The sequence below is a fragment of the Hespellia stercorisuis DSM 15480 genome (assembly GCF_900142165.1).
Lineage (GTDB): Bacteria > Bacillota > Clostridia > Lachnospirales > Lachnospiraceae > Hespellia > Hespellia stercorisuis.
Window position 1 is genome coordinate 1 of the sequence record NZ_FQZY01000027.1, and the last position, 57,671, is coordinate 57,671.

General features: G+C 47.7%; 48 protein-coding genes and 1 other RNA gene. 5 read left to right on the forward strand and 44 right to left on the reverse strand.

The annotated features are described in order from the left end of the window. Positions 1–540: 540 nt before the first annotated feature. The 21 genes from fliB to BUB85_RS10300 all read right to left on the reverse strand — a co-directional run bounded on the left by fliB (position 541) and on the right by BUB85_RS10300 (position 22,301). On the reverse strand, positions 541–1,671 hold the full coding sequence (fliB, locus tag BUB85_RS10190) for a flagellin lysine-N-methylase (protein WP_073109585.1): 1,131 nt from the start codon (positions 1,669–1,671) through the stop codon (positions 541–543). Between the two features lie 162 nt (positions 1,672–1,833). Further along, complete coding sequence (locus tag BUB85_RS10195; protein ID WP_073109587.1) at positions 1,834–2,862, reverse strand: aldo/keto reductase; 1,029 nt, start codon at positions 2,860–2,862, stop codon at positions 1,834–1,836. A gap of 76 nt (positions 2,863–2,938) precedes the next feature. Continuing rightward, positions 2,939–3,892 (reverse strand): zinc ribbon domain-containing protein, encoded by a 954-nt coding sequence (locus tag BUB85_RS10200; protein WP_073109590.1) that lies wholly within the window; start codon positions 3,890–3,892, stop codon positions 2,939–2,941. Between the two features lie 214 nt (positions 3,893–4,106). Further along, on the reverse strand, positions 4,107–4,568 hold the full coding sequence (locus BUB85_RS10205; protein WP_073109747.1) for a VOC family protein: 462 nt from the start codon (positions 4,566–4,568) through the stop codon (positions 4,107–4,109). 71 nt (positions 4,569–4,639) lie between these two features. After that, positions 4,640–5,350 carry a tRNA threonylcarbamoyladenosine dehydratase gene (locus BUB85_RS10210; RefSeq protein ID WP_073109593.1) on the reverse strand — a complete coding sequence of 237 codons (711 nt, stop codon included), beginning with the start codon at positions 5,348–5,350 and terminating at the stop codon, positions 4,640–4,642. Between the two features lie 40 nt (positions 5,351–5,390). Beyond that, positions 5,391–6,176 (reverse strand): HAD-IIB family hydrolase, encoded by a 786-nt coding sequence (locus tag BUB85_RS10215; protein WP_073109601.1) that lies wholly within the window; start codon positions 6,174–6,176, stop codon positions 5,391–5,393. Then, positions 6,177–6,698 (reverse strand): NUDIX hydrolase, encoded by a 522-nt coding sequence (locus tag BUB85_RS10220; RefSeq protein WP_073109751.1) that lies wholly within the window; start codon positions 6,696–6,698, stop codon positions 6,177–6,179. A 55-nt stretch (positions 6,699–6,753) separates the two neighbouring features. Next, on the reverse strand, positions 6,754–7,311 hold the full coding sequence (locus BUB85_RS10225) for a manganese efflux pump MntP (RefSeq protein WP_073109607.1): 558 nt from the start codon (positions 7,309–7,311) through the stop codon (positions 6,754–6,756). 302 nt (positions 7,312–7,613) lie between these two features. After that, entirely contained in the window at positions 7,614–8,984 is a 1,371-nt protein-coding gene (locus tag BUB85_RS10230) for an alanine/glycine:cation symporter family protein (protein ID WP_073109612.1), read from the reverse strand. A 37-nt stretch (positions 8,985–9,021) separates the two neighbouring features. Continuing rightward, positions 9,022–9,447, reverse strand: a complete 426-nt coding sequence (locus BUB85_RS10235) for a hypothetical protein (RefSeq protein ID WP_073109618.1) — start codon at positions 9,445–9,447, stop codon at positions 9,022–9,024. A gap of 252 nt (positions 9,448–9,699) precedes the next feature. After that, positions 9,700–10,821 carry a YkvI family membrane protein gene (locus BUB85_RS10240; protein WP_073109623.1) on the reverse strand — a complete coding sequence of 374 codons (1,122 nt, stop codon included), beginning with the start codon at positions 10,819–10,821 and terminating at the stop codon, positions 9,700–9,702. Positions 10,822–10,830: 9 nt separating this feature from the next. After that, entirely contained in the window at positions 10,831–12,147 is a 1,317-nt protein-coding gene (gene grdB, locus BUB85_RS10250) for a glycine reductase complex selenoprotein B (RefSeq protein WP_084534000.1), read from the reverse strand. A 54-nt stretch (positions 12,148–12,201) separates the two neighbouring features. Further along, complete coding sequence (gene grdG / locus BUB85_RS10255) at positions 12,202–13,488, reverse strand: sarcosine reductase complex component B subunit alpha (protein ID WP_073109639.1); 1,287 nt, start codon at positions 13,486–13,488, stop codon at positions 12,202–12,204. 33 nt (positions 13,489–13,521) lie between these two features. Continuing rightward, the gene (locus tag BUB85_RS10260) at positions 13,522–13,944 is read right to left on the reverse strand and encodes a GrdX family protein (RefSeq protein WP_084534001.1); all 423 of its coding nucleotides are present in this window, start codon (positions 13,942–13,944) and stop codon (positions 13,522–13,524) included. Positions 13,945–14,496: 552 nt separating this feature from the next. Continuing rightward, the gene (locus BUB85_RS10265) at positions 14,497–15,366 is read right to left on the reverse strand and encodes a LysR family transcriptional regulator (RefSeq protein ID WP_073109644.1); all 870 of its coding nucleotides are present in this window, start codon (positions 15,364–15,366) and stop codon (positions 14,497–14,499) included. 282 nt (positions 15,367–15,648) lie between these two features. Then, positions 15,649–18,306 carry a heavy metal translocating P-type ATPase gene (locus BUB85_RS10270; RefSeq protein WP_073109648.1) on the reverse strand — a complete coding sequence of 886 codons (2,658 nt, stop codon included), beginning with the start codon at positions 18,304–18,306 and terminating at the stop codon, positions 15,649–15,651. Further along, positions 18,307–18,675, reverse strand: a complete 369-nt coding sequence (locus BUB85_RS10275; RefSeq protein ID WP_073109651.1) for a heavy-metal-associated domain-containing protein — start codon at positions 18,673–18,675, stop codon at positions 18,307–18,309. A gap of 144 nt (positions 18,676–18,819) precedes the next feature. Beyond that, positions 18,820–19,095, reverse strand: a complete 276-nt coding sequence (locus BUB85_RS10280) for an acylphosphatase (protein ID WP_073109653.1) — start codon at positions 19,093–19,095, stop codon at positions 18,820–18,822. 96 nt (positions 19,096–19,191) lie between these two features. After that, positions 19,192–20,349, reverse strand: a complete 1,158-nt coding sequence (locus tag BUB85_RS10285; protein WP_073109656.1) for an ATP-binding protein — start codon at positions 20,347–20,349, stop codon at positions 19,192–19,194. Positions 20,350–21,019: 670 nt separating this feature from the next. Continuing rightward, entirely contained in the window at positions 21,020–21,640 is a 621-nt protein-coding gene (locus tag BUB85_RS10295) for a peptidase C39 (protein WP_073109662.1), read from the reverse strand. 43 nt (positions 21,641–21,683) lie between these two features. Then, complete coding sequence (locus tag BUB85_RS10300) at positions 21,684–22,301, reverse strand: SGNH/GDSL hydrolase family protein (RefSeq protein ID WP_073109667.1); 618 nt, start codon at positions 22,299–22,301, stop codon at positions 21,684–21,686. Positions 22,302–22,582: 281 nt separating this feature from the next. Between BUB85_RS10300 and azlC the strand changes: the two genes are divergently transcribed. Further along, positions 22,583–23,323 (forward strand): azaleucine resistance protein AzlC, encoded by a 741-nt coding sequence (azlC, locus tag BUB85_RS10305; protein ID WP_073109672.1) that lies wholly within the window; start codon positions 22,583–22,585, stop codon positions 23,321–23,323. 2 nt (positions 23,324–23,325) lie between these two features. Beyond that, a complete protein-coding gene (locus tag BUB85_RS10310; RefSeq protein WP_278319591.1) occupies positions 23,326–23,652 on the forward strand; it encodes a branched-chain amino acid transporter permease in 327 nt (108 codons plus the stop codon). A 99-nt stretch (positions 23,653–23,751) separates the two neighbouring features. Here BUB85_RS10310 and BUB85_RS10315 read toward each other — a convergent pair whose 3' ends face one another. Next, positions 23,752–24,900: an aldo/keto reductase gene (locus tag BUB85_RS10315; RefSeq protein WP_073109679.1), complete on the reverse strand. Its 1,149-nt coding sequence runs from the start codon at positions 24,898–24,900 to the stop codon at positions 23,752–23,754. A gap of 337 nt (positions 24,901–25,237) precedes the next feature. Between BUB85_RS10315 and BUB85_RS10320 the strand changes: the two genes are divergently transcribed. Further along, on the forward strand, positions 25,238–26,008 hold the full coding sequence (locus BUB85_RS10320) for a threonine/serine exporter family protein (RefSeq protein ID WP_073109683.1): 771 nt from the start codon (positions 25,238–25,240) through the stop codon (positions 26,006–26,008). Continuing rightward, entirely contained in the window at positions 26,008–26,439 is a 432-nt protein-coding gene (locus tag BUB85_RS10325) for a threonine/serine exporter family protein (RefSeq protein WP_084534002.1), read from the forward strand. The genes BUB85_RS10320 and BUB85_RS10325 overlap by 1 nt, the downstream gene beginning before the upstream one ends. A 96-nt stretch (positions 26,440–26,535) precedes the next feature. Here BUB85_RS10325 and BUB85_RS10330 read toward each other — a convergent pair whose 3' ends face one another. The 4 genes from BUB85_RS10330 to BUB85_RS10345 all read right to left on the reverse strand — a co-directional run bounded on the left by BUB85_RS10330 (position 26,536) and on the right by BUB85_RS10345 (position 32,455). Continuing rightward, positions 26,536–27,867, reverse strand: a complete 1,332-nt coding sequence (locus BUB85_RS10330; protein WP_073109689.1) for a M18 family aminopeptidase — start codon at positions 27,865–27,867, stop codon at positions 26,536–26,538. A 29-nt stretch (positions 27,868–27,896) separates the two neighbouring features. Continuing rightward, the gene (locus BUB85_RS10335) at positions 27,897–29,399 is read right to left on the reverse strand and encodes a Na+/H+ antiporter NhaC family protein (protein WP_073109692.1); all 1,503 of its coding nucleotides are present in this window, start codon (positions 29,397–29,399) and stop codon (positions 27,897–27,899) included. A 404-nt stretch (positions 29,400–29,803) separates the two neighbouring features. Then, positions 29,804–31,510: a Na/Pi cotransporter family protein gene (locus tag BUB85_RS10340; RefSeq protein ID WP_073109696.1), complete on the reverse strand. Its 1,707-nt coding sequence runs from the start codon at positions 31,508–31,510 to the stop codon at positions 29,804–29,806. Between the two features lie 57 nt (positions 31,511–31,567). Next, positions 31,568–32,455: a substrate-binding domain-containing protein gene (locus BUB85_RS10345; protein WP_073109700.1), complete on the reverse strand. Its 888-nt coding sequence runs from the start codon at positions 32,453–32,455 to the stop codon at positions 31,568–31,570. A gap of 454 nt (positions 32,456–32,909) precedes the next feature. Between BUB85_RS10345 and BUB85_RS10350 the strand changes: the two genes are divergently transcribed. Further along, entirely contained in the window at positions 32,910–34,142 is a 1,233-nt protein-coding gene (locus BUB85_RS10350) for an AI-2E family transporter (protein WP_084534004.1), read from the forward strand. A gap of 84 nt (positions 34,143–34,226) precedes the next feature. On the opposite strand, the gene BUB85_RS10355 is transcribed toward BUB85_RS10350, so the two are convergent. The 18 genes from BUB85_RS10355 to BUB85_RS10440 all read right to left on the reverse strand — a co-directional run bounded on the left by BUB85_RS10355 (position 34,227) and on the right by BUB85_RS10440 (position 57,370). Beyond that, positions 34,227–34,898: a YoaK family protein gene (locus tag BUB85_RS10355; protein WP_073109703.1), complete on the reverse strand. Its 672-nt coding sequence runs from the start codon at positions 34,896–34,898 to the stop codon at positions 34,227–34,229. 100 nt (positions 34,899–34,998) lie between these two features. Continuing rightward, positions 34,999–35,676 (reverse strand): TIGR00266 family protein, encoded by a 678-nt coding sequence (locus tag BUB85_RS10360; RefSeq protein WP_073109708.1) that lies wholly within the window; start codon positions 35,674–35,676, stop codon positions 34,999–35,001. Between the two features lie 271 nt (positions 35,677–35,947). After that, entirely contained in the window at positions 35,948–36,307 is a 360-nt protein-coding gene (locus BUB85_RS10365; protein WP_073109711.1) for an ArsR/SmtB family transcription factor, read from the reverse strand. Positions 36,308–36,453: 146 nt separating this feature from the next. Continuing rightward, entirely contained in the window at positions 36,454–38,322 is a 1,869-nt protein-coding gene (locus tag BUB85_RS10370) for a heavy metal translocating P-type ATPase (protein ID WP_073109714.1), read from the reverse strand. A 28-nt stretch (positions 38,323–38,350) separates the two neighbouring features. Further along, positions 38,351–38,569 (reverse strand): cation transporter, encoded by a 219-nt coding sequence (locus BUB85_RS10375; protein ID WP_073109716.1) that lies wholly within the window; start codon positions 38,567–38,569, stop codon positions 38,351–38,353. A 318-nt stretch (positions 38,570–38,887) separates the two neighbouring features. After that, positions 38,888–41,494, reverse strand: a complete 2,607-nt coding sequence (locus BUB85_RS10380) for a cation-translocating P-type ATPase (protein WP_073109719.1) — start codon at positions 41,492–41,494, stop codon at positions 38,888–38,890. Positions 41,495–41,800: 306 nt separating this feature from the next. After that, positions 41,801–43,888 (reverse strand): polyphosphate kinase 1, encoded by a 2,088-nt coding sequence (gene ppk1, locus BUB85_RS10385; RefSeq protein ID WP_073109722.1) that lies wholly within the window; start codon positions 43,886–43,888, stop codon positions 41,801–41,803. Between the two features lie 206 nt (positions 43,889–44,094). Continuing rightward, on the reverse strand, positions 44,095–45,162 hold the full coding sequence (gene queA / locus BUB85_RS10390; RefSeq protein WP_073109766.1) for a tRNA preQ1(34) S-adenosylmethionine ribosyltransferase-isomerase QueA: 1,068 nt from the start codon (positions 45,160–45,162) through the stop codon (positions 44,095–44,097). Positions 45,163–45,172: 10 nt separating this feature from the next. Next, a complete protein-coding gene (gene pheT, locus BUB85_RS10395) occupies positions 45,173–47,590 on the reverse strand; it encodes a phenylalanine--tRNA ligase subunit beta (protein ID WP_073109725.1) in 2,418 nt (805 codons plus the stop codon). Between the two features lie 108 nt (positions 47,591–47,698). Continuing rightward, entirely contained in the window at positions 47,699–48,718 is a 1,020-nt protein-coding gene (gene pheS, locus BUB85_RS10400) for a phenylalanine--tRNA ligase subunit alpha (RefSeq protein WP_073109770.1), read from the reverse strand. Positions 48,719–49,170: 452 nt separating this feature from the next. Further along, positions 49,171–50,025, reverse strand: coding sequence for a YihY/virulence factor BrkB family protein (locus BUB85_RS10405; RefSeq protein ID WP_073109729.1), 855 nt, complete (start codon positions 50,023–50,025; stop codon positions 49,171–49,173). A gap of 208 nt (positions 50,026–50,233) precedes the next feature. Beyond that, positions 50,234–50,412: non-coding RNA, 6S RNA (gene ssrS / locus BUB85_RS10410), on the reverse strand. A 97-nt stretch (positions 50,413–50,509) separates the two neighbouring features. Continuing rightward, positions 50,510–52,114 carry a phosphoenolpyruvate carboxykinase (ATP) gene (pckA, locus tag BUB85_RS10415; RefSeq protein WP_073109732.1) on the reverse strand — a complete coding sequence of 535 codons (1,605 nt, stop codon included), beginning with the start codon at positions 52,112–52,114 and terminating at the stop codon, positions 50,510–50,512. Positions 52,115–52,263: 149 nt separating this feature from the next. Beyond that, positions 52,264–52,617 carry a hypothetical protein gene (locus BUB85_RS10420; protein WP_073109735.1) on the reverse strand — a complete coding sequence of 118 codons (354 nt, stop codon included), beginning with the start codon at positions 52,615–52,617 and terminating at the stop codon, positions 52,264–52,266. Between the two features lie 2 nt (positions 52,618–52,619). Next, complete coding sequence (gene thrC, locus BUB85_RS10425) at positions 52,620–54,113, reverse strand: threonine synthase (RefSeq protein WP_073109738.1); 1,494 nt, start codon at positions 54,111–54,113, stop codon at positions 52,620–52,622. Between the two features lie 23 nt (positions 54,114–54,136). After that, complete coding sequence (gene leuD, locus BUB85_RS10430) at positions 54,137–54,628, reverse strand: 3-isopropylmalate dehydratase small subunit (protein WP_073109741.1); 492 nt, start codon at positions 54,626–54,628, stop codon at positions 54,137–54,139. Further along, positions 54,628–55,902 (reverse strand): 3-isopropylmalate dehydratase large subunit, encoded by a 1,275-nt coding sequence (leuC, locus tag BUB85_RS10435; protein WP_073109743.1) that lies wholly within the window; start codon positions 55,900–55,902, stop codon positions 54,628–54,630. Before leuC ends, leuD begins: the two co-directional genes overlap by 1 nt. A 70-nt stretch (positions 55,903–55,972) precedes the next feature. Further along, positions 55,973–57,370 (reverse strand): VaFE repeat-containing surface-anchored protein, encoded by a 1,398-nt coding sequence (locus tag BUB85_RS10440; RefSeq protein WP_073109745.1) that lies wholly within the window; start codon positions 57,368–57,370, stop codon positions 55,973–55,975. Positions 57,371–57,671 lie beyond the last annotated feature (301 nt).

Here is a 57,671-nt window from a genome sequence, read left to right on the forward strand (position 1 = left end):
ATTCAGACCACCTTCTTCCTTGTGTTTTATGTCTCCATTGTACTAAAAACTCAGGAAAAAAGCGAATTCACATAGATTCACCTATGGTGAAAATGACTGTGGATAAGTAATGTTTTTCAATGTTCAGTTGTTGTTAAATATATTCAAAAGCCATAGAATTTGGCTTTGAATCAGAGTTATTTGAAAGATTGAAAGAGTAATCCACAATGAATTAAATTATTCAATCACAAACAATTGGTTATCCACCAATTACCGAAATAATATCGCAAAACAGGTTTTAAAAATTCTCTGTTTTGTACAAAAATTAATTAGTTCCCCAAGGGGGTTCTGAACAGTTACAAAAAGTCATTGAATAAATCATCTGTAAAGTTGTCTTCAAAAATACTTGGTACTAACATACGTCATTCCTCCTTAATAGAATGTGTTTTTATTATTTATGTTAAAAAGGAAATCTCTTTCCTTTGTTATATATGTTATAGCACAGATTATTAGCACTGTCAATAGGTGAGTGCTAAATAAATTCTATTTTTACATGTTTTGTTATATTTTCCCCTCCCAGTTTTTTGCCAACAGTTTTTCCATGCGTCCAATGTTGAGATCTGAGTGCTCAATTTCCCGTGAATACCGGTAGACAATCTCCACCACATCCTCCAAATCCAACGCTTTCTCGTTGCGTACAAAACGTGCCTTCAGCAGTTCCTCCAGCAGAATCACGCTCGCCGCCGCCAGCTGCACTTTTCCATAGACCCGCCCGTCATACACCGCACCGCAGAAATATGTGGAGATAAAGTAGACCATCAGCTGCTCCTTCTGGATCTCCCACGGGATGTCACTCTCCTGCATCCACGCTGTAAACTCCCGCGACATCCGCGCCCATTTTCCACAGGATTTTTCCCCGTAAAGACGCTGCTGCGCCTCTCTGCGCAGCACGTACCAGTCCTCCCGCAGCAGTTCCATGTGCTCAAGCACAAAAAACAGTCTTCTGGCAAATGCGAACCGCGCGCTCACAGCTGTGGTGGCAAGATCCTTCTCCACGAATCTGACCGCTGACTCTGTCTGATATTTTCCCAACACATCCTGACACGCAAACAGTTCTCTGGCATCTATCCGGTTCTGCATGTCATGCGCAATTCCGAGGACCAGCTTCACCCTCACTGCCACCGCGAGCTCCCGGTTCTGCAAAATCCGCAGCATCACATCCCGGGCATCCAAAAGCTGAGAGTACAGGAAGGGATCAAACTCCTCATACTCCTCCTCTCCCCCGCGCTCCACCGACAAAAACTGCACCGGCTCTTTTCGGCGAAGAAGAATTCCTGCCACCTCCGGGCAGGAAACCGACAGGGTGATCTCGCGCACACCCTCAAATTCTTCTATATGTCTCGGGTACAGCCTGCACGTTCTGCACAGGCTGCCACGTCCCAGATTCGCGTACATATCACAAAGATTATCCGCATTTAAAAATCCACAGCGCAGGTTCTTATCCTGCCGGAAGGTGGCGTTCTGCCAGTTGACCACTCGGTCCAGTTTTCTTCGGTACGGCCCGCTCTCATTCTTATACTGCTCCATGGACTTTTTATCCACCGCAATCTGCCAGCCTGCACAGCAGGTATCTTCGCACGCATCTGCCGTGCATTGAAACTCTTTATAGTAATCCGGTATTGTATATCGCATTTTTCCTCCTCATTCAACACTCCCATGTTTTCTGCCACAGCGTAAAATCCGACGTAAAAAATAGTCTTGTACCACATCTCTGTAATACAAAACTATCCTCTTTTCCGCGGCCCCAGAGAGAAGACACACTCCTCTTTTCATCCCTCTGCCCCGCCGGTCAGTCTATTGAACACTCACTTCTCCGGCCAGCACACGCTTATAATCTTCATAATTCTTCTGAAGGAGCGCCGGCGTATCCAGACCGTATGGACATTTGGCCTTACACTGATTACAGTGCACACAGTCCTCGATCTTCTTCATCTTCGCCTGCCCTTCCTCCGACAGCTGGCTGGCCGCCGGTGAACGCCGGAGCAGCAATGACATTCTTGCACAGTTGTTGATCTCAATTCCCGCCGGACATGGCATACAGTAGCCGCACCCTCTGCAGAAATCTCCCTGCAGCTCCCCTTTTTCCTTTTCAATATATGCTTTGATTTCTTCCGTCATGACCGGAGGATTCTCCACATAAGATAAAAATTCATCCAGTTCCTTTTCCTTCTGCACGCCCCAGATTGGAAGAACATTGTCAAACTGTCCCAGATAGGCATATGCCGCAGCCGAGTCTGTAATCAGTCCTCCCGACAGTGCCTTCATGGCAATAAATCCCATATCCGCGTTCTTACATCCATTTACCAGATCCAGTTCCTGCTGTCCTGACAGATAGCAGAACGGGAACTGCAGAGAATCATACAATCCGCTCTCAATCGCCTCATGTGCAACGTTCAGCCTGTGGTTTGTAATCCCGATATGACGAATATATCCTTTTTTCTTAGCCTCCAGTGCCGCATCGTAAATACCGCTCTCATCTCCCGGTTTCGGACAGAATGCCGGATTATGGAACTGATACAGGTCAATGTAATCCATCTTTAATTTTGACAGAGATGTCTCCAGATCCTTCCAGAATGCGTCCGCTGTCTGTGCCGCTGTCTTGGTCGCGAGAACGATCTGGCTGCGCATGCCGCCAAACGCCTCGCCCACCTTTTCCTCACTGTCCGTGTAGGCTCTGGCTGTATCGAAAAAGTTTATGCCGCCATCCTTTGCCTTATGCAGAAGATACACTGCATCCTGTTTGCTGATTCTCTGGATTGGCAGCGCACCGAATCCATTCTTGTTGACTGTGAGATCTGTCTTCCCTAACCGTACCTGTTCCATAACGCTACTCCTCTCTGTTCTCTGTGCCATTTTCCGTGACGTTTTCTATTCTGTGATTTTGTTGTGCTTTTGGGGACTACTCTACGTTTCCCTCCGGTGTCGTATTCTCACCGGAAGTAGCATCTGATCCGGTTCCCGCATCGGTCTGTGGTGTATCGGAGACCGTGTCATCCGCACCTGCATCGGCCCCCTGAGAAGTATCTTCTCCCACACCGCTGCCCTGCTCTGTACCCGCCGTACCGCCGGTATCCTTATTTGTACCACTGTCCGAGCCGTTCTCCGTATTCGTATTATCCTTCGAGCTGTCCTTCGTATTGTCTTTCACTTTTTCGATCCTGTAGTTATCTCTCAGATACTTCAGATAATTCGCCGCATCCTGCCCATAATTTTTGTATCCCCAGTAGCCGGCTATGGCAAGTGCTGCAAGCAGCACCAGTATGATGATCCACTTGATCAGCCCGCCCAGCATGCCTCTTCCGTCCCGGTCTCTGCCACCGCTTCTTCTGCCGCCGCTCTTTTTGCTGTTCCTGTGGCCGCCAAACAGACTGCTCCTGCTCTTTTTTTTCTTCAGCGGATTTTTCAGCCCTGCACCTTTTTTCTTCGTCTTGTATTTTGTTTTTGTCTTTGTTCTGGTTCCTCCGCCATTGCCGCTGTCCGCATACCTGCTGCGCCCATCATCGTTTTTTCTCTGACTGCCGCTGCCCTGACTGCGTTTCTGGCCGCTGCCCTGCCTGTCGTTCTGTCTGCCGTCCTGCCTGCCATTCTGGCCGCCGCTCTGGCTGCGTCTCTGGCCGCTGCCCTGCCTGTCGTTCTGTCTGCCGTCCTGTCTGCCGTTTTGTCTGCTGTTTCGCTGTGCCGAACCGCTCTCCGCATACTTTCCGGAATCTCCCCAGTCCGCATCATCATCGTATCCTTCCTCGACATCCTCCAGACCGAGATAATACTCGTCCATGTCGAATCCGCAGAACGGACACATTTCCTCATTAATATCGATTTTCTTTCCACAATGTGGACAATTGATTGGTGTCATATCTATACCCCCTGTTTACCGTTTATTTTCGTTATCCGCCTACATCTGCGCAAGGCACCAGGGGGGGCTCCCGTTTTCGGTCGATTTCTCCCTGATACCCGTTGTGCAGCAGATGTGTTGGAATGTTTGGAAGGGAATACTGTATCACACATTTGTGAATTTTGTTTGTTCTCCATCCTGCCCGGAGCCTGACGCCAGGGCAGGGGGAAACCGTTTAAGAGCACATCTCCCCGACAACCGTTTCCGGGAGCTGCGTTTTTTCCGCCACGTCCCTCACGCTCATCCCACTCCGCAAAAACCGCCTGGCAACGTAATCCATAGCCTCTCCGACCTCGATTACATGAAGATCAGGATCAAAGAAGCGAACGACTCTCTGCCCCCAGTCATGTTCCATACATGGATTCACATATGTGATCTCCCACGGACAATTCTTAAGTTTTTCTAAAAAGCTGTCCATGTCATTCTCTTCAAAATAAAGCTCTGCGTCATTGCCGCCCTTCACAACAGCTTTTTCGGTAAATGACTCCCAGAGCTTCTCCTCCTGCAGGACCAATCCCTCCGTCAGGATCACATTTTCCCCAAAATCCATGATTACCTGCAGACCGAACAGTTCCCTGTAAAATGCTTTCGATTTCTCAATATCCTTCACCACGATCAGCATATTTTTCAGCTTCACACTTTCACCTCCTGTAAGAGTACACACCGCATAAAATACCATAATACTGCCGTCCCCCCAGATTCCGGGCATCACAGAACGATCAGATCCCGTACAACTTCCCCGGCGATGATCAGTCCGACTACCGACGGCACGAATGCATTACTTCCCGGCAGCTGCCTTCGCTGCGACTCCTCGCCGGTCTCCCCGATGGGTGTCAGCGGCTTTTCCTGAGAATACACCACTTTTAATTTCCGAATGCCGCGTTTCTTCAATTCTCTGCGCATCACCTTTGCCAGTGGACACACCGAGGTCTGGTAAATGTCCGCCACACGGAACGCCGTCGGATCCATCTTATTTCCTGCTCCCATAGAACTGATGACAGGGGTTCCTGCCTCCTGTGCCTGCTCCGCCAGCTGCAGCTTTCCGGTCACCGTGTCGATGGCATCCACCACATAATCGTAGGCGCGGAAATCAAACTCCCCCGCGGTCTCTGGAAGATAAAACGTCTTGTGCACGTGGACTACCGCGTTCGGATTGATATCCAGAATCCGCTCTCTTGCCACGTCCACCTTGTCCCGGCCTATCGTTTTGGTCGTCGCAATGATCTGTCGGTTGAGATTTGTCAGGCACACGTCATCATTGTCGATCAGATCCAGTGTCCCGATCCCTGTCCGTGCCAGTGCTTCTACCGTGTATCCGCCCACGCCTCCAATGCCGAACACCGCGACTCTCGCCCGGTGCAGCCGCTCCATATTCTCGCTGCCGATCAACAGCTCTGTTCTGGAAAATTGATTCACCATATCCAGCCTCCCTTCTGCAATTGCCTCTTTCCAGCGTCGGCTATATCAGCCCGAGCTGCTGCATCGCATGAAAAATCCCGTCATCCTCTACCCGCTCCGCCACCAGTTCCACGTAGGGATCCAGCACCGGGTCATGCGCGCCCATTGCAACCGCATGCTCCACGCACTGCAGCATGGTCAGGTCATTGCTGCTGTCACCAAATCCATAGGACTGGCTTCGATCCATATGCAGCCGCTCCAGGATACAGTCGATCGCGGTCGCCTTGGAGTAGCCCTTCATCACACATTCGTACGCATGGTTTCCCCTGTCTATAATATCCATGAAAGAACGAATATACGCAAAAAATTTCTCTGTGTCCGTCCGATCATCCACATAGACGAATATCTTGTCAAACGCACAGGCGTCACGTCCCACATGGCATTCCAGTCCGAGCCCTCTCTTGTTCATGTAGCGCTTCGTGCTCTCAAGCCGCTCATAGCGGGATGGATAGTCGCGGAAAAACACATCCTTTTCGCCCTCATAAATACACTCCACACTACACTTTACCGCCATATTCTCGATTCCCTCTCTCTCCGCATCCGAGAGATGTGTCTCAAATACCACCTCACCGTGATGGCTGAGATGGATCCCACATCCGCACAGAAATCCGTCGAACGGAATCCGCAGAATCTCCTGCGGAATACTGCAGCAGGTCCGCCCAGTATTGACAAATACCTGATGTCCTGCTTCTTTTGCAGCGCGCAGTGCCTTCAGCGCACTGTCCGGAACCTTCCTCGTCACTTCACTCAACAGCGTGCCGTCAATATCAAAAAATAATGCTGCCATTTACTTCACCTCATCCAACGGTGTCTCGAACACCTGGCGAATACTGTCATAATGTAAAAAGATTCCCTGCTCGGCGAATGCCCGGATCTCATCCACCGTAGCCAGCATGAATCCATCTGTCTCCGCCTCCTGAGGCTTCACGTCAGACTCATCAAATTCCTTGACGAAACGGTACACGTCGACAAAGTAATTGTCTCCCTCACCCGGATTCTCCCGGTGATATGTAAACAGATAGCCACCTGCACAGCCACGCACATCCAGACCGGTCTCCTCCTTCACCTCGCGGACAACCGCATCCTGTGAGTCCTCTCCGGCCATACACGCGCCACCGGATACCTCCCACCAGCCCGGAGCCCAGTGTTTTGTCATAACACGCTTCGTGATCAGAAATTTCCCATCCGGTCTTGCCACCACGCCAAGCACGGTCAGGTGGTACTCGTCATCCTTCAGAATCCAGTCATTGCGCTTCATGGTGCGCCCGGTTCTCTGTTTGTTCTTATCATAAATATCCCAAAATTCCATATCTTCTGCCTTTCTTTGTACTGAGCATATTTTCAGTAACTCTGTTCTATTATACTTATAAAACCCCGATTCCATCAAGTAAAATCTTTAATCCGATCAAAATCAGGATCACACCGCCGCAAAATTCTGCTTTTGATTTGTAGCGGACACCGAAGATACTGCCAATCTTCACACCGGCAGCCGAACAGACAAAAGTGACCACGCCGATGAACGAAACTGCCGGCACAATTGCCACCTTTAGAAAAGCGAAGGTCACTCCCACCGCAAGTGCGTCAATGCTGGTCGCCACCGCGAGCACAAACATGGATTTTGCCGTCATGGAGCAGTCCACGCACTCCTCATCACCGAATGATTCCTTGATCATATTTCCACCGATCAGAGCCAGCAGGATAAAGGCGATCCAGTGATCGTACTTTGTGATCTTGTCCGCGAAAAAACTGCCTCCCAGATATCCGATCAGTGGCATCAGCGCCTGAAATCCGCCAAACCATGCCCCCGCAGCTGCCATGTGTTTCCAATTGATTTTTCCGAGGGACAGTCCCTTACAGACAGACACCGCAAAAGCGTCCATGGACAGCCCTACCGCCAGAATAAATAATTCAAGTATTCCCATCTTGTCTTCCTTTCTTTTTACACATCCACCCAAAACAAAGACTCATGGACAGCCGTTAGCTGTCCATGAGTCTCATCATTTAAAATAATACCGGGTGCAAGTGCACCATTATGTCGATAGTATCACATGTTTCCATGCCGATTACTCCCTCACAGAGTGATCTGTTCAATTATATCGCAGCACTTGGCTGACTAATACTGATTATATCCTGTTGATCAATTTTTTTCAAGTAAGAATCTTCGATTTTTCTCTGATTTTCGACCTGATTCTTTGAAACGCTGTCTTTTTTGCAGCTCCTTCATTTATTTTTTCGTCTTCAAATACTTATCATAATCCCGGTTAACGGACCATACCGTACCGCTTAGAGCTAACAATGCAATCAAGTTTGGAATAACCATTAATCCATTAAATAAATCAGCAAGATTCCATACGAGTTCTACTTTCATTGCTGAAAACAGGATAATAACTGCACACACTATAATTGCATATACCTTTGACGCTTTAACGCCGAACAGATATTTCACATTCTGCTCTGCAAAGAAGTACCAGCCTACAATTGTGGAAAAAGCGAAGAAGAACAGGCACACTGCTACAAATACGTTACCGAATCCTCCAAGCGTTTTAGCAAATGCTCCAGCGGAAAGATCGATTCCTGTAAGGGAGCCGTCCTGCCGAATTAATCCACTTGTAATAACTACTAATGCTGTCAGTGTCAATATAACAAATGTATCGATAAATACACTTACTACTGCTACGCTCCCCTGATCTGCGGGATGATCTACCTTTGCCACTGCATGAGCATGAGGGGTAGAACCCATTCCGGCTTCGTTTGAAAAGAGGCCTCTTGCAACTCCGTAACGCATCGCTTTTTGTATCGTTACACCAAGAACTCCACCGGTAATCGCCTGAGGACTGAATGCGCCTACAAATATATCATGAAATGCCTTTGGAATCATGCCTGCATTCATAATCAGTACAACCACTGTACCGGCTATATATATAATTGCCATAAATGGAACTAATTTTTCAGTTACACTTGCAATTCTTCCGATACCACCTGCAAATACCAGGTATGCCAGAACTGCCAGGATAATACCAGTAACGATTGGAGCAATTCCAAAAGCAGATTTAAATGCACCACTGATGGAATTTGCCTGTACGCCACTGCCTGTAAATCCAAGTGCTAAAATAATAAGTACTGCAAATGTTGCGGCCAGAAACTTTCCTAATGTTCCTTTAAAAGCTGCCCGGATATAATATACGGGACCGCCGGTAACCTGACCTTCTATCGTCGTCTTATATTTCTGTGCCATCATAGCCTCAGCGTAAATGGTTGCCATACCAAAGAAGGCTGCAACCCACATCCAGAAGATAGCTCCAGGACCACCTGCTGCAAGTGCTGTCGCTGCACCAACGATATTTCCTGTTCCAACCTGCGCTGCAATAGCAGTTGCAACGGCCTGGAACGAAGACATTCCGTCTTCTTTTGTGGCTTTCTCACTCTTCTTGAAAATTCCCCCGAATATTTTGTTCCAGCCGATTTTAAATCTACGTATCTGGACAAATTTCATGGTAAATGTAAACCAGATCCCCGTTCCACAAAGTAGTACCAATAAAATAGTATTCCATAATATATCACTTGTATTTGCTACAAAATCAGAAAATCCCTGCATAACAAAACCACCTTTCCTTATTCAGTTTTCAACTAGGTTAAAAAGTGACAGAAAGGGATTTCTTTTTTCCATCTGAATGATGGAGATATGTAATTATTTTTCTATAATCTGAATAAATTCCACTAATATTAAGATCGAACATCATAAGAAATGACATAGATAATAAAGTGAGAATACCAAAGATCTCACAAATTGCAAAAATTCTGGATTTCATTTCGTCCTTTGCCAGACGCACACCGCCAAACCGCAGCGGGAACGAACAAAATCTGGCAGAAACATCAGACATCGTACGCTCTATCTGCCCATCCAAATGTTGAACTGCAGAAATACGGCTCAGCAAATCTGATTCCTGCTGCCGGGTTGACGTATATAGATGCAAAGGTTCCAAAGTCTGGCTAAGGCCAGTAATAAGCATCATCACAAAAAGTATCATCACAATACATCTTTTACCGCAACGCTTCATCCCCTTTGCACCCCCTTCCCCAATTCCTATCTAATTAGAAGTATATCACACAATACCTCAATACGCCAATGTAAAATCACAATTTTACACAGAATATGATTTCATTTGACACACTGCAAAACCTGATTCAGGGGCAGCCGCACAAAACTGGTGCGGCTGCCCCTTCCTCTGTTACCGACTGCCATATATGGTTCCTTTACTTCGCGTCCCCAAATGGTACGAAAAGCTTTCGTCGGTATTCCATATTCTATTTTATTCTGCGGAACTCTTCGACGCTTTCACCGGCACCTTCGTCCCCATTTTAGTTCTGATATCATAGATGATCATGAACGCTACCAGCACAAATCCCAGGTATCCATTCAGACCATATAATACATTTACCAGCCCCTTATAAGGAAGGAAGCACGCGACCACACACCCCACTATTCCGGCTACTACTGTCACTACTTTGTATTGCGTCGTGCCTTCTTTTACTGCACGACCTACTCCAGTCCACAACAGTGGTACCGAAGTCGTATAGATTCCGCAGAATACGATCACCGCAAATATCTGTCCAAGTATTGGGTGAATCGAGTTGGCAAGAACCAATGCCGGAATGTCTGCTGTTGCCGTATCCGCGATATTCGAGATCAGCGCGATACAGCAGATTGCCGCTGCCCCGAAGATAAAGAGGCAGGATAAGAGCATACCGGTGTTTACTTCTTTGAGTTTATTCTTGGCTCCAATTTCAGCCAAAAACGCTGCGAACCACAGGATAACAAACCCTCCGTAGGACGCCCCAGAAGCAAATGGATTGCCGCCTCCGACCTGGGTCAGCTCATACTTCCCACTGTCGATAGCCTCAATTCCTGCACCGAAATCACCGATATGTGATACTCCCGTTATAATGGAAATAATCAGGATCATAATGATGATGATCGGTCCAAGCTTGCTGAGGGCCTTCAGGATTCCGTCCAGTCCGAATACTGCTGTCGCAATAACCGCTATAGTCAGAACCACCGCGCCCACTCCGTTTGGCAGTCCCCACTGCTGTGTGGCGGTGGAGTTCGCTCCACCGCACATCACGATAAAACACATGTAACAGAAAATCGCAGAAAAGTAATCATAAAATGTGCCAACGTATTTTCCGCAGTAATGTCCGTAGATATCACCGCCGCGCTGTAATTTCAAACGATTTCCGTTTGTCGCAAAGGAAATATTCGTATAAATATAAATCACTGCCGCTACTGCAATAACCACCATGAACAACGACCCATACGACGCCTCATACTGCATAACCTCCTGCATAGTCGCAAATCCCGCTCCTATATAGAACGCAATACACGCACCGCAGAAACCAATGACTGCTCCAATACTGATTTTTCCTTTTTCCATATGCGCTCCTTAAATGTCTTCTTCGAATACAGTCTGTTCTTCTACCGGAACAGTAAGTGCCTTGAGACCTCTCATTACGAGATTCTCACGAATTTCATAACTCTTCTTCTCACCCAGCGTCGGATCGCCCAATGGATACGGGATACCTACTGCCGGTACGATACGGTTTGCGCCGATTGTCAATGAGATCGGAACTACTGTACAAATGTGAGTTACAGGGATTCCTGCACGGTCAATTTCTTTCACCATAGATGCACCGCATCTAGTACAGGTACCTCAGGTGCTGACGAGAAGAACTGCATCCACGCCGTCCTCCTTGAGCATCGGGACATATTCTTCAGCGAACCGTTTTGCATTGTTCGTTGCAGTTCCGGTTCCTGTCGTTGTGATAAAGTAATCCATCAGCTTGCCGATTTTTCCTTCTTTTTCCAGCTTGCGCAATGCATCGATCGGGATACAGAGATCTGGATCCTCGGTGATGAACGCACGGTCATATCCACCATGAACGGTCATGAAATCAGCCTTGTCAGCATGATCCATTCCAGCGATAGAGTATTTGCCCCACTTGGTAGCGGATGAAGACTCGATATGATCCGGATTTCCCTGCGGAACCACTCCGCCGGACGTAATCAGTGCAATCTTTGCGGTTGACAGATCCTTGAGAGGAGGTGCCGGAGCTACACGATCCACAATCGGCATCGGATAATCGGTGTATACTTCCTCACCCTTAATCTTCTTCACGATCAACTCTACCGCACGCTCAGAGCCACGGCGCTCATGGAAGTAATTCACACGGATTCCGCGCTCCATATAGCCTTCCTCAGCTGGTCCAAACACTTCCTGTCCTTCGATCTGTTTCTTCAGGAGTGCTGCCATCTTCGGCACACTGTTTCTCATGTCTGCGGAAGAATCTTTCGTCTCGATGGTGTAAACGTCCTTCTTGAACATATCTGCACCTGGATTTTCTACGTACATACCTGTGACAACCGGGATTCCCAGTTCATTCTGCACTGCCTTTGCGATAGTTCCACACGCCACGCCATAACGACCTGCATTGAACGCCGGTCCAGCGATAAATCCGTCGGGCTCATACTTTTTGATCATTTCCAGGAGTTCTCCCACAACACCCTTCTCGATGTTGGAGCCAAAATAGTTATCTCCGCATATCACGGTTGCAACGATCTCATAATCCTCCCCGAACTCTTTCTGAAATGCGAGTCCCGGACCGATTACTTTCTCCTGAATCTCCGGTGCAGTATCCGCCTTTTCCTCGCCGCCGATTCCTGCAAAAAACTGATTTATATAATGGACAATCTTTTTAGACATTGAACATACCTTCCTTTCTGTTTTCGATCTATATTATTCATGCTGCTGTGCATCTTAGTAACCGCGTGCAGTTAATTTATTGAATCCATTTGCAATTGTGGATGCGATGATAATCTGAATCTCCGCGTCGAAGCTTCCGTCATCATACTTACAGCCAACCCATCCGCCGATCTGCATCTCTACATAATCCTGCATACCGATCACATGATCCATAGCCGGGAAATGAATTACAATGTTTCCATTTCCGCAGGAGATCATCGTATCTGCCTCATCACACAAATCTGCCAGAGAGTAAGATTTACCGTCACGTCCTGGGAACTCATCGGTGATAATTACTACTTTTGTTCCGCGTTTTGTTACCTTTTTACAGTTCATCATAAGGTCTGTATCCGGATTTCCATAGCCCTCCTCTGTCAGAAGCGCACCATCAAGTCCGATATACTCGCAAAGTTTTGCGGTCATGTCAGAATGACGTTCTTTGTCCATCAGGAATACATTCTCGTTCGTCAGAATGACGCCCATAAAGTTCAATGTCTTGCCGTGCTGTGCGAACAGATCCTCGATAACCGGATTGTGCTCGTGATGATATGTTGTCACCTTGTCACACGGAGCTACACAGTTTCCAGACACGATTGCACCGTCGAAGATTTCTGTCGGATACATCAGTGTCGGCACAATCTGTTTTGCATCTACACCATAATAGTAGGTATCATGGAGAAGTCCCTGACTCTGCAGCATATGGATATATCCTACCTTCGGGAGATCTGGGTACTGAGCCACCTGCTCAAGGAGCGGTTTTGTCTCATATGTAACGGTCTCATCCGGTGTCTGGTCTGCCAGTGCTTTTGCAAGATAAGTTGCAGCCTTGAGGCCTGCCATTCTTCCTGCGCTCTCATATACATGAGTTTCCAGACCATCCTTCGGTTCAATTACCACACACACATTCTGTGTCTGTGAGAACGGGCAGTACTCTGCTGCCGGACCGGTCATATCAATAACGCCTTCCTGGAATCCAACGATCTTGCCGACGGTTACCACACATGCACCGTCCATACAGTACGTAACACCGCTTCCAACCTCAGCAACCTTTCCCATCACACCTGGGAAAACACATCCTTGACCTTCTATCTTCAGACGAGGTTCAATCACATCTTTTACCGGAGTGATTCGAACAGATTCTCCTGGTCTCGCCAATTCGATATGGCAGCCGATCAATCTGTCATCACTAAGCACCTCTGCTTCTAACTCTTTCGCATTGACGTAGAGGACACCATTCTCAATCTTAGTGCAATCCCCAAACTGTACGTCCTTCACATGAACTTTTCCTAATTCCAATTTCATTTAAAGCACACCTCCTGTTTTGACTTCTTCCTGTTACATGTTACTTAACATCATTTGCCGCATCAGAGAACTGTTGACTGCCGATTCCACGACTGACAGGTCCACTGTCTGAAAATCGTCCAGTGCTTTCTCGTTCCAGCACGGTGGAATCATTCCCTTTGTGAATTTGTGATATGCCGAAATACTGCTCTCGATCAACTCCACATCACGCACAAAGTCCTCTGCTGCTCTTCCCTTGGAAATCAGAATCGTCTTATAAGGGCATTGATTCGGTTTCAGGTTACTGGCCTGTGGATGGCTCATAAGGTGCCATCCCGTATAGATTCTGTCCCGGGTTTGAATCAATACATCCAGATAATCTTGTTCCTCTAAAAATTCAACGCCGATATAAGCGTGATTCTCATACTTTAAAAATGCTTTTCTGTTGTTTGTAACGAGTTTGTACATCTTTGTCATACTGGTACCTCCACTGATAAATTCTAAGTTTCTAATGGGTTCCATGTTTCCGATTGTTTTGCTGAATGAGTTATTCGTTTTTATTTGTCTTTTCTATAACAATCATTCTACCTTATATTGTTCATTTTGTTTAGCTTCAAATCCTCATAGTGGATGTGATAGTTTTTCACAACTTTTAGCCTGTTTTTTTCTTTTCGTTATGCACTTTGCACAATTTAGTGATCTCTTTTTGTGAACATTTCTTTTTCTCCCCTGCTTCTTTCCTGGATTCTGCCGACAGCTTCGTCCCGTAAAATCGTTTATCGAATGCTTCTATTTGCTTTAAAAGTTATCTGATTTTTCTATACCTGTGTTCCCTCCACATTGCTTTCGTGTCCCTTAAAACGACTGTTTTCGCCATTGTATAAACCTCATTGGAAAACTGTATTATTTTTTTCAAAACAAAAGAAACACATCCCGATGTCCAATACATCAGATATGTGTTTCTTTCACATTCATTATGACAACTCTTCACAGATAACTGTTTTTGTGCAGAAAAAATCTCTGATTCTGCTATTCCATCAAGATACGTTTTGCATACTCCACAAATTTCACGACCGCCGGTATACGGCGGTTTTCAAGCGGTACTGCAATTCCCAGTGTAATATATCTGGGCGGGTCAAATGGAAGAAGCTTCAGATTGTTCGTTCTGCCCTTTGTGATGAGCTGGTTCGTGATCAGCAGCCCCATCTCTTTTTCTACCATTCCCAGTGCCGAGTAATTCTGCAAAGTAGAGAACTGGTACTCTACTTTAATGTTCTCTTCCTTCAGAACATTGACGACATCGATGTCCGATCCGAATGCCGGCATGATCAGAGGCTCCTTCTCAATATCGGAGATCCGTACCGCCTCCTGTTGAGCCAGTGGATGATTTTTAGGCACCGCCACCACCATCTCATCCTCTCGGAGCGGAATCCAGTGATGCCGGATCATGGGCTGGTAACTGTAGAATCCGATATCTGCTTTTTGCTCCTCGAGGTTGTTCTCGACCTCCTGCCAAACGCCGTCCAGCAGATTGACTGAGATGTTCGGATAGTCCTTATGAAATTCGCGGATCACCGTGGGCAGCCAGTGGGTGGCGATACTGGAGTACGCAGCAATATTGAGATTACCGGACACCATTCCCCGGATCTCCGAGGCTGTCTGCATGAAACGCTCGTCCCACTGGCACTCCGCCCGAATAATTGGAATCAGCTTCTGGGCGTTTTCCGTTGGCAGCACTCCGTTCTTCGTCCGTGTCAGAAGCGGAAAGCCCACATCTTTCTCAAAGGCTGACATCATATGACTGATTCCGGATGGTGTGTAATCAAACTTGGTGGCAGCCTTCGTCAGACTGCCGGAGTCAATTGCGTACAAAAAAATTTTTGCTTTTAGTAAATCCATTGCAAACCTCCTTCTGATACTCTAACACGCCTCAGGGTGTTTTGCTCCTGCCAAATCAAGCAGGCAGCAAAGCAGACCGGAAAGAAGAATACTGCGCACTTTCGTTTCCTCCTGAGCACTCAGCAACTCCACTTCCAATACACTATGCACCGGAAGTGGAGTACTGTTTACATGTTTTCATATCATTAGTATAGGAGACACTCAGCATAAAAGTCAAACAATTAATCAAATTTTGGCAATATCGACAGCATTTACTGTCTGTCTTTTGTTCCAAAGTATGGATTACTCTACGGAGCTCACCTTATAATCCTGAGCCTCCACAGCTTTTTTCAGTTCCTCATCCGCAATCTCTCCGCTCAGTGTCAGAACTGCCGTGCCTGCGGTATGACTTACTACAGCTGTCTCTACCTGGGGCAGTGCCTCCAGACACTTCTTTACTCTTGCTTCACAGTGCTCGCACATCATACCCTCGATCTTCATTGTTTTTTCCATGGTCTTTTCCTCTGCTTTCTCTGTTTTCTTTTCTTTCTCTTCTTTATTCTGTTTCGTTTCCTCACTTATGTCATTGTTTATCGGAACACTTTCGTCCGTATCGTGCGGAGTACTCTGCTCTTGTGAAACATTGTCCCCTTGTGAAACGTTCTCCTCATCTTTTCTGTTTTTCCTGTCCCGGCTCGCATCATGAATGTTGAACAGATTCAGACGCAGTGCATTCGTCACCACACAGAAGCTGGACAAACTCATTGCCGCCGCCCCGAACATCGGATTCAGTTCCCATCCAAACAGTGGGAACCACACACCTGCTGCCAACGGAATCCCAATGATATTATAGAAGAATGCCCAGAACAGGTTCTCATGAATGTTCTTCAATGTCGCCCTGCTCAGCCGGATTGCCGCCGGAACATCACTCAGCTTGCTCTTCATCAGAACCACGTCCGCCGCGTCGATGGCGATATCAGTTCCTGCCCCGATTGCAATTCCAATATCCGCTCTGGTCAATGCTGGAGCGTCGTTGATACCGTCTCCAACCATCGCAACCCTGCCCTGTTCCTTCAAACTGCGGATAACGCTCTCTTTTCCATCCGGGAGAACTCCCGCAATAACTTCATCCACTCCGGCCTGCTCTCCGATTGCTTTGGCTGTGCGCTCGTTGTCCCCCGTCAGCATCACAACACGGATTCCCATGTCGCGCAGTTCCTTCACTGCCTGCGGGCTGTCCTCCTTGATGACATCCGCCACAGCAATGATTCCGAGCAGTTTTCTTTCTTTTGCAAAAAACAAAGGTGTCTTACCCGACTCAGCCAGAAGCTCTGCTTTTATCTTGACAACTTCCGGGATTCTTACCTTCTCACTGACAAAACTGTAATTTCCACCGATCAGCTTCTCGTGGCTCAGCACGGCAGACAATCCATTTCCCGGCAGAGCCATAAAATCTCTCACGACCGGAGTCTCCACCTTCTTTTTCCGTGCGTACTCGATCACAGCTCCGGCCAGGGGATGCTCACTCCGCTGTTCCAGAGCATTGGCGTAGTATAGCAGCGTGTCCTGGCGGATCCCATCTGCCGGTATGATATCTGTCACCTTCGGCTCCCCGCTGGTGATCGTTCCGGTCTTGTCAAGTGCCACGATCTCCACCTTGCCTGCCGCTTCCAGAGAAACTGCTGTCTTGAACATAATGCCGTTTTTTGCACCCATACCGTTTCCGACCATAATTGCCACGGGTGTTGCAAGTCCCAGCGCACACGGGCAGCTGATCACCAGCACAGAAATGGCGCGCGCAACGGCAAATCCCAATGTCTGTCCGGCTATCATCCACGCGATAAATGTAATCACCGCAACAGCAATCACCGCCGGAACAAACACACCGGATACCTTATCCGCGATTTTTGCAATGGGGGCCTTCGTTGACGCCGCATCACTCACCATCTGGATGATCTGTGAAAGTGTCGTATCCTCCCCGACCCTGGTTGCCTCGCAGCGGAGAAATCCGGACTGATTCAGCGTCGCCGCGGAGACCGTATCCCCTTCCCCCTTGTCCACCGGGATACTTTCTCCGGTCAGTGCCGATTCATTTACCGCACTGCTGCCTTCTACGATCACTCCGTCCACCGGAATATTCTCCCCTGGCCGCACTACAAAAATATCGCCCTTGTGTACCTGTGCGATATCCACCTCAACCTCTGTGTCCGCAAGAATCACAGTCGCGGTCTTCGGTGCCAGCTTCATCAGACTTTTCAGCGCGTCCGTCGTCTTTCCCTTGGAGCGCGCCTCAAGCATCTTTCCAATGGTGATCAGTGTCAAGATCATAGCCGCCGATTCAAAATAAAAATCATGCATATAGTCCATGACCGCATTCATATCACCGCGTACCTGCGCACCGGTCATGGCAAACAGCGCATACGTACTGTATGCAAATGCTGCCGTGGAACCCAGTGCCACCAGCGTGTCCATATTCGGAGCCCTGTGAAGAAGGCTCTTATAACCACCGATAAAAAACTTCTGATTGATAACCATCACGACAATGGTCAGCAGCATCTGCAGCAGTCCCATGGCCACATGATTATCTACAAAAAATGCCGGAATCGGCCAGTCCCACATCATATGTCCCATTGAGAAATACATCAGCACCAGCAAAAAGCCCAGAGAAGCGAAAAGCCGCTGCTTCAGCACCGGTGTCTCCCTGTCCTTCAGAGCATCTTCCTCCATTCCGGACGACGCCGTCGTTTTTTCCGTTCCATGTGCCCTTTTCGCCGCTGCGCCGTACCCGGCCTCCTCCACCGCACGGATAATTTCCGCCGTCGGGGCTGTCCCCTCGACTCCCATGGTGTTGGTCAGCAGACTGACGGAGCAGGACTTGACTCCCGCCACCTTCGATACTGCTTTTTCCACTCTTGTACTGCAGGCTGCACAACTCATGCCTGTCACTGTATATTGTTCCATTTATACCTCCTTTTTAGCAATGCCTGTCACTTTAAAATCTATGCTCTCCACTGCACGTTTCAATTCCTCATCCGAAATCTCTCTGTCCATAGAGACAATCGCAATGTTTTTCTTGAGATCGACCCTGGCAGCCGCACCCTCGATCCGGTTAATCTGCCTCTCCACACTGTTCCTGCAATTCTCACAGTGCATGCCTTCGATATGGATAATTTTCTCAACCGTCTTCTCCCCCGCAAGCTCTTTCTTCTCCGGTCTTGACTCTGCGCAGCCTCCGCAGCACCCGCCTTCTCCTTTAAAATGCCTTACACTGCCGCGGACTGCCAAAAATACAACGACCGCCAATATGATTATGATAATAACATTTCCCATTTTTATTCCTCTCTTTCAATGTCATTATATACCCCATATAGGTATATTTCAATGTTTTATTGAGAGTTTAATAATTTCTTTATGATTGATAACTATGGTGTTGGAGGCAAACCGTATTTTGCCTGTTTCATAACCTCAATCCTGTCAGCGAATCGAAAATGAGGACTCCCTCTCCAGCGAAATCTCCTTTTCATCGATGTGCTCGATTGAAATAAAGTGTCCCTTCCCGGTCTGCAGCTTCTGAATAAACAGGTCAATCTGTTCTTCTCTTCCCTGCACCTCGGCAGACACGGTTCCATCATATTCATTTCTGACCCATCCGGTCAGTTCCAGCGATCGTGCAAGGTACGTTGCGGTATAGCGGAATCCGACTCCCTGTACGCGGCCGTGAAACACAAAATGTTTTCTTATCTCTGTCATCTCTTGTCCTCGCTTTCCTGAAACTTTTTTATCTGCTCAATCTCGGTCTTGTCATATGACAGGCGCAAAGTTCGCCTCAATTGTGGCAGATCCTGTCTATTCCATCTCGGTCTTATCATATGCATCCAGAAAATGGTGCTTCTGTCCATCCTGTTTGTATGCGATCACCGTGTTCAGGTTCACATTCTCCACGCTGCGGAAAATATTCTTTTCAATGACCGGATTCGCTGCTGCCAGCGTCCGGATCAGTTCCTTGATCTCCGCCCGCTTCGAGCCCTTTTCCGTACCGCCGCAGGTCGCACAGTGTTCCGTGAACCGGCACGCACACTGTATAAAATGCAGCTGATTGTAATTCATCCAATGGATAATGTCATCCTCCCGGACCAGATACAGCGGCCGGATCAGCTCCATCCCCTCAAAGTTCGTGCTGTGGAGCTTCGGCATCATGGTCTGCATCTGCCCGCCATACAGCATTCCCATCAGAATTGTCTCGATCACATCGTCAAAATGATGCCCCAGTGCAATCTTGTTGCACCCCAGTTCCTTTGCCCTGCTGTAAAGATGTCCGCGGCGCATTCTGGCACAGAGATAACAGGGGGAATCTCCCTCATCTGCTACAATATCAAAAATCTCTGATTTGAACACCGTGATCGGCACATTCATCAGTTTGGCATTGTCGCAGATGGTCTGATAGTTGATCTCATTGTATCCCGGATTCATCACCAGGAATACCACCTCAAAATTCTTTTTCCCATGGCGTTCCAGCTCCTGAAAAAGCTTTGCCATCAACATGGAATCCTTGCCTCCCGAGATACAGACTGCAATTTTATCTCCATCCTGAATCAGTTCATACTCGTTGATTGCCTTTGTGAATTGCCGCCAGATCGGCTTGCGGAACTTCTTCACGATGCTGCGCTCAATGTCCTGGCAGCGCTGTCTGCTCTCATCCTCCTGCTGCATCAGCCGCTGAATCTTCACTCGCAGATAAGAGCGGTATCCGCCATCGATGCTGTAGAGGTCGTACCCGTCTGCATTCAGCTCCTCCGCGAGCTCGTCACTGCGTTCTCCTGAATAGCAGATCAGATATACCGGTCTGTCCTTCGGCACTTCATCCAGGTGGGTGTCAAACTCCTCCCAGTAGATATTCTTCGCACCGGGATAAGTCTCCTTCTCGTAGTCCTCCGGTTTCCTGACATCGATGACCAGTTTTTCCCTCTGATCCTGTTCCAGTTCTTCTATTGATTTTCTATACATGAAATGTAAACTCCTTTTTTCTCTGGTGTCCTTATATTATCCTTATATTCTTTGCATATACAGCTCAGATTACTCCGTGATCTAATGTGATACAGCTGCACAGAGTTCGTTTTGACTCTATACTGTAGCTAGTACAGCGTACCGCAAATAACTAGACGAATTACGCAGAATATTTTTTCGAGTGTACATATCAAAAAACGCAGGCGTAGCGGGCTACGCTGAGGCTTTTTGATATGTGCAATCGGGAAAATAGGCAAGTTATTCGGTCTAGTTATTTCGAGGACGCTGTACTAGTATAAGTGACATTATATAACCTTACGTTTCACTTGCCTGTTTCCATAATAGCACATACCCCAAAGTCCCGGCGTAGCCCGCTACGCCTGCGTTTTTTTGATATGCACTCTTGTGAAAACAGGCAAGTGAAACAGAAAGGCATTTAATGTCACTTATACTAGCAATATTATCACTAATCTTATAAAATTGCATCAAAAAAATCGCTGCAGTTCGTCTGGTGTAACAACAAACTGTAGCGCTCACAGTAAAACAGGGCATAAACTGTCACTCTCCAAGGCGAAGGAATGAGGCGTAGTGGTGGCTACGTCGATTGACGACAACGCAGCCGCTGGAAATTTAGGCAAGTGAAACGTAAGGTTATTTAATGTCGCTTACACTAGATAAAATACTCTACCGTACTCTCCTGCGTCAGCTTTGTGTTCTCATTGAACAAGATCACCGCTTCCCGCATCTCCACCGGTCCAAATGCATAAATTCCAGTCTGCTCCGAATTGAAATAATATTCCGGTATCAGACGGTTGTACTTTTCCGGTTGGTTGGAGACGATCTGGATACCTTCCTCTTGAAAAGGCTCTTTTATATAGTAGGGATCAAAGGCCTGCACCTGTCCGTTCGCTGCACCGGTCAAAAGCACATAATGCGGTTCCTCGAGAAACAATCTGACCACCACAGCTCCTTTGCAGTAAAGCGCCTCGTTCACAGCACTTCTCTCCCCGAGAAATACCTCCTCCCCGGACAGATACTGGCTGGATACCGGCAGCTGGCCTGTTCGCCCATATCCATTCAGCCAGTTGTTCAAAAACATCATCGCCGCCTCCGATGTTCCTGCTTTTCCAGCGATGCCGTCCGTATTGAAGCTGTCCAGACAGTAGATCATGATGTTGCGCAAAATCTCCGGCGGTATCTCCTCCCGCTCAAACAGAAAACTGATCGCATTGAGCATGGAGGTTGGTCCACAGTCGTATTCAGATAATTGGTAGTGCAGTGGATTCTTCATGGTCGTTCTTTCCTTTCAAAATCTGGACTGTTTATAAATGCATCTATGAACACAATTTACGTGCGATCGCCTCTGCCAGTTCTCTGTGCCCATACGCATCCAGATGCTCCCGGTCCGCCTCACTCGCCTCCGTCACCCGGGCCGCGTCCAGAAATGCATATCCATTTTTTTCGGCCACCCTGGCATATTCTGCCGCCAGTTTTCTGGAAACCTCCTCCGAGCGCACATCAAATTCCATATCAAACCCTTCCGCCCCGACTCCCGGCTTCAGCTGAATGGGAGAGACGATCAGAATCTGCATGTTCTCCGACGCATAACATTTTGCGCGTGCAGCCACTTCCTCCACACCCCGTGCAATCAATTTTGCAGAAGCAGCATATCGGCTCTTACAGTCATTGGTTCCCAGCATGATCACCAGAACGTCCACCGGATTGTGCGATTCCACCGCCACACCGATATGATCCAGCCCTCGTCTTCCAAACCGGATCTCGTCCTGGAACACTGTAGTTCTGCCGCATAGGCCCTCTTCTATAATATGGTACTCCCTTCCAAGCATCTCCTGCAGCAGCCCGGTCCATCTGACACTGCGGGAAAACCGCCCGCTGCCGTCCGGTATGTATCCATATGTGTTTGAATCGCCAAAGCATAATACATTCGTCATGGTGTCTTCCCTCCTGTCATATTTCATACTTATTTGATATGTTTAGTATGTTATACTCGAATTTACCATTTGTCAATACTATTTTTTATTTTGCAGCAATTTCTTTGTCCCCGGATGGAAATTCTCCCCCGCGGACGGCATATTTAATGCTGTATCATTTTACCCTTACATTTTGCTCTTACATTTTCCTCGTTGAAATCTTCGCATTCCGATGTTATACTCGATAATGTTTCAACGGATACCTTACCATACTCGGAACAGACATAGATCCTGGAGAAAAGATGAATACCAATACACTCATAAATAAGTATAATTCCAAAAAACACACACTAAAAAAAGCCTTTATGGCCGCATTTCCACACACCATTCCCATCTTTGCCGGATTCTGGTTCCTCGGACTGACCTACGGCATTTATATGAATGTATCCGGATTCAGTTTCTGGTATCCGATGTGCATGAGCGTGACCATATTTGCCGGCTCCATCGAGTTTATCACGGTCAATATGCTGCTCGGTGCATTTAACCCGGTCCAGGCGCTTGCCATGACGCTGATGATCAACGCAAGGCATCTGTTCTATGGCATTTCCATGCTGGACAAATACAAGGGCACCGGCTGGAAAAAGGGATATCTGATCTTCGGAATGTGCGATGAAAGTTTTTCGATCAACTATACGGCAGATATTCCGGAGGACGTGGACAGAGGATGGTTTATGCTCTTTGTCACACTGCTGAATCAGTTCTACTGGTTCTTCGGCTCCACGCTGGGCGGAATCTTCGGCTCCATCATTCACTTTAACACCGAGGGGCTGGATTTTGTCATGACCGCCATGTTCGTCGTCATTTTTCTGGAACAATGGCTGAAGGACAAAAAGCACACCAGTGCGCTGCTCGGACTCGGGCTTTCACTGATATGCTTATGTGCCTTTGGCTCGGACAATTTTATTATTCCTGCCATGCTCGCAATTCTGGGCGTTCTCACGCTGCTTCGGAAACCGCTGGAAAAGGAGGCTGATTCTCTATGACTATGACATTTACACAACAGATCCTCACCATACTGATGGTGGTTCTCGGAACCATGATCACCCGGTTTCTGCCCTTTCTTATTTTTCCTGCAGATAAGCCCACGCCGAAGTACATTCAGTTTCTGGGCAATTATCTTCCCGCTGCGGTGTTCGGCCTGCTCGTCATTTACTGTCTGAAAAATGTCAGCATTTTCTCCGGCAGCCACGGGATTCCGGAGCTGCTCTCCATTCTGGTCGTCATCGGACTCCACCTGTGGAAACGGCAGATGCTGATTTCTATTGCGGGCGGGACGATCTGCTACATGCTGCTGATTCAGTTCCTGTTTTGATTATCCGACAGCTTTGCATTTCAATCAAAAGGCGATACATTTTCTTCACCGGAAAATGTATCGCCTTTTTTAATTGAAACCGGAATCACATGATCCGTTCTACTCCCCGAATGTGGCAGCCGCCTTCTTCATATTTTCAATGATCAGAACTCCGAACGGACATCTCTTCTCACACGCCCCGCACTGCACGCACTCGGACGCCTTGTGCTCCAGTACCGCATAGTGTTCGCGGACCGTCTCCGGCACCTCTCCCTGGGCGATTGCAAGATTTAGAAACTTTGTCACTGACGCCACGTCGATCCCCTTTGGACATGGGGCGCAGTGACCACAGTACATGCAATGCCCTTCCCAGCTGATTTTCGGCATATCTGCAAAGGCAGATGCATAGTCCCGCTCCGTTTCCGGTGCATCCTCATAGGTGACGCTGACGCGCAGTTCCTCCGGTGTGCGCGCTCCCACCAGCACCGAAGCGACCGCCGGGCGGTCCAGTGCATACTGAATACACTGGAATGCCGTCAGTGCCTTTCCTGCAGGTGACAGCTCCGCACTTAGCAGATCTCCGCCGCCAAATGCCTTCATCACGGTAATTCCGATGCCCAGTCTCTGGCATTCCTCATACAGGTGCTGTCTGTCCGGGTCCATATTAGTCAACGGTTTCTCATAATTTTTCTCATCCCACAGTGACTCTACATCCTCGTCCGCAGGCTGCAGGTCATAACAAGGATTCACGCTGAACATCAGCACATCGACCAAGCCACTGTGCGCTGCTGCCAGTGCGACCTGCGGGTTGTGGCTGGACAGCCCGATGCTTCTGATCACCTGGTCCTTTTTCAGCTGCAGTGCATACTGCATAACCTCCCCGTCCTTTACCACGTTCCAGTCCGCCAGCGAGTCTACATAATGGACCATCCCGATTTCTACATAATCCGTCCCAAGCCGCGTCAGCTGATCCTCGAAACCAGCCTTCACCTCCGCGATATCACGGGTTCTCTTGTACTGTCCGTGTTTCCACACCGCGCAGAGATGGGCCTGCAGTACAAACTTTTCCCTGCGCCCTGCGAGGGCACGCCCCAGATTTGTCCGGAACTCCGGATTCGGCGCATACAGATCGATGCAGCTGACACCGGTCTCCTCCATCTGGTCCACAAACTCCTTCACCTGCTCATAAGGCTTTCCCACAAAGCCCTCGCAGCCCATACCAATCTCACTTACTTTAATTCCTGTTTTCCCCAATTCACGATACTTCATGTTTTCGTCCTTTCATCTGCCTGTTTCCGTTCAACAACATTCCATGCCTGCGGATTGTTACAGTCCGTGCTGCAATCTGTGCTGAAAAACCCGCACAGCCTTTGGCTCCTGGCACCCTTATATATATTACAATATAAATCCCGCTTTACGTCAAGAACTTTTATTGGGGACAGGTCAAAATGGCAATTGGGGACGTAGCAAAGTTGTAACTTTGCTACGTCCCCAATTGCCATTTTGACCTGTCCCCAATTTTTAACTTATCCTTGATTGCATATTTCTTAAAATAGTGTAATATAAACTTACACGTAACTTATTATATTCTCATGAGGTAAAACCGATGAACAATGAACGATATTTTGAAACGGCGATGCTGGCCGGCGAGATCGAGCTGCGAAGTGGCTCCGAGATTTCCCGTGTGGAGGATACCATGGAGCGGATTCTCGCCCTGTCTGAGAACGGACATGCCGAGGTTTATGCGACCACCACAGGAATCATCGCCTCGCTGGCTGTGGAAAACAAGGTCCCGCTCACAGGTGTGAAGCGGATTGCCGCAAGAGTCAATAACCTGAACCATATCTATCAGGTCAACAATATTTCCCGGGCCCTGTGCTCCGGTGAGATTGATGTGGAGGATGCCTACCAAAAGCTGCAGGCCGTCCGCACCGCCAGGGAGCACCCCCGCTGGCTGGTTCACTGCTGTTCGGTGCTGGCCGTCATGGGATGCTCCACCCTCTTTGGCGGAAATCTCTATGATTTCTTCCTGTCAGCGATTCCCGCCGTCTTTATGGTCATCCTTGATCTTCTGATGGTCCGCCGGGTCTATATTGATTTTATGAAGGATTTTCTAAAAGCCATGGGGAGCGCGTTTCTCAGCATGCTGGTCTGCTATCTCTTCCCCGATGCGAACAGCGGGGTCGTGACCATCAGTGCACTGATGCCGCTGGTTCCCGGAATCCCGATCACTAACGCGATCCGCGACACCCTGCAGGGTGATTACATGTCCGGGGTATCCAGGATGCTGGAGGCTCTGGTTATCTCCCTTGGCATCGCGGCCGGTGCAGGTGCCGGACTTGGAGTATTTCATCTGTTGGAAAGGTGGGTGTTCTAATGATCATCAAATGTCTGGGCGCATTTTTAGCTTCAATCGCATTCAGTGTGATCTTTGAGGCGCCAAAAAAATATCTGATTCATGCAGGAATTGCCGGTGCCCTCAGCTGGGGAATTTTCCTGATAATGGAATCCAAAGTGAATGATGTGGTGCTGTCCACCTTCGTGGCGACTGCGATCCTGACCTTCATCTCCCATCTCATGGCACGGGTCTGGAAAGCACCGTCCACCATGTTCCTGATTCCCGCTATCATCCCGCTGGTTCCGGGTTCCGGCATGTACCATGTGGGCTACAGCCTCATCTATGAGAACCGGGCGGCCGCAGTCAATTACGCTTACGAGACGTTGCTGACTGCCGGCGCCATCGCACTGGGAATCTTCGTCATCGACATGCTGTTCCGTAACAAGATGCTGCAGAAGATCCGGCGGTAAAGCAAAAGGGACAGGTTAAAATGGCAATTGGGGACGTAGCAAAGTTGCAACTTTGCTACGTCCCCAATTGCCATTTTAACCTGTCCCTTTTGCTTCTCAGTTGATCTCGTATTCTCCGCGTCCCGTCTCTGAAATCGCGGTCTTATAAAATGCGGCCATCGCCATGATCAGCTGCAGTGTATCCTTCACGCCTCCGGTTTCATAGGGAGAGTGCATAGCAAGCTGAGGCATGCCGATATCCACCGTATTTACAGAAAACTGCTGCCCGGAGAGATTTCCGAGGGTGGAACCGCCCGGAACATCCGAGTGATTGGTGAAAATCTGGCAGGGGATCTCTGCCCGCTCCAGAATCTCCTTAAATACCGCCTCCGAAACTGCGTCCGTCGTATATTTCTGGTTGGCGGCCGACTTGATCAGAACGCCTCCGTTCAGATAAGGCCGATTCGTCGGATCGCCCTTGTCCGGATAGTTGGGATGAATCGCATGCCCATTGTCCGCGGAAACCATAAAGCTGTTGCTCTGCAGAATAAACCGCTCTTCCGCTGTCCGTCCACAAGCATCGTTGATCCGTAACAGTACGTTGCACAGGAAATCCGAGAGTGCGCCCTGCTTCGTTCCACTTCCAACCTCCTCGTTGTCAAATATCGCGCTGACCAGCACACGATGCGGATTCTCTCCCTCCGCAATTGCACGAAGAGACGCATAGGCACACTGCAGATCATCGATCTTCGGAGCAGAGTAAAACTGGCGTTTATCGCCCCAGATGCTTCCTTTCATGCGGTTCACAAGAAACAGGTCCGTTCCCAGGATATCTTTCTCCCCAACCCCAAGTTCTTCCGCAATCATGCGGCTGAGTGTGGCATCCTTTTCGCCGTCACTGAAAATAGGCAGCATATCCTTCTGTATCCGGTAGCCCGCCCCCTCCTTGTTCGCCTGCCGGTTCATATGGATGGCAAGGTTCACGATATTCAGCACATCACGGTCAAAATAGAGAAGCTTCGTGACCACTTTTTTCCCCTCTCGCACCAACACTCTTCCGGCAATCGACAGTGGTCTGTCAAACCAGGGTGCACAGAGCATCCCGCCGTACCCCTCCACATTCAAGGTCGTGTAATGGTTTTCCACCTGAATCTCTGCATGCTCCTTGATTTTAAATGTGGGGGAATCGCTGTGGTTGGAAATGATATTGAACCCGCCATAGTGCTTGTCCGGCACGGAAAATGCGATCAGCGCCGATCCGTTTCGCAGGACAAAATATTTTCCGCCTGCCTCCACCTTCCACTGTTCACTTTCCCGCAGTTCACAAAATCCCGCCCGCTCCAGCATGGATGCTGCGTTCGCCACCGCGTGATAGCAGCTGGGGCTGTTTTCAATAAATGTGCATAAGTCTTCTGTTGCCTTCTCATATTGCATCTGTGTTGTTTCCATAAAGAAATACCTCCCTGTATGTCCTTCTTCTACGCCTTAACCGGCCGTCTGCTCCATACCATAATCACTGCCACAAGCACTGCAACCGCAAGTACCGCCGCCAGCGGACTTCTTGTAAACCCTGCGAACACGAACGCCAGCAGCGCGATTGCGCCGTTCACACAGGCATACGGCAGCTGCGTCTTCACGTGATCAACCAATCCACAGCCCGCTCCCGTCGACGACAAAATCGTAGTGTCCGATATCGGAGAACAATGATCTCCGAAGAGCCCGCCGGACAATACCGCTCCAACAGCCAGCGCGTAAGGAATGGAAAATGCATGTGCCATGGGAATTGCAAGCGGCATCATAATCGCAAAGGTTCCCCAGGAGCTTCCGGTCGAAAAGGACACGAACGCTCCAAATAAAAAGATTGCCGCAGGCACAAGTCCCGCCGAAAACTGCATGGCCTTCATTCCATTTACAATGAAATCGGCTGTACCCAGCGCACTGATCATACTTCCCAGCGACCACGCCAGAATCAGTGTAACTGCCACGTCCGTCATTCCTTTCATTCCATCCACATAGATGCGGAAGGTCTCCTTAAAGACCTGCACCCGGAAAATGCGGGCCAGCACCATCAGCACCAGTGTGCCAAAAAAGTAGCCCATGGTAAGCGCCACGCGGAACTCATTTCCATCTACTTTCTTAAACGGGAATCCCTGCGGAGCCAGCGTGATAAACAAGGTTGCAAACACCACCAAGATTGGAAGTACCACCATCAGCGGGCTCGCATTCTGTTTTGAGTAGCCCTCTTTTTTCTCTGCGTCAGCCGAATCCCCGACCTCCTCCAGAGAATATTCTCTGGTCTGCGCCTCGGTTTCCGCGCGCTTCATCTGTGAGAAATCGCGCTTCGTGAAAGCAATCAGCGGAATCATAATGATAGCGAGTATAGCATAGATCTGAAATGGAATCGCCTGGACAAAGGTCGTGTAATCCGACTGCGTGACGCCCAGATTATCAAATTCCGCCTGAATCAGTCCCATGATATAAACGCCCCAGCCAATAAACGGGATCATAATCGCCACCGGTGAGGAAGTTGAATCCAGAATCCAGGCCAGCTTTTCTCTGGATATCTTCATCTTGTCAAACAATGGACGAAATACCGGCCCCACAAGAAGCGGTGTTCCAAGATCCGAAAAGAAAATCAGGATCCCGCCAAACCAGGCGCACATCTGTGCCTTCAGCTTGGTGTTAACAAACCGGTATACGCTTTTGCTGAACGCCTGCGCTCCGCCGGATTTTTCCATCAGCTTGATAAAACCACCTATAAAAATAACAAGAACGATGACACCCGCATTGTACGAATCTGTGAGCTGTACAAAAAAGTAGTCTCCGATCATAGACTTTACAGCCAGAAACGGATTCCCCATACAAAAAATCAAGGTTCCCACAAACCCGCCGCAAAACAGCGACAAAATTACATTTTTACTCTTAATTGCCATGACTACCGCAACGATCGGCGGCAGCAAACTTAACACCCCGTAACTCATGTTTCAAATCTCCTTTTTCCTTTGTCTCTCCCTGCAAACTTCTTATATCATGAATTAAAGTACAAATTCATGATCGCCGTTCGCCGTTCGCAGTGCCGTTCGATTCCGCTTTGCTCCATCTCACTCGCGGGCTCTCGCCCTATCGGCGGATGACAGCAGGCATTTTCTTATATGCAAGCACAACGTAAACGCCTGCCATCATCTGCCGGCACTGCTCTTTGCTGTCACGTACACTATATCATACCTACCCACCGCCTCTCCGTCAACTTTTTCTTGAAATATTTACTATATTTACAACCAGAGCTGATATTCGCAATCCGCTTCGCTTGCTTGCCTGATAAGGTGAAAAAAAGCTCCGGACAGATACAATGTCTGTCCAGGAGCCGTTTCTTGGTATTCCTTATCTATTCACTTACTTCCAGCTCTTCCTCTTTTGGAAGAAAATATGTAAAATCAAGCTGTCCAAGCGCCGCATCTGCAATGTTTACACAGCTGTTGCTCATACGGTCGATGATATGAAGAATCTTGTTGAACGAAGCAGTCATTTTTGCGGAACATTTTCCTTTTCCTACCCGCTCCACATGCGCCTTCCGGATCTTGATATCCAGATCCAGCACCTTCTCTTTTCTCTTCAGAATCTTCTTCGCATTCTCCTGACTTCCCGTGGCCATCACCTGCATAGTCTCTGAATACATATCCTCGATCATCTTCAGGCTCTTCTCCAGATCATCCATGGCCTCTTTCGAATACTTCTGTTTCTTCTCCTTCTTCTCCTGCATGAAAAGTGTCATATCCCGGCACAGAGATCCCATACGATCCACGTCACTCAGCACATACATCAGTCCCGCGGTCTGGGTCGCCTGCTCCTCCGTCAGCACGCCGGATGCAAACAGATCTGTCAGATAATCGGTAATCTTTCCATGCAGTGCACGGGCGCGCTCTGCCTTCTCTACGATCGCCGTCATCAGATCCTTGTCCTCCCGCTCGATTGCCGTCGTTGTATCCACGAGCAGCTCACCTACGACATCGCCGCAGTGGAGCACCTCCTTTGCCACCAGCTGAAGTGCAGCTGCCGGCTGTCCGACCAGATTGTCATCCAGATACAGAGGCATGGATTCGTCCAGTGCCACACTCTTTCCTTCCGGGATCACCCGCATTACGATCTTGACCATCAGCCAGATCAGCGGAATCCAGAGCAGTGTCATGGTAATATTAAATGTCGTATGTGCATTTGCGATCTGTCTGGAGATCACCTCGATCTCCACCCCCTTCGGGGAAATGTAGCGGATCAGCGCCGCAAAAGGCTTAATGAACCAGATAAACAGCAGACATCCGCTGATGTTGAAAATACAGTGCGCAACGGCCGTTCTCTTTGCATCCTTGGACTGTCCGATAGATGCAAGGATTGCCGTGATCGTCGTACCAATATTGTCTCCGAGGAGAATCGGAATAGCACCGGTCAGTCCCAGCATGCTGGTCACCCCGTCCGGCCCGGCCTGGGATGCAAAGTTCTGCAGTACGGCAATGGTCGCACTGGAGCTCTGTACCACCAGCGTCATCAGCGTACCGACTGCAACGCCAAGCACCGGAATATGTGCAACCTGACCGATCAAATCCGTGAATACAGGACTGGATGCCAGTGGCTTCATAACGTCTCCCATGGTCTCGATTCCAACAAACAGCAGACCAAATGCAAAGATGGTCTGACCAATATTTTTCACACGCTCCGATTTTGCCACAAAACTGACGATAAAACCGATAAACACAATAATATAGATGTAATCGCTGATTTTAAACGCAATGATCTGTGCCGTCATGGTCGTGCCGATGTTGGCACCCAGAATAATAGAAATTGCCTGCGGCAGAGTCATCAGCCCCGCACTGACGAATCCAATCGCCATTACCGTGGTGGCACTGCTGCTCTGTAACACTGCTGTGGTAAGGGCACCTGCAATCACGCCCAGAATCGGGTTCTTTGTGAGCAGCGCAAGCACGCTCTTCATCTTCTCTCCTGCAACCTTCTGCAGACACTCGCTCATCATATTCATTCCGAAAATGAATACAGCCAGTCCCCCCAGCAAACCGAAAATAACCTGTAATGTACTGTTCATCTTTTTCTCCTCTTTCTCATATCCTGCAAATCTGTTTTATTTGAGTCTGCCAGTATCTTATGAATTTAGCTCTTCCCACGCTTTCATGTCACCGGTGTAAATATCTTTCAGATCTTTCAGTGTGATATCCTTCAGCGGATTATCCGTATTGACGATCACTGCGATATCATCCTGGGCAATCGCCTCGTAATCCAGCAGTTCTTTCTCATAATCCTTCAAATCTCTGGACGCCATTCCCAAATTACACTCGCCTGACATCGCCTGATTCATCCCCTTTGTAGAATCTGACTCCGTCACCTGTATTACCGCATTGGGATTGATTTCCATATAAGCTGTCGCCAACTTCTCCATCAGCGGAGCCACCGACGTAGAACCGTCAATTTTGATCACTCCCTCCGCTTTGTTGGACAAAAATGAGCTGCTTTTTGCGACCGGCTCATATGTTTCCGCCACGATTTCCTGCCCCAGACTATGTACATAGGTCATAAAATCCTGTTCCAGATCACTGAGTTCTCCGTTGTAAGCCAGATAAAAAGAACGGCTTAGAGGATATTTTCCGTTGGTATCCTGCACGCTTTTGCCGTCTATGTTGAGAACGTTCACTGTCTGGTCATCCGCCAGTGCCCCCTCCGATACGTAACCCACAGCAGATGCATTTTTCACCACTGCCGCAATCACTTCGTCTGCATTATTCACAATTTCCGCATCCGAACGAGTTTTGTCTGTCGCAGATCCACCTTCCCCATCCGCTTCAAAATCTGCCAGCTGCGCAAATGCACTCCGCGTCCCGGATCCTTCCTCTCGCGAAATCACCTGAATCGCTCCAAGCTTGTCCAGACCGTCCACCTTTGCTGCGCTGTCCGTTCCCTTGCCGTCCGCGCATCCTGCCGCTCCAATCATGATACAAAATGCCAATAGACAGCCGCCTATTCTTCTTTTTCTCATCTGACTTACCTCCTCAATCTTTCGACACTTTACACGCGCAAGACCAAATCCATATCAAACGTATGTTAAATCTTTGTAAAGTTTGAGAATTTTTTTCAGTAGAAAAATTCTTTGACATTTTCTGGATTTCCATGTATAGTTAAAAAAGTAAGAGGGAGTAACCGACGCTTCGGCGTTTACGGTGTCGTCAGTACGGTGCTTATGCGCCCGGTATCGTGAGAAATGGTGAGACTTTTATTGCGGATTATTCTGCAGTAAAAGTCTTTTTTATTTCGAACCGCTATTTCCGATCCACAATACTGTCCAAAATCATGCTCCTCTGCCTGTGAGACAGACTCCACTGTATCTGCTCCATGTATTAAGAAAGCTTGCGCAGTCTATACTCTGAACAGACGAAACCTTACACTTAGAAAGAAAGGGCAAAAATATGAATAATGAAAAAAAAGAAAATCTGATGAATCTGGGACAGCTGACAATCAAAAAGCTGCGGGGGTTGATTGTATTTACACTTCTGATTCTTGTAGGACTCTGGAAATTCGATATGGTGCTGGAGGTCTTGCTTTTCCTGTGGCGAATCTTTTTCCCATTTGTTCTGGGCGGTGCCATCGCGTTCATCATCAACGTGCTGATGAGTTTCCTTGAGAAAAAAATCTTTGGACCAGACCGTGATCTATATGGTCGGCTAAAACTTAAATTTGCCCGTCCAGTAAGCCTGGTTCTAACCATCGCTCTGGTTCTCGGCATCGTTGTACTAGTCATGTTCGTTGTGATTCCACAGCTTGGCCGGACACTGGGATCGCTAGGAGAAAGCCTTGCCGCATTCATTCCCAGACTCCAGAAATGGATTGCCTCCTTTACAAACAACAACCAGGAAATCATGCAGATGGTCAATCAGCTGGACTTTAATCCAGACAAGATGCTGAACTGGAGTATTTCTTTCCTCCGTAATGGAGCGGGTAATATGATGAACTCCACCTTTGCCGCAGCAAAAAGTATTGTTGGCTTTTTTGCTAATTTCTTCATCGCATTTTCGTTTGCATGCTATATTCTTATTCAGAAAGAAAAGCTGCATGTACAGGTGCGAAAAGTAATTTTTGCTTTCTTTCCACGTGGAAAAGCCGAAGCTCTGCTCGAGGTCTGCTCTCTCGCCTACAGCACTTTTGCACATTTCCTGACTGGACAATGCCTGGAGGCAGTAATTCTCGGAAGTATGTTTGTCGTATCCATGTCGATTCTGCGCATGCCATATGCCCTGCTGATTGGTATCCTGATTGCTTTTACCGCTCTGATTCCAATGTTTGGTGCTTTTATCGGCTGTGGCGTAGGTACTTTTCTGATTTTTATGATCAACCCGCAGCAGGCACTGTTTTTTATCATCATGTTCCTTGTGCTTCAGCAGATTGAAGGGAACTTCATCTACCCGCACGTGGTGGGAAACTCCGTTGGTCTTCCTTCTATCTGGGTTCTGGCTGCGGTCAGTGTAGGTGGCAGCCTGCTCGGAATCATTGGAATGCTGATTTTCATTCCAATTGTATCCGTTTTGTATACGCTCTTTAAAGAAATTGTGTATCTGAATTTGAAAAAAAGGAAAATCAAGTCTGTGACAGATGATGAAATAGTGGAATATACGCCGGAAGAGGCAGAGGCTATGAAAATTGCTTTTTTAAAAGAACATATGAATTATTAGAGGAAAACAACATAAACCACAGCATAATAAAAACCTCTCTTTTGCAGCATGTCATGAAACTGCCGCAAAAGAGAGGTTTTTCTATTATTTTTTTTCCTGTTCTTTATCAATGAACATTATCGCAAATGCTATGAGCAGCAACCCTGAACTCACCAGGATCGTTCTCTCATGCAGCACCTTCAACACTTCATTGCCGATCACTGCGCCTGTGATAAAGCAGACAATAAGCCCAAAGTAGAGCCCGCCTTTTTCCAGCCGCTCCTTATCTCTGGTAAACCAGTATTCACACACATTCTGTGTGGCACTGCGCAGATTGCCAATGCACATGGTTGTCGCCGCACCGTTTCCCCGGATCTTGCGGAAACTCTCCACCTGGATGCCACAGGCAAGCGAGGCGAGTGAGTTGGCCCACAGGTTCATGCTCTGCGGCATAAAGCTCACCGCGATCAGGATCAGCGCTTCTGTCAGTGCCGAAACCTGCCTCCAGTGAAGCACACTCATCTTTTTCAATTTGATCCTCACAATATCCGCCATCGCAATCCCGATAGTAAATGCCAGCACCGGGAAGAGATAGCGTACAGCATCCACCCAGTTTTTCTGTGCCAGACTGATACCCAGAAGCAGCATATTCCCGGTCTGCGCATTGGCAAACACCTGATCTCTGCCAATATAGGAATACGCATCCATCAATCCTCCGGATACCGCAAGTATCACTCCAAGTCTGATCGATTCAGACATTTGTTTTGTCCGTTTCAATATACCACTGCCTTTCTAACTCTAACCAAAGGATTATTTTTAATTTCCAACAGTAGTATATAACACTTTTCCGCAAATGTAAAACAAATTGAACGTTCTCTTATTTTGATGGAATATATGGAATAATCGATCCTGCAACATTACAGATCGGCATCGTCTGAATGGTCACTTTTCCCGGACCTGTTATCACCGTGTTAAAGATTCCCTCGCCTCCGAGAAGCATGTTCTTCACACCCGGAACTTTCTTAATATCCATAGAACAGGTTGCGTCCATCATTGCCACATAACCTGTATCCACAACAAGCGACTGCCCTGCCGCCAGATCGTACTCTACCGCGCTGCCGTCAATCTCGACAAATACAAGACCAGATCCTGAAACCTTTTCCATGATAAATCCCTCGCCGCCAAACAGGCCGCTTCCGAATTTTTTCTGGAAGAAAATGGACAGCTGAACACTGGACTCTCCAGCAAGAAATGCTTTTTTCTGCAAGACAACCTCACGTCCCGGCTCAACCTGGACTACACGGATATCCCCTGGAAATGAAGATGCAAATGCGATCATTCCCTCGCCGTCTGTAGCCTCATATGAATTCAAAAAAATGGATTCTCCGGAGAACATTCTTCCAAATGCCTTCCCTATTCCACCGTTTGTATTCGTATCCATCTTCATATTTGGTGACATCCAGCTCATTGCACCTGATTCACATACCAGTTTTTCTCCGGGACTGCATGTGCAGACTACCGCCGGAAAGCTTCCACCTTTTACTTCATATTGCATATTCATTACCTCCTGTGTTTTGTCAACTGTTGCATGCCGGGCGGGCATCTAAAATCCACCCTGCTACTGAGAAAAAGCTGCTGCCCACTGCTCCTGTTCAGAGGTGAGAACATCTTTCGTATATTTATAGTAGCATTTGCAGGATTCTTTGTAAACCACCCTGTCGGGTAGTTTTCTTTATCCCCCCAATGTTCCCGATACGCAATATGGGAGTGAATGGTAACCTGGAATCGTTACCACTCACTCCCAATCCGACAGATCTCACACCCGGTTACTCCTCAATATGCTCGCGCCCCTGGGCAATAATCGTCCGCACATGTCCGTCTGCAAGAGAATAAAATACAGACTTTCCTTCTCTCCGGTTCTTCACCAGCTTGTTCTGCTTCAGGATCTTGAGCTGGTGGGAAATCGCCGACTGTGTCATATTCAGAGCCTGGGCCAGATCACACACACATACCTCCGCCTCGAACAGTACGAACAGGATCCGGATGCGCGTGGAGTCGCCAAACACCTTGAACAGCTCTGCCAGATCATACAGCTCCGTCTCCTCCGGCATGGTCTCATTTACAATTTTCAAGAGATCCTCGTGTACTTCCGTGGTATCACATCTGTCTAATTCTGTTTCTGCCATGTTAACATCCTTTCTGTAATCAGGCTCGAAAGCCTGTTGTTTTATCGTCGTTTTACCAGTTATCCCGCTTCTGCCGTCTCCCGGTCAAAGTGGACAACCGCAGTCCGCTTCGCTGCTTATCAGAAGCCAGAAACCGCTCAGGTATGTTACAAATTCTTTACAAACAGCGCCCGCACCGCATTCAGCACCGCGATCACCATCACACCAACGTCCGCGAAAATAGCCACCCACATGTTGGCGATGCCAAGCGCACCCAGAATCAGGCACAGTACCTTGACTCCGATTGCAAAGTAAATATTCTCATAGACAATCCGGATACATTTCTGGGAAATCTTGATGGCCTTTGCGATTTTCAATGGATCATCATCCATCAATACGATATCCGCTGCCTCGATGGCTGCATCAGATCCCAGCGCACCCATGGCAATACCGATATCCGCTCTGGAGAGGACCGGCGCATCGTTGATGCCGTCTCCCACGAATGCAAGCTTCTCCTTCTCGCCCTTTTCCCCCAACAGTTTCTCTACTTTCTCCACCTTATCTCCCGGGAGCAGTTCGCTGTACACTTCGGAGATGCCAAGCTCTCCCGCCACCTGATCTGCCACCTTTTTCATGTCTCCAGTCAGCATGACCGTCTTCTTGATTCCAGCGCGTTTCAGTGCCTCGATCGACTCTTTTGCATGTGGCTTCAGACGATCTGAGATGAGAATATGTCCAGCATACTGTCCGTCCAGCGCGATGTGCACCACCGTTCCCAGGTGATGGCACACCTTGTACTCCACGCCGATGCTCTCCATCAGCTTTGCATTCCCGACCGCAGTCAGAACACCGTCCACGCGGGCTGTCACACCGTTTCCGCTGATTTCCTGCACGTCGGACACTCTGCCGGTATCGACTTCTTTTCCGTAGGCCTTCTTCAGGCTAACGCTAATCGGATGGGAGGAATAACTCTCCGTGAGTGCCGCATATTCAAGAATCTTTTTTTCCTCTTCCTTGTTATGATGGATACCAATCACCTCAAACACACCCTGTGTCATAGTTCCGGTCTTGTCAAATACCACATATTTCGTCTGGGAAAGTGCCTCCAGATAATTAGATCCCTTTACCAGCACACCTTCCTTGCTGGCACCGCCGATTCCTGCAAAAAAGCTGAGCGGAATGCTGATCACCAGCGCACATGGACAACTGATAACCAGGAATGTCAGGGCTCTGTAAATCCAGTCTCCCCACTCCGGTGCCTGATGCAGCACACCCATCCGCACGAGCGGCGGAATTACGGCCAGTGCCAATGCCCCGTAACAGACTGCCGGTGTATATACCCGCGCAAACCGGGAAATAAAATTCTCAGACCTTGATTTCTTGGAGCTTGCGTTTTCCACCATATCCAGAATCTTTGATACCGTGGACTCCCCAAATTCCTTTGTCGTCTGAATGCGCAGCACCCCGGTCTCGTTGATGCATCCACTGATGACTTCCTCACCGCTCACCACCTTGCGCGGAAGGCTCTCTCCCGTCAGTGCACTCGTATTCAGTGTAGAACCACCCTCGATGACCACACCGTCGATTGGAATTTTCTCACCGGGCTGTACCACGATGATACTGCCGATCTCCACCTCGTCCGGGTCCACCTTCTCCAGCTTGTCGCCTTGCTCTACATTCGCGTAATCCGGGCGGATGTCCATCAGTTCACTGATATTTCTTCTGCTTTTCCCGACCGCATAGCTCTGGAAAAGTTCTCCGATCTGGTAGAACAGCATAACCGCCACACCCTCTTTGTAATCCCCGAGTGCGATCGCACCGACCGTCGCGATTGCCATAAGAAAATTCTCATCGAACACCTGCCTGTTCAGGATTCCCTTCAGGGCCTTTTTTAAAATGTCGTAGCCGATCACCAGATACGGGATCAGGTACAGGACAAACTTCAGGTATCCATCTGCCGGTACAAAGGCCAGCGCTGCAATCAATACGGCTGCAGCAATAATACGAATCAATACTTTTTTCTGTTTTTTATTCAAGTCATCACCTCATCAAATCTCATATGTTCTACAGGAAAATCTCGCAGTCATCCTCTACCTTCTTACAATTTTTCAATACTTCTTTCATTACGGTCTTCGGCTCCTGTCCATCCTCAAACTCCACAGACATCTTCAGCATCATAAAGTTTACAGTTGCGTCCTTCACTCCCGCTGTCTTCCTGGCAGCCTCTTCCATCTTGTTTGCACAGTTTGCACAGTCCACGTCAATTTTGTAAGTTTTTTTCATAGTAGGTTCTCCTTTTTTTCCTGCTTATTGGTTAATCGTCTTTTTTCATATGAACAATCGTTCATATGTTTAACTGTATTGTAGCACGTTTATTTTATATGTCAATATGTTTTATGAATTTGACATTATTTTTTATTTCAAGACTCGCTCGCGAGTCTTGGTGCGAGATTCGGTCAGCTTTGCTGACATCTGATATAATTGATAAGACCCCCGGTCTCCATGGTGTGCCGTGCACACTCACAAAGACCGGGGGTCTGTATCTTTTCTATATCTTTTCTATTCTCTTATATCACCGAATGGGATCTCCCATTTCAGCTTTTATTTCATTTTCCCGCGCACCCACTTCATGATCTGAATGATCGGAAGGTTCGCCAGTGCCAGACCGTACACGATCATCAGCTGTTCAAAGTTCAGCGGAACCACCTTGAAGATACCGTGAAGTGCAGGAATCATAAGCACTGCCGTGATCAGCAGGAATCCAACCAGAAATGCTCCGATCAGATAACTGTTATTGAAAAATCGTTTTGTAAAGACAACCGGTGCATCAGACTTGCAGTTGAAGCCGTGTACCAGACGTGACAGACACAGGGTCCCGAACGCAAACGTGCTGCCCAGTGCTGCACCGCCGCTGTGATACCCGATCAGGAATCCGGCCACCGTCATCACAGCGATCACCAGACCCTCCGTGCCGATCTTTGTCAGAAAAGCTTTCGTCAGAATGGACTCGTTCATCGGGCGCGGTTTCTCGTTCATCACACGTTTCGTATGCGGCTCCAGTCCCAGCGCAATCGCCGGAAGACTGTCTGTCAGCAGATTGATGAACAGCAGATGAACCGGGGCAAAAGGAACCGGGAGTCCCGCTATAGAAGCATACAGCACGGCCAGTATGGCTCCGAAGTTGCCGGAAAGCAGAAATTGAATGGCATTCTTGATGTTCTGGTATACATTTCTTCCGTTTTCCACCGCCTTCACGATAGTCGCAAAGTTGTCGTCCGTCAGGATCATCGCCGAAGCATCCTTGGACACCTCCGTTCCTGTGATTCCCATGGCCACACCGATATCCGCCTGTTTCAGCGCAGGCGCATCGTTGACACCGTCTCCGGTCATGGAGACGATATTGCCCTTTTCCTGCCATGCACGTACGATACGGATCTTATGCTCCGGTGATACTCTGGCGTAAACGGAAATGCCTTCCACGAAGTCCTTCAGCTCCTCATCGCTGAGACTGTCGATTGCTTCACCCTCACAGGCTTCTGAGATATCCTTCAGAATACCGATCCGCTTGGCGATTGCAGCCGCCGTCACCTTATGGTCACCGGTGATCATGATCGGTTTGATGCCCGCGCTGATACACTCTGCAACCGCGGCTTTGGATTCCTCTCTCGGCGGATCCATCATGGAGATCAGGCCCAGGAATGTCAGATCCGTTTCATCTTCCACTCCCGGCGCAAAGCCTTCCGGAATATCCTTGTACGCAAATGCAAGCACGCGCAGACCATTTTCCGAGAAGCTCTGGTTCTGTGCCTTGATTTTGTCCATGTCCTCCGGAGTAATTTCTGTCACACCGGATGCCTTTTGGATATGGGTCATGCAGCCCAGCAGCACATCCACCGCGCCCTTCACGACCATGCGATGTACACCGTCAAGTTCATGGACGGTCGTCATCAGCTTTCTGTCACTGTCAAATGGAATCTCGCATTCCCGCGGATACTGTGCCCGGATTGTCCCGGCTTCCAGTCCCAGAACAGTTGCCAGATTGATCAGGGCCGTCTCCGTCGGATCCCCGATCTCCACACCGTCCTTGTTCGTGGAGTCGTTGCACAGCATACTGTAGAGCAGGAGCTGCTTCTGCGCCGGATTTTCGAGGTTAATGCCATCTACCGCAATATGTCTTTCTTCAACATAATAATCTTCCACTGTCATCTTGTTCTGAGTCAGTGTTCCCGTCTTATCCGAGCAGATGATAGAGACACTGCCCAGACCTTCCACCGCCTGCAGCTTTCGAATGATTGCATGCTCCTTTGCCATCTTCTGCGTCCCGAAGGAAAGCACAATGGTAACAATCGAGCTGAGTGCTTCTGGAATCGCTGCCACGGCGAGAGCCACGGCAAACAGGAATGCATTCCCGATATTCTCACCCCTGAAAATGCTGATACCGAACAGGATTCCACAGAAAATCAGGATGATGATCGACAACTTCTGTCCGAATTGATCCAGATTCACCTGCAGTGGGGTCTTCTTCTCGGATGTAGATTTCAGCAGGGAGGCAATCTTTCCCACCTCTGTCTTCATCCCGATATCCGTCACCACGAAGGAACCACGGCCATAAGTCACAAAGCTTCCAGAATATACCATGTTAAGACGATCGCCCAGCGGTACCTCTCCTGTGATGATCTCCTCATTTTTCTCCACCCCGAGACTCTCGCCGGTCAGTGCACTCTCGTCAATCTTCAGGCTGTAGTTTTCCACAATTCGTCCGTCCGCCGGAACCACATCTCCAGCCTCCAGCATAATAGTGTCGCCAACCGTGATCTCTCTGGTCGGGAGCAGAACCACCGAACCATCCCTCAGGACCTTCGCCTCCGGTCCCGAAAGCTTTTTCAGACTGTTGAGTGACTGCTCCGCCTTCAGTGTCTGTACTGTTCCAAGAATCGCGTTGATCGTGATCACAATGATGATGACCGCCGCGCTCTCCGCATCTCCGAGAAGCCCGGAAACAATCGCTGAGATGATCAGGATGACCACCAGAAAGTCCCGGAACTGCTCAAAAAATATCTGCACCCAGCTCTTCTTTTTGCCCTCTTCCAGTTCATTTGCTCCATACTTTTCTTTGTGGAGTCTTACATCTTCCTCCGACAAGGGGTCTTCGTGTCCGTTCACCGATTTTTTCACTTCGGCCGCAGATAATTGATAATACTCCTTCATGTTCATTTCCTCCTTATTAAATAGTTTAACAAAAAAATCTATTTCTATGAATCCAACATTGCCGTTGTGACACCACATTATCCGTGCCGGTCTTCTCTTTCTGCATATAAAAAGAGACTCCTATTGCAATGCTGAATTGCAATAAAAGTCTCACCACTTCCTCACGATACCGGATGGAATCTTCCATCGTATTGACGACGTCGTAAACGCTTGCGCGCAGGTTACTCCCTCTTATCTATTACCTACTATACTCATTCGGAGCCAAAAAGTCAATCTGAATTTTTATTTTCCGGATTTTTGTAAATTCTAAAAAGTCGATTTTTCTTTATTCAGAGCAATTGCGTCATAAGCCGCCTGATAGAAATACTCCTGAGAATTAACCGGTGATTCCTCTGCCACATTCAGCACATACTTTCCTTCGGAATCCACTTTTCTCGCCTGCTGGTTGTCGCTGAGCATGGTAATAAACATCTCCAGCAACTGTGATTTCAGTTCCTCATCATAGATTGGTGCTGCCACCTCCACACGGCGGACCGTATTTCTGGTCATGAAATCCGCGGATGCAATGTAGAGTTTTTTCCGCTCATCGCATCCGAAGATATAGATTCTTGAATGCTCCAGGAACCTTCCCACGATGCTGTATACATGGATATTTTCTGTCTTCTCCGGAATTTCCGGTACGAGACAACAGATTCCACGAATCACCATATCGATCTGCACACCTGCGCAGGATGCCTCGATCAGCTTGTCGATAATCCTTTTATCTGTGAGGGAATTTAACTTCAGACCAATATATGCCTTCTCCCCTCTCCGCGCATACTCCATCTCCTGCTCGATCATTTCAATCACCTTGTTCTGCAGACATTTTGGTGCAACGAGCAGGTGCGTGCTTTCCTCTACGACCTCGCCCATGGACAAGGCCTGGAATACCTTCGCCGCCTCGATGCCGATGTCCACATTGGAGGTGATCAGAGATAAGTCTGTGTAGAGTCTTGCGGTCTTCTCGTTGTAGTTTCCGGTTCCGATCTGTGTAATATATGTAATCTGTCCCTCTTCTTTTCTGGTGATCAGGCACAGCTTTGAATGTACCTTATATCCATCCAGACCGTAAATCACTCTGCAGCCGGCATCCTCCAGATGTCTGGACCATTCGATGTTATTTTCCTCATCAAAACGCGCGCGCAGCTCTACCAGAACCACGACCTCTTTCCCGTTTTCGGCCGCCTCGATTAGTGCCTCAATGACTTTACTCTGTTTTGCCACACGGTACAGTGTCATCTTGATCGAGACAACATTCGGATCCTCTGCAGCCTCATTTAACAAGTTCAGGAACGGTTTGATACTCTCAAACGGGTAGGACAACAGTTTATCCTTCTCCTGCACCTGCTCGATAATTGACATTCCATCCTCAAACTGTGCTGATTTCTGCGGAACTCTCTTCTTGTAGAACAATTCCGGTTTCTTTCTGAGCTCGTCCTGAATCTGAAATCCAAAGGAAAGGTCCAGAGGCGTGCTGCCCTGGAAAACACGGTCCTTGCCAAGGTCAAGATATTTGCAGAGTGTATCCACTACAGATCCGTCCATCTCTCTGGAAAGCTCCAGACGGACCGGCATCAGTTTTTTACGTTTCTTGATCACCTCTGCCATAAATTCTCTGTAATCCAGATCTTCATCATACAGGGCATCTGCATCAATATCAGCATTTCTCGTAACACGAATCAGCGATTTGGCTTTCACCACATAGCCGTTGAATACACGTGACATATAATGAAGAATCAGTTCCTCAGACAGCATGAACGCTCCCTCGCCCCCCGGCATCTTGATCAGACGCGGCACGGAACTGTTCGTGCATGGAATGATACCCATTTTCTCTTTTCCGGTCTTCGTCTCCAGAACGACCACCGCATAGATCTCCTTATTCCGCAAAAATGGGAACGGCTGTCTCTTACCAACGATTGACGGTGAGATGATCGGTGCGACTTCTCTGTCAAAATACTGAGAGAGAAATTCTTTCTCCTCCTCTTCCATGCTCTGGAAGTTCAGAAGCTTCACTCCCTGCTCCTCCAGATTGTCCATAATTTCTTCATATACGTTATCTTTTCTGCGGTTCAATTTCTTTACCTGCTTCAAGATAGCTTCAATCTGCTCTTTTGCAGTCATATTTGTCTTATTGTCTCTGATATTCTTATTTAATAACAATTGATCCTGAAGTGAACCTACTCTAACCATAAAAAATTCATCCAGGTTGCTCTGAAAAATGGAAGCAAAGGTCAGTCTTTCGCACAGCGGTACATCCTTACGCTCAGCCTCTTCCAAAACTCTTTCGTTAAATTTCACCCATGACAATTCACGATTCATGTACATAGTTTTATCCCTCGCAATAGTTTCTTTCATATATTTTTCCCTGTAAGTTACCTAAACTAGTGTACTATTCACACGTAAAATGTTCACATGGGCTATGTTAAATCTTTGTAAAGTCCAGCGCCAGGCATTGGCAGAAAATGGCAGCAGCTCCACATCGTGGAGCCGCTGCCATTTTTATACATTCTGTTTTTAACCGTGTAAAGCAGACTTCCAGAATCCACTTTGATTGTTGGTACTTATTTTATAAACATCGCATCCCCAAAGGAAAAGAAACGATACCGTTCCTTCACGGCCTCCTCATATGCTGCAAGCACATGCTCTCTTCCAGCCAGTGCCGACACCAGCATGATCAGCGTGGATTCCGGCAGATGGAAGTTGGTGATCAGGCAGTCCAGCGCCTTGAACCGGTACCCCGGATAGATAAAGATCTCCGTCCATCCGCTGCACTCCTTCAGGCGACCGTTCTCGTCCGCCGCAGACTCTATGGTCCGGCAGCTCGTGGTTCCCACACAGATGACCCGGCCGCCGTTTTCTTTCGTCCGGTTGATCTTCTGTGCGGCCTCTTCGTCGATGTGGTAGAACTCCGAATGCATATGGTGCTCCAGAATGTTCTCCACCTTGACCGGACGGAAGGTTCCAAGTCCGACATGAAGCGTCACCCGCGCGATGTCCACACCCTTTTCCTCGATCTCTCTCAGGAGCTCCGGTGTAAAATGCAGTCCGGCTGTCGGTGCCGCCGCGGAACCGGTATGTTTCGCGTATACCGTCTGATAACGGTTCTTGTCCTGCAGCTGGTGGGTAATGTATGGCGGCAGAGGCATCTGGCCAAGCTGATCCAGAATTTCTTCGAAGATTCCGTCATAGGTAAACCGGATCAGACGGTTGCCCTCCTCCACCACATCAATGACTTCTCCAACCAGCAATCCGTCTCCGAAGCTGATCTTCGTACCGACTTTCGCCTTTTTCCCCGGCTTTACCAATGTTTCCCACACCGTATCGGTTCCGGTGGCCTGTCCCGCTTCATCTACTGAGGCCGCCACTTCTTTTCTCTTCAGCAGAAGCACCTCGATCTTTGCGTCCGTTCCAACCTTTGCCCCAATCAGCCTGGCCGGGATTACCTTCGTGTCATTGATGACCAGACAGTCACCCGCATTCAGGTAATCCGTGATCTCACGGAACACATGATGCGACACCTCACCGGTCTCTTTGTCCATCACCAGCAGCCTGGAGCTGGAGCGGTCCTCCAGTGGATCCTGTGCGATCAGCTCCTCCGGAAGATCAAAGAAAAAGTCTTCTTTTTTCATATTCGTCTTATTATTGTCTGAGTTCAATTCCCAATCCCTCTAATCCATTCAGAATTTTCTTCATTGCCCCGCTGACTTCGTCGTCCGTCAGGGTTCTGTCATTTGCACGGAACACGATCTTGTAGGCAACAGATTTGTGGCCCGATTTGATCTGTGCTCCCTCATAGAGATCAAACAGCTCGTAGCTCTCCAGAATTTTCCCACCGCGCTGTGCGATAATCTCTTCGACCTGTCCCACCAGAATCTCTTTTTTCATAACCATACTGATATCACGTGTCGTTGCCGGATACTTTGCAATTCCCTCGTACTTCCGGTCGAATGTAGCTGCCTCCACAATGTATGGCATATCCAGTACCGCAACATAGGCTCTCTCACCGATGCCGTAATTGTCCGCCACTTCCGGGTGAACCTCACCGAGGAAACCGATCACATTGCCGTCATAGATGATATTTGCCTGACGTCCCGGATGAAGGAAAGTTTTTCCTGCATTCGGATCATAGGTCTCTTTTTTTGTCATACCGATCTTCTCTAAAAATTCTTCCACGACACCCTTCATATTAAAGAAATCGCCATCTCCATACATTCCCAGAGTAAACTGCATGCGCTCCTGGGGAAGCTCTGTCAGCGGCAGCTGCTTCGGAAGGTAAATATTTCCCATCTCGTAGAGCTTCACGCCCTTGTTTCGGCGGTTGTAGTTTGTGGCAAGTGAAACCAGCATTCCGTTCAGAGATGTGGTACGCATCACACTAAAATCCTCGCCCAGCGGGTTTCTGATCTGAATCGCATTGCGCGCCGGATCATCCTGCGCCAGCAGAAGCTTGTCAAACACCTTCGGACTCTCGAAGGAGTAGGTCATTCCCTGGCTATATCCACAGAACTCCGCAATATCTCTTGCAATCTGCTCGATGCGGAGTTTGAATGTCAGCTTTCCTGTAGTTGCCTCCCCGTTTGGCAGAGTTGTCGGAATATTGTCATATCCGTAGAATCTCGCCACTTCCTCCGCCAGATCTGCCAGACGGAACAGGTCGTGTCGAAATGTCGGGGCAATCACTTCTTTTGTAGTTTCATCATAACCCAGATCGATCATCTTGAAGTAACCGATCATTTCTTCCTCTGAAACGTTGGTACCGAGCAGTGTGTTGATCTTATCCGCATCAAATGGTACGCGCACAGGTTCTTTTCTTTTGCTGTACACATCAACCATTCCGCCGACCACTTCACCAGCAGCGAACTCTTCCACAAGCTGGCATGCTCTGTTGATGGCCTCCTCGGCATTGTTCGGATCTAACCCCTTCTCGAAAATGTTGGACGCGTCTGTACGCAGTCCCACTCTTTTGCTGGACTTACGGATATTTGTCCCGTTGAAGCAGGCTGCCTCAAACAGCATGGTCTGTACATTGTCTGTGATCATGGAGTTCTCACCGCCCATGATTCCCGCGATACCAACCGGCTTCTCACCGTCGCAGATCATCAGAACTGACTCGTCCATGGTGCGCTCCTCACCGTCCAGAGTCACGAAAGCAGATCCCTTCTCGGCTGTCTTCACCACAATTTCTTTTCCCGCAATCGTTTCCAGATCATAAGCATGCATCGGCTGTCCGTACTCTGCCATCACATAGTTTGTGATGTCGACCAGATTGTTGATCGGGCGGATTCCAACAGATGCCAGTCTTCTCTTCATCCACTCCGGAGAGGGTCCGATTTTAATGTTCTTCACCACTCGCGCACAGTAGCGTGGGCAAAGTTCCGTATTTTCCACAGAAACCTTGATGTAATCATTCACATCCTCATCATTTCCGGTTGCAGTCACAACCGGTGGGTGGAATGGCTTACGGAATGTTGCCGCCGCTTCACGGGCGATTCCGACAACGCTGTAGCAGTCCACGCGGTTGGAAGTGATCTCATATTCATGCACCACATCGTCAAGGCCCAGTGCCTTCACTGCGCTCTCTCCGACCACAGCATCCTCCGGGAAAATGTAGATGCCGTACTCCGGTGCCTCATCATACATCTCTTTGGTAGAACCCAGTTCCTCGATGGAGCACATCATCCCGCAGCTCTCGATACCGCGAAGTTTTCCTTTTTTGATTTTGACACCTCCCGGTGTCCTGGATCCGTCGTGACCTCCGGCAACACGTCCGCCGTCCAGAACGACCGGAACCTTGTCTCCCTCTTTCACATTCGGTGCGCCTGTAACGATCTGCACACTCTCCGTCCCCACATTTACCTGGCAGATGATCAGCTTATCCGCATCCGGGTGCTTCTCGATCTTGTCGATCTGTCCGATGACGATTTTCTCGAGGTCTGCATCCAGAGCCTCGTAGCCTTCCACCTTCGTACCTGTCAGTGTCATTGCGTCCATATATTCCTGTGCAGTCACATCAAGCTCCGGCACATACGCTTTTATCCATGATAATGAAGTATTCATTTTTTCTCCTTCTTTCCATTTATTTTTACAGATTTCTTCCCCGCATATACGTGCACCATGTGCTGCTCACACATGAAATCGCTTCGCGATTTGTATATATGCGATGTGTTAGAACTGTTTCAAAAATCTGATATCATTTTCATACAGCAGTCTCATATCATCTATCTCGTATTTCAACAATGCGATTCGTTCCAGACCGACTCCAAATGCGAAGCCTGTGTATTCTTCCGGATCGATTCCGCACATCTCCAATACGTGTGGATGAACCATACCGCAGCCGAGGATTTCAATCCACCCCTCTCCTTTACAGAAGCGGCATCCTTTTCCTCCGCATTTGAAACAGGAGACATCCATCTCTGCACTTGGCTCTGTGAACGGGAAGTGATGTGGTCTGAATTTTGTCTTTGTGTCCTCACCGAATAACTCTTTTGCAAATATTTCCAATGTTCCCTTTAAGTCTGCAAGTGAAACGTTCTTGTCAATCAAAAGTCCTTCGATCTGGTGGAAGGACGGTGAATGTGTCGCATCTACCTCGTCGGCTCTGAATACGCGTCCCGGTGCGATCATGCGAATCGGGAGTTTGCCCTGTTCCATGACACGAGCCTGGATCGGTGATGTCTGGGTGCGGAGTACGATTTCGTCATTGATATAAAAAGTGTCCTGCTCATCCTTTGCCGGATGATCTGCCGGAATGTTGAGTTTCTCAAAGTTGTACTCATCATACTCAATCTCAGGACCTTCCATCACCTCATAACCCATGCCTACAAAGATGCGCTCTACCTCTTCTAATGCGATCGTATTCGGATGACGATGTCCCACCTTGTTCTTCTTGGAAGGCAGTGTGACGTCGATCACTTCTTCCTTCAATCTCTCCTCACGAAGCTGCGTTTCCATCATTTTCTTTGTCTCATCGAGCATATTCTCGATGACCGCTCTTGTCTCATTGACCAGCTGGCCCACCAGCGGTCTCTCTTCTGCAGCCACATCCTTCATTCCCTTAAGAACAGCTGTCAGCTCTCCTTTTTTTCCAAGGAATTTGACACGTACATCATTCAGCATCTCCGGCACGTCTGCTGCTTCGACCTGCTTTTGCACTTCTGCCTTAATGTTCTCCAATTTTTCTTTCATACTCATATTGAACCCTCTCCTTTTTTTATTGTTTCCACTGTTGTGAATTTCCAGAAAAGAATAACTTCTCTTTTATATCATAGGAAGTCCGAAGAACTTTCCTATTGCATAAAATAAAGCCCCATCCCAATAAAGGGACGAAGCTAATTCGCGATACCACCCTAATTCCCGCACTCCCGGACACCATCAAAATGACTGGCCCTGCTTGCGGACACTTAAGTATGCGTAACGTGCACAGACGTCACAGCTTAATCTGCGAATGCATTTCAGCCGTGCAGCTAACGTGGGAACTTCAATTACTGCCTGAACTCAGAGAAACTTCCAGCCCGTGGTCTCTCCTCTCTGTCAGAAGACAGGTCTCTACTAACACGATCATTGCTTTTGTATATGGACCCTAAATATTTTTAATACTTTTAGAATCTTTTCTAATTGTAGCATAAGAAATGTGAAAGTCAAGATGTTTTCCCGCTTCCGGCCTTAAAATCGGTACGTTTCGCATACCACATCTGGTTGATCTCCCCGCCCAGAAGTACGATGTACATACAGAAATACAGCCACAGCATAATCAGCACAATGGTTGTCAGACTGCCGTACATCGTGGAAAATCCAGTAAATATATCCAGGTAAATGGAAAAGATAAACGATACAAGCACCCAGCCGATTGCGGTAAATACAGCCCCCGGCAGCTGAAGTCTGCTCGTGATCTTGCGGTTCGGTAAAAATTTGTACACCACGATCCAGAACAGCGTCAGAACGATCAGTGACAAAAATGTACGGATCTTCATCAGATATTCCATGAGCTGGCTCAAAAACGGTACATGCACCGCGACAAACGCACTGATACGGTTGCCGAACACCGACATAACCAGTGAAAATACGATGGCCACAATAAATATCACCGTATAAAAAGTTGCCCGCAGTCTGAGATAAAAATAATTTCTTGTCTCTCTACACTCATAAACACAGTTCAATCCGTATGACACAGAAAGAACGCCCTTGCCCGCCGACCACAATGCAACCACAGCCGTAATCGGGATGACGCTTCTCGACTGGTTATATACTTGATTGACAATCGAAACAATCAGGCCGTTAACTGAGGACGGAAATATCTTTACGACCGCAGTCATCACATCCGCCTTTGTGACAGGCGTGTACTGAACCATCATCAGCAAAAGAAGGATGATCGGGATTAAGGACAGCACAAAAAAATATGCAGACTGTGCCGCATAAGCCCCTGCATGGTGTGAACCGACTTTTACCATAAAGTCATTCAGTTCAGTTACCAGATTTTTCATCTTCTTTTTCATGAAATCTCTCCGTTCCAATCTCCATCGTCCACACCCTTGTGAACCAGTTCATTTTAAAAAATTATTTCCATACTGTCCTGAGGCAAAAAACTTGCCTGTGAAATAATAGCATATTCTCCAATTTAATTCAAGCTTAACCACTTTCATGGCTCATTATCTCCACGAAGAGAAAGACAGCTGCTTGACAGCAGCTGTCTTTTATCTTTCGTATTTGCCCAAGATGCCGGTTCCGTATTTTGACTCCTAGCCACAGCTAGGTGGGCAATCGCGTCTGCTTTTCTGTCTTCCACTGCAATCGGAGGCTTGACATATTACAGATATAATGAAATCCCGTTTAAAGTAATTGTAGGTTCAAAATACAAGAGTTATCGAACATCTCAGGTGTTGATTACATTATAACCTTGCAAGCATGATTTTACAATAGTTTTCATAAAATCTACTGCAGGAAATATTTACATCAATTTAACAAAATACTTTGTGTTGATTATGCCTGAGGACCAGCAGCAACTAATGCTTTACCAGCTTCATTTCCTTCATACTTAGCAAAGTTCTTAACAAAACGAGCTGCAAGATCCTGTGCTTTTGTCTCCCACTCAGAAGCGTCAGCATAAGTATCACGAGGGTCAAGGATCTTCGGATCTACGCCTGGAAGCTCTGTAGGTACTTCAAAGTTAAAGTGTGGAATTGCCTTTGTAGATGCTTTTGTAATTGATCCGTCAAGGATTGCATCAATGATACCACGTGTGTCACGAATAGAGATACGTTTTCCTGTACCATTCCATCCAGTGTTAACAAGGTATGCTTTTGCACCGCTCTTTTCCATCTTCTTAACAAGCTCTTCTGCATATTTTGTAGGATGCAGTTCCAGGAAAGCCTGGCCAAAGCAAGCTGAGAATGTAGGCGTAGGCTCTGTGATTCCACGCTCTGTACCAGCAAGTTTTGCTGTAAATCCAGACAGGAAGTAGTACTTTGTCTGCTCTGGTGTCAGGATGGATACTGGAGGTAATACTCCGAAAGCATCTGCTGACAGGAAAATTACGTTCTTAGCCGCCGGAGCTGAAGAAACCGGACGTACGATATTCTCAATATGGTTGATCGGATAAGATACACGAGTATTCTCTGTTACGCTCTTATCATCGAAGTCGATCTTGCCGTCTGCATCCAGTGTAACGTTCTCAAGAAGAGCATCTCTTTTGATTGCGTTATAGATGTCAGGCTCTGATTCTTTATCAAGGTTGATAACCTTTGCGTAGCATCCACCCTCGAAGTTGAATACACCGTTATCATCCCAGCCATGCTCGTCATCTCCGATAAGAAGACGCTTAGGATCTGTAGATAATGTTGTCTTACCTGTTCCTGAAAGACCGAAGAAGATTGCTGTATTCTCACCGTTCAGATCTGTGTTTGCAGAACAGTGCATAGCTGCAAGACCCTTCAGTGGCAGGTAGTAGTTCATCATAGAGAACATACCCTTCTTCATCTCTCCGCCGTACCATGTGTTGATGATAACCTGCTCACGGCTGGAAATGTTAAATACAACTGCTGTCTCAGAATTGAGACCTAACTCTTCATAATTTTCAACTTTTGCTTTTGATGCGTTGTAAACAACGAAATCCGGCTCAAAGTCTTTAAGTTCTTCATCTGTCGGGATGATGAACATATTCTTTACAAAATGTGCCTGCCATGCAACTTCCATGATAAAACGGATTGCCATTCTTGTATCATGGTTTGCTCCGCAGAAAGCATCTACAACGAAAAGTTTCTTGCCGGAAAGTTCTTCCTGTGCAATTTTCTTTACTGCTGCCCATGTCTCTTTGCTGGCTGGGTGATTGTCATTCTTATACTCGTCAGAAGTCCACCATACTGTGTCCTTTGAATTTTCATCCATAACGATAAATTTGTCTTTAGGTGAACGACCTGTGTAGATACCAGTCATAACGTTGACTGCTCCCAGTTCACTTACCTGACCTTTTTCAAAGCCTTCTAATTCCGGTCTTGTCTCTTCTTCGAATAATTCATCAAAAGAAGGATTGTACACGATTTCTGTTGTTCCATTAATTCCATATTTGCTTAAATCAATGTTTGCCATTTTCACTAGACCTCTTTCTTTCTTAATTTTGTGTAATCATTTGTTTAAATGTTACATTTCGATTTAATCGAAACCTTGTTCCATTATTGCACGTTGAATAGATAAAGTCAATAACCAAGAAAAATCTTTGTTAAACATTTCACCGAACACTATAAATTAAAATATTCTTTTTTGCACTTTGTCGTAATTACCACAAAAACTACAAGTACGATCAAAAAAATTATCATTGCTGCCGCATCAATGATTCCCAGTGGTAAAAGAAAATTATTCACAAGATCAATCAATCCATAGATGGTTGTCACCACGCCAAGCAGCAATACCATGGGCATTGTTTTCTTAAGGTATGCCTCCTTGTCCTTACACTTGTATGCCGGGATGTTGTTTCCCAGAAGAAGGGTTCCGTTGATTTCGCCTGTTTTTTTCATGTCAAAATACGCGTAGATACAGTAGATCCCGCACACGGTAACAACCAGACTGATCACCCCAACAAAACTGCTGTCCATCTTTATACCTCAACTTTCAGAATCTCTTTGACTGTCGCTTTCATTGCATCCACATCGCACTCTGTCGTGTGGAGAACCTCTGCGTCCCGAATCTCTTTGATTGCGTTTGGAATCGCCACACCGGAAAGTTTCTCCAGCTCGTCGATCAAAGGAAATTCTTCCAGCTCATCGTACTTTTCATCAATGGAGGTCATTACGCTTCTCGCGAACTTATAAGGGCTTGCGGTAGATGCCACGAGTGTCTTAGCCGTATCTTTACTTTCTGCCTTTACCTTTCGGTTTACATATGCTGCGACCGCCGTATGGGTATCCATGATGTATCCGGTCTCACGGTAAGTATCGCGGATCATCTCCTTTGTTTCTTCCTCTGTCGCATACCCGCCCACGAAGCCTGCCAGTTTTTCTTTCATGTCATCCGTAATGTGGTAAACGCCCTTTGATTTCAAATCTGCCATCAGTTGATTGTTCTTCTGTGCATCAGCTCCTGCGATCATATAGATCAGACGCTCCAGATTGCTGGAGATCAGAATGTCCATAGATGGGGAAGAGGTCAGCACAAACTCTCTGTTTCTATCATAGGTTCCCGTCTGAAAGAAATCAAACAGAACCTTATTCTCATTGGATGCACAGATTAATTTTCCGATTGGAACTCCCATCTGCTTTGCAAAATAAGCCGCCAGTATATTTCCGAAATTACCGGTCGGAACTGTCACGTTGATCAGTTCCCCGTCTGCGATCTGCTCATTCTCTAACAGCTTCGCATACGCATATACGTAGTAGACAACCTGCGGAACGAGACGTCCGATATTAATGGAATTGGCTGAGGAAAACTGATATCCTGCTGCCGCGAGTTCACCCTCCAGTTCTCTGTCCTCAAACAATTTCTTCACACCGGTCTGGGCATCGTCGAAATTCCCATGGATTGCCACAACGGATGTATTCTCACCCTTCTGTGTTACCATCTGCAGCTGCTGTACCTTACTGACCCCGCCCTTTGGATAGAAGACGATAATCTTTGTGCCCGGCACATCTGCAAAACCGGCCAGTGCCGCTTTTCCTGTATCACCGGATGTCGCAGTGAGAATTACAATCTCATTCTTCACATTATTTTTCTTCGCCGCTGTCGTCAGCAGATGTGGCAGGATGGAAAGTGCCATATCCTTAAACGCGATCGTCGCACCGTGGAACAGTTCCAGATGATACGTATCTGCCACCTTTACAAGCGGTGCAATCACCTCTGTATCAAACTTCTCATCATACGCACTGTTGATGCAGTGCTTTAATTCCTCTTCTGTAAAGTCAGTCAGGAATTGCTTCATCACCGCGTACGCAGTCTCCTGGTAGCTCATCTTCGCAAGTTCTGCCATTGTGACATCAAGTTTCGGAATACTGGTCGGAACAAATAGTCCGCCGTCTTCAGCCAGTCCCTTAAGGATTGCCTCCGATGCAGTTACGGTCTTCTCAGCATTTCTTGTGCTTTTGTACAATACATTCATCTCTTCTACCTCTTTAAATTCATTTACTGTTTTTTATTATTTGTATAGTTTACCAATCCGCCTGCAGAAATAATCTTCTGCATAAATTCCGGAAACGCCTGTCCCTGGAACTCTGTTCCTTTTGTCTTATTGTAGATTTTCCCACTGTCGAAATCCACTTCCACTTCGTCGCCCGCTTCAATTCCTCTTGCGGCCTCCGGACATTCAATAATCGGCAGTCCGATATTGATTGCATTTCTATAGAAGATTCTCGCAAATGTTTCTGCGATCACGCAGCTGACTCCCGCCGTCTTCAGGCAGAGCGGCGCATGCTCTCTGGATGATCCGCAGCCAAAGTTTTTGTTGGCAACAATCAGGTCTCCCTGTTGTACCTTATTCACAAATTCCGGATCGATATCTGCCATTGCATGGCTCGCAAGCTCCTGCGCGTCAAACGAATTAAGATATCTTGCAGGAATGATTACGTCTGTATCGACATTGTCTCCATATTTAAAAACGTGTCCTAATGCTTTCATTATCTGTCACCTGCTTTCTCCGGATTTGCGATATAGCCGGCGATTGCCGATGCTGCCGCCACTTCCGGTGATGCTAAATAAATCAGGGAATCCACATGTCCCATTCTTCCGACAAAGTTACGGTTCGTAGTAGAAACGCACTTCTCACCTGCCGCCATGACACCCATGTGCCCGCCCATACAAGGGCCGCAGCTCGGCGTGTTGAACGCGCAGCCCGCATCGATAAATATCTCCACAAGCCCCTCCTGTACACACTGCTTATAAATCTTCTGTGTGGCAGGGATTACCATTACTCTGACGTCCGGATGAACCGTGTGTCCCTTCAGAATTGCTGCTGCCTTTCGCATATCTTCCATACGTCCGTTTGTACAGGAACCGATGACTACCTGATCGATCTTGATCGGCTCCATCGCCTCGATCTCATCAATCGTCTTCGCATTGCCCGGAAGATGCGGGAATGCGACCGTCGGACGTACCTTCGCAAGATCTACTTCGATCACCTCGTCATACTCTGCATCCGCATCAGCCTCGTATACCGCATATTCTTTTGTTGTATGTTCTTTCAGATATGTAAGTGTCTTGTCATCTACCATAAAGATTCCATTTTTCGCACCGGCTTCGATTGCCATGTTGGCCATGGTGAAGCGGTCTTCCATGGAAAGGTTCGCGATGCCGTCACCGACAAATTCCATGGATTTGTAAAGTGCTCCGTCCACTCCGATCATTCCGATGATGTGAATGATGATATCCTTGCCGCTGACGAACGGTCCCGGCTTGCCGGTCAGCACAAATTTGATTGCACTCGGCACCTTAAACCATAATTCGCCTGTCGCCATTCCAGTCGCGATATCGGTAGTTCCCACTCCCGTGGAGAACGCTCCGAGCGCTCCATAAGTACATGTATGTGAGTCTGCCCCGATGATACACTGTCCGGCCACAACAATTCCGCTCTCTGGAAGGATTGCATGCTCCACACCGGATTTGCCCTGCTCAAAATAATTGGTCAGTTCCTGCTGTTTTGCAAATTCCCGGATTGCCTTGGAATTTTCTGCCGACTTAATATCTTTGTTCGGTGTGAAATGATCCGGTACAAATACCACCTTATCCTTATCAAACACCTTATCTGTCATCTGCTTTACGATAGGCAGTGCCATCGGCCCTGTAATATCGTTGGCCATAACCACATCTAATTTTGCTTCGATCAGCTGTCCAGCACTCACACTATCTAACCCTGCATGTGCAGCTAATATCTTCTGCGTCATTGTCATACTCATGAAAACGCCCTCCTTTTTAATCTATGGTAGCTATTTTAGCATAAATGACAGGCAAAGGAAAGATGGTATCTTAACTATTTCGTATGCGCTTGATGCAAAGACCGATAAACAAAACCGATAACATCAGTAACAGGACCGTCCCCCCTACCGTAGTTCTGTCTCCGGTTTTTGGCGCCGGACTGGATGTTTGTGTGGCATTGTTCGGAACGGATTCCGGCTGCTTTTCCAGTACAGTCTCTCTTACATTTTCTTTTTTGGATGCATCCGGTTCCTTCTCTTTCGGCGGTTCTTTCTCTTTTGGCGGCTCCGTTTTCTTTTCGATCGTCACCGTCTGCCCCTCGTCGTGAATATCCGTATGCTCCGCAACCGGCACATTTTTCAAATACAGCTTTTCAAAAACCACCACACTTCTGCCGGCCAGCTTACTGCCATCAAATGCAAAGGTGAGCTCCACGGTTCCGGATGTCTGCTTCGGAACAAATGTCAAATGCGCTTTTACCTGCTTTTTGTTTACCAGAAGCGGCTTTCCGGATACCTGATCCATCAGAATGCCTTCCAGTTTATATTTCGTGCCAATTTTCAGATTCACATAGTCTACCCGGTCAACGATTTTCACGTGCTTATCCGCATCCACCGTATGGATTTTATGCGCTTCATCCGACGCAGTCGTGCCGATCTCCGGAACCGGAACCGTGGTCAGATCATCTGTCACCGTCCCCAGGTCCACCGTAACGCCATCCCGCCGGATCATCACATCAAAACCGATCAGCTGATGTCCCTCATTCCCTGTGCATTCCAGCTCCTGGATCCGGTATGTATCATAAAGAAGCGCTCCTTTCTCATCATTCACTGCGGCGGTGCCGAACCAGATTCCATCCTCGCTCGACTCCCCGCGATTCGTATTCTGACTATGTGGATTCCATGAGCTCGCCGTACTGTAGTAACCGTTTTCGTCCGTCACAAAATCATGCGTTTCCCCGGTGGTCTTGCTTGTAATAGAAAAACGAATATTTGCCATTCGGTTCAGGGTAGAATCCTCCACCTTGATCAGTTCCAGGTCTCCTCGCTTCGGCTGATTCAAGATTGCTTCATCCACTCCGGTCAGATCGACCATCACATGATTCTGCCGGATTTCAAATTTTCTCTCCACATTTCCTTCCGTCAGATACCCGGTCGGCGGCGCCGTTTCCCGAACCAGATAACTTCCGTAAGGCAGTGCATCCTTCTCGGTCTGCGCCATCCCCTTTTCATCCGTTACCATATCGGTCACCACGTCCCCCTTTTTATGGAGCTCACCACTTACCATGACCGGCTGTTCACTGCAGTTCACAATTTCGAAAACTGCACCCTGAAGTGATGCATTCCCCTGTGCTTTATCTTCTGTTGTTTCTGAATCTCTTTTCTGGATTTTCACTCCGCCCCGAATGGGCTGATTTTTTGTAGTATGGTCTCCCCGAAGAGCAACCATCTGTCCGTCTTCTTTTATAGAAAATTTGTAACTGTTCAGAACCCCCTTGGGGAACTAATTAATTTTTGTACAAAACAGAGAATTTTTAAAACCTGTTTTGCGATATTATTTCGGTAATTGGTGGATAACCAATTGTTTGTGATTGAATAATTTAATTCATTGTGGATTACTCTTTCAATCTTTCAAATAACTCTGATTCAAAGCCAAATTCTATGGCTTTTGAATATATTTAACAACAACTGAACATTGAAAAACATTACTTATCCACAGTCATTTTCACCATAGGTGAATCTATGTGAAT

Coding starts and splice junctions, on each gene's coding strand:
- BUB85_RS10220 (WP_073109751.1), bottom strand. CDS start 6,698: ATGGAATTTTGGGATATTTATGATAAGAACAAACAGAGAACCGGGCGC.
- BUB85_RS10330 (WP_073109689.1), bottom strand. CDS start 27,867: ATGGAAACAACACAGATGCAATATGAGAAGGCAACAGAAGACTTATGC.
- BUB85_RS10335 (WP_073109692.1), bottom strand. CDS start 29,399: ATGAGTTACGGGGTGTTAAGTTTGCTGCCGCCGATCGTTGCGGTAGTC.
- BUB85_RS10215 (WP_073109601.1), bottom strand. CDS start 6,176: ATGGCAGCATTATTTTTTGATATTGACGGCACGCTGTTGAGTGAAGTG.
- BUB85_RS10270 (WP_073109648.1), bottom strand. CDS start 18,306: ATGGAACAATATACAGTGACAGGCATGAGTTGTGCAGCCTGCAGTACA.
- pheT (WP_073109725.1), bottom strand. CDS start 47,590: ATGAATACTTCATTATCATGGATAAAAGCGTATGTGCCGGAGCTTGAT.
- BUB85_RS10420 (WP_073109735.1), bottom strand. CDS start 52,617: ATGGACAGCAGTTTTGTTGGGGTGATCAGTCTGGTTGTTACCGTGTGC.
- BUB85_RS10310 (WP_278319591.1), top strand. CDS start 23,326: ATGACATTTACACAACAGATCCTCACCATACTGATGGTGGTTCTCGGA.
- BUB85_RS10210 (WP_073109593.1), bottom strand. CDS start 5,350: ATGGTGAATCAATTTTCCAGAACAGAGCTGTTGATCGGCAGCGAGAAT.
- BUB85_RS10260 (WP_084534001.1), bottom strand. CDS start 13,944: ATGACAAAGATGTACAAACTCGTTACAAACAACAGAAAAGCATTTTTA.
- BUB85_RS10300 (WP_073109667.1), bottom strand. CDS start 22,301: ATGACGAATGTATTATGCTTTGGCGATTCAAACACATATGGATACATA.
- BUB85_RS10285 (WP_073109656.1), bottom strand. CDS start 20,349: ATGTATAGAAAATCAATAGAAGAACTGGAACAGGATCAGAGGGAAAAA.
- BUB85_RS10200 (WP_073109590.1), bottom strand. CDS start 3,892: ATGACACCAATCAATTGTCCACATTGTGGAAAGAAAATCGATATTAAT.
- BUB85_RS10225 (WP_073109607.1), bottom strand. CDS start 7,311: ATGGGAATACTTGAATTATTTATTCTGGCGGTAGGGCTGTCCATGGAC.
- queA (WP_073109766.1), bottom strand. CDS start 45,162: ATGAAAAAAGAAGACTTTTTCTTTGATCTTCCGGAGGAGCTGATCGCA.
- leuC (WP_073109743.1), bottom strand. CDS start 55,902: ATGAGTATGACAATGACGCAGAAGATATTAGCTGCACATGCAGGGTTA.
- BUB85_RS10320 (WP_073109683.1), top strand. CDS start 25,238: ATGAACAATGAACGATATTTTGAAACGGCGATGCTGGCCGGCGAGATC.
- BUB85_RS10380 (WP_073109719.1), bottom strand. CDS start 41,494: ATGAAGGAGTATTATCAATTATCTGCGGCCGAAGTGAAAAAATCGGTG.
- BUB85_RS10405 (WP_073109729.1), bottom strand. CDS start 50,025: ATGAAAAAGAAGATGAAAAATCTGGTAACTGAACTGAATGACTTTATG.
- BUB85_RS10240 (WP_073109623.1), bottom strand. CDS start 10,821: ATGGAAAAAGGAAAAATCAGTATTGGAGCAGTCATTGGTTTCTGCGGT.
- thrC (WP_073109738.1), bottom strand. CDS start 54,113: ATGAATGTATTGTACAAAAGCACAAGAAATGCTGAGAAGACCGTAACT.
- BUB85_RS10280 (WP_073109653.1), bottom strand. CDS start 19,095: ATGACAGAGATAAGAAAACATTTTGTGTTTCACGGCCGCGTACAGGGA.
- BUB85_RS10295 (WP_073109662.1), bottom strand. CDS start 21,640: ATGAAGAATCCACTGCACTACCAATTATCTGAATACGACTGTGGACCA.
- grdG (WP_073109639.1), bottom strand. CDS start 13,488: ATGAAATTGGAATTAGGAAAAGTTCATGTGAAGGACGTACAGTTTGGG.
- BUB85_RS10360 (WP_073109708.1), bottom strand. CDS start 35,676: ATGCAATATGAAGTAAAAGGTGGAAGCTTTCCGGCGGTAGTCTGCACA.
- BUB85_RS10350 (WP_084534004.1), top strand. CDS start 32,910: ATGAATCTGGGACAGCTGACAATCAAAAAGCTGCGGGGGTTGATTGTA.
- BUB85_RS10230 (WP_073109612.1), bottom strand. CDS start 8,984: ATGCAGGGATTTTCTGATTTTGTAGCAAATACAAGTGATATATTATGG.
- BUB85_RS10235 (WP_073109618.1), bottom strand. CDS start 9,447: ATGAAGCGTTGCGGTAAAAGATGTATTGTGATGATACTTTTTGTGATG.
- BUB85_RS10325 (WP_084534002.1), top strand. CDS start 26,008: ATGATCATCAAATGTCTGGGCGCATTTTTAGCTTCAATCGCATTCAGT.
- BUB85_RS10365 (WP_073109711.1), bottom strand. CDS start 36,307: ATGGCAGAAACAGAATTAGACAGATGTGATACCACGGAAGTACACGAG.
- BUB85_RS10275 (WP_073109651.1), bottom strand. CDS start 18,675: ATGGGAAATGTTATTATCATAATCATATTGGCGGTCGTTGTATTTTTG.
- leuD (WP_073109741.1), bottom strand. CDS start 54,628: ATGAAAGCATTAGGACACGTTTTTAAATATGGAGACAATGTCGATACA.
- ppk1 (WP_073109722.1), bottom strand. CDS start 43,888: ATGAAAGAAACTATTGCGAGGGATAAAACTATGTACATGAATCGTGAA.
- fliB (WP_073109585.1), bottom strand. CDS start 1,671: ATGCGATATACAATACCGGATTACTATAAAGAGTTTCAATGCACGGCA.
- BUB85_RS10195 (WP_073109587.1), bottom strand. CDS start 2,862: ATGGAACAGGTACGGTTAGGGAAGACAGATCTCACAGTCAACAAGAAT.
- BUB85_RS10345 (WP_073109700.1), bottom strand. CDS start 32,455: ATGAGAAAAAGAAGAATAGGCGGCTGTCTATTGGCATTTTGTATCATG.
- BUB85_RS10340 (WP_073109696.1), bottom strand. CDS start 31,510: ATGAACAGTACATTACAGGTTATTTTCGGTTTGCTGGGGGGACTGGCT.
- BUB85_RS10265 (WP_073109644.1), bottom strand. CDS start 15,366: ATGGATTTACTAAAAGCAAAAATTTTTTTGTACGCAATTGACTCCGGC.
- pheS (WP_073109770.1), bottom strand. CDS start 48,718: ATGAAAGAAAAATTGGAGAACATTAAGGCAGAAGTGCAAAAGCAGGTC.
- BUB85_RS10375 (WP_073109716.1), bottom strand. CDS start 38,569: ATGAAAAAAACTTACAAAATTGACGTGGACTGTGCAAACTGTGCAAAC.
- pckA (WP_073109732.1), bottom strand. CDS start 52,114: ATGGCAAACATTGATTTAAGCAAATATGGAATTAATGGAACAACAGAA.
- azlC (WP_073109672.1), top strand. CDS start 22,583: ATGAATACCAATACACTCATAAATAAGTATAATTCCAAAAAACACACA.
- BUB85_RS10315 (WP_073109679.1), bottom strand. CDS start 24,900: ATGAAGTATCGTGAATTGGGGAAAACAGGAATTAAAGTAAGTGAGATT.
- BUB85_RS10440 (WP_073109745.1), bottom strand. CDS start 57,370: ATGGTTGCTCTTCGGGGAGACCATACTACAAAAAATCAGCCCATTCGG.